At 64.3% G+C, this 57,671-nt stretch carries 49 protein-coding genes (2 of these 49 only partly in view); 25 read left to right on the forward strand and 24 right to left on the reverse strand.

Going from position 1 to position 57,671, the window contains the following annotated elements; all coding sequences use genetic code 11:
- The 8 genes in view from AC56LH_RS09270 to AC56LH_RS09305 are tightly spaced (at most 29 nt apart) and all read left to right on the forward strand, a layout consistent with a single transcriptional unit that may run on beyond the window.
- On the forward strand, positions 1-250 hold the 3' end of the coding sequence (locus tag AC56LH_RS09270; protein WP_499645678.1) for an MATE family efflux transporter. The gene continues 1,193 nt to the left of window position 1, outside the view; the window shows 250 of its 1,443 coding nt (coding positions 1,194-1,443); its start codon lies beyond the left edge, outside the window; it ends in the stop codon at positions 248-250.
- The gene (locus AC56LH_RS09275) at positions 247-1,380 is read left to right on the forward strand and encodes an alcohol dehydrogenase catalytic domain-containing protein (protein WP_499645679.1); all 1,134 of its coding nucleotides are present in this window, start codon (positions 247-249) and stop codon (positions 1,378-1,380) included. Before AC56LH_RS09270 ends, AC56LH_RS09275 begins: the two co-directional genes overlap by 4 nt.
- On the forward strand, positions 1,374-1,895 hold the full coding sequence (locus AC56LH_RS09280; protein ID WP_499645680.1) for a hypothetical protein: 522 nt from the start codon (positions 1,374-1,376) through the stop codon (positions 1,893-1,895). Before AC56LH_RS09275 ends, AC56LH_RS09280 begins: the two co-directional genes overlap by 7 nt.
- Positions 1,896-1,918: 23 nt before the next feature.
- Complete coding sequence (locus tag AC56LH_RS09285; RefSeq protein ID WP_499645681.1) at positions 1,919-2,452, forward strand: hypothetical protein; 534 nt, start codon at positions 1,919-1,921, stop codon at positions 2,450-2,452.
- A 5-nt stretch (positions 2,453-2,457) separates the two neighbouring features.
- On the forward strand, positions 2,458-3,336 hold the full coding sequence (locus AC56LH_RS09290; protein ID WP_499645682.1) for a thiopeptide-type bacteriocin biosynthesis protein: 879 nt from the start codon (positions 2,458-2,460) through the stop codon (positions 3,334-3,336).
- Positions 3,318-4,448 (forward strand): hypothetical protein, encoded by a 1,131-nt coding sequence (locus tag AC56LH_RS09295; RefSeq protein ID WP_499645683.1) that lies wholly within the window; start codon positions 3,318-3,320, stop codon positions 4,446-4,448. The genes AC56LH_RS09290 and AC56LH_RS09295 overlap by 19 nt, the downstream gene beginning before the upstream one ends.
- Positions 4,449-4,477: 29 nt before the next feature.
- Positions 4,478-5,185 carry a thiol:disulfide interchange protein DsbA/DsbL gene (locus AC56LH_RS09300; RefSeq protein ID WP_499645684.1) on the forward strand — a complete coding sequence of 236 codons (708 nt, stop codon included), beginning with the start codon at positions 4,478-4,480 and terminating at the stop codon, positions 5,183-5,185.
- On the forward strand, positions 5,163-7,340 hold the full coding sequence (locus AC56LH_RS09305; RefSeq protein WP_499645685.1) for a TonB-dependent receptor plug domain-containing protein: 2,178 nt from the start codon (positions 5,163-5,165) through the stop codon (positions 7,338-7,340). The genes AC56LH_RS09300 and AC56LH_RS09305 overlap by 23 nt, the downstream gene beginning before the upstream one ends.
- 13 nt (positions 7,341-7,353) lie before the next feature.
- Here the strand turns inward: AC56LH_RS09305 and AC56LH_RS09310 are convergent, their stop codons facing one another.
- The gene (locus AC56LH_RS09310) at positions 7,354-8,352 is read right to left on the reverse strand and encodes a GlxA family transcriptional regulator (protein ID WP_499645686.1); all 999 of its coding nucleotides are present in this window, start codon (positions 8,350-8,352) and stop codon (positions 7,354-7,356) included.
- Positions 8,353-8,487: 135 nt separating this feature from the next.
- Here AC56LH_RS09310 and AC56LH_RS09315 point away from each other — a divergent pair, with 135 nt between their 5' ends.
- From AC56LH_RS09315 to AC56LH_RS09335, 5 genes are all read left to right on the forward strand, one after another.
- A complete protein-coding gene (locus AC56LH_RS09315) occupies positions 8,488-9,036 on the forward strand; it encodes a cysteine hydrolase family protein (protein WP_499645687.1) in 549 nt (182 codons plus the stop codon).
- A gap of 592 nt (positions 9,037-9,628) precedes the next feature.
- On the forward strand, positions 9,629-12,472 hold the full coding sequence (locus AC56LH_RS09320) for a TonB-dependent receptor (RefSeq protein WP_499645688.1): 2,844 nt from the start codon (positions 9,629-9,631) through the stop codon (positions 12,470-12,472).
- 101 nt (positions 12,473-12,573) lie between these two features.
- Positions 12,574-13,671 (forward strand): amidohydrolase family protein, encoded by a 1,098-nt coding sequence (locus AC56LH_RS09325; protein WP_499645689.1) that lies wholly within the window; start codon positions 12,574-12,576, stop codon positions 13,669-13,671.
- Entirely contained in the window at positions 13,668-16,367 is a 2,700-nt protein-coding gene (locus AC56LH_RS09330; protein ID WP_499645690.1) for an alpha-galactosidase, read from the forward strand. The genes AC56LH_RS09325 and AC56LH_RS09330 overlap by 4 nt, the downstream gene beginning before the upstream one ends.
- The gene (locus AC56LH_RS09335; RefSeq protein WP_499645691.1) at positions 16,364-17,773 is read left to right on the forward strand and encodes a DUF4832 domain-containing protein; all 1,410 of its coding nucleotides are present in this window, start codon (positions 16,364-16,366) and stop codon (positions 17,771-17,773) included. Before AC56LH_RS09330 ends, AC56LH_RS09335 begins: the two co-directional genes overlap by 4 nt.
- A 31-nt stretch (positions 17,774-17,804) precedes the next feature.
- Here AC56LH_RS09335 and agaR read toward each other — a convergent pair whose 3' ends face one another.
- The 5 genes from agaR to AC56LH_RS09360 form a co-directional block, all read right to left on the reverse strand.
- Positions 17,805-18,572, reverse strand: coding sequence for a transcriptional repressor AgaR (gene agaR / locus AC56LH_RS09340; protein WP_499645692.1), 768 nt, complete (start codon positions 18,570-18,572; stop codon positions 17,805-17,807).
- 78 nt (positions 18,573-18,650) lie between these two features.
- The gene (locus tag AC56LH_RS09345) at positions 18,651-19,619 is read right to left on the reverse strand and encodes an N-acetylglucosamine kinase (protein ID WP_499645693.1); all 969 of its coding nucleotides are present in this window, start codon (positions 19,617-19,619) and stop codon (positions 18,651-18,653) included.
- Positions 19,603-20,787 carry an SIS domain-containing protein gene (locus AC56LH_RS09350; RefSeq protein WP_499645694.1) on the reverse strand — a complete coding sequence of 395 codons (1,185 nt, stop codon included), beginning with the start codon at positions 20,785-20,787 and terminating at the stop codon, positions 19,603-19,605. Before AC56LH_RS09350 ends, AC56LH_RS09345 begins: the two co-directional genes overlap by 17 nt.
- Positions 20,781-22,091 carry a D-tagatose-bisphosphate aldolase, class II, non-catalytic subunit gene (locus tag AC56LH_RS09355; RefSeq protein WP_499645695.1) on the reverse strand — a complete coding sequence of 437 codons (1,311 nt, stop codon included), beginning with the start codon at positions 22,089-22,091 and terminating at the stop codon, positions 20,781-20,783. The genes AC56LH_RS09350 and AC56LH_RS09355 overlap by 7 nt, the downstream gene beginning before the upstream one ends.
- Positions 22,092-22,094: 3 nt before the next feature.
- Positions 22,095-23,057: an EamA family transporter gene (locus AC56LH_RS09360; RefSeq protein ID WP_499645696.1), complete on the reverse strand. Its 963-nt coding sequence runs from the start codon at positions 23,055-23,057 to the stop codon at positions 22,095-22,097.
- Positions 23,058-23,358: 301 nt separating this feature from the next.
- Between AC56LH_RS09360 and AC56LH_RS09365 the strand changes: the two genes are divergently transcribed.
- The 6 genes from AC56LH_RS09365 to proX all read left to right on the forward strand — a co-directional run bounded on the left by AC56LH_RS09365 (position 23,359) and on the right by proX (position 31,637).
- Positions 23,359-25,359 carry an NPCBM/NEW2 domain-containing protein gene (locus tag AC56LH_RS09365; RefSeq protein ID WP_499645697.1) on the forward strand — a complete coding sequence of 667 codons (2,001 nt, stop codon included), beginning with the start codon at positions 23,359-23,361 and terminating at the stop codon, positions 25,357-25,359.
- Positions 25,360-25,380: 21 nt separating this feature from the next.
- Entirely contained in the window at positions 25,381-27,048 is a 1,668-nt protein-coding gene (locus AC56LH_RS09370) for a sodium:solute symporter family transporter (protein WP_499645698.1), read from the forward strand.
- Between the two features lie 306 nt (positions 27,049-27,354).
- The gene (locus AC56LH_RS09375; protein ID WP_499645699.1) at positions 27,355-27,771 is read left to right on the forward strand and encodes a hypothetical protein; all 417 of its coding nucleotides are present in this window, start codon (positions 27,355-27,357) and stop codon (positions 27,769-27,771) included.
- A 512-nt stretch (positions 27,772-28,283) separates the two neighbouring features.
- Positions 28,284-29,519 (forward strand): glycine betaine/L-proline ABC transporter ATP-binding protein ProV, encoded by a 1,236-nt coding sequence (proV, locus tag AC56LH_RS09380; protein ID WP_499645700.1) that lies wholly within the window; start codon positions 28,284-28,286, stop codon positions 29,517-29,519.
- Positions 29,516-30,574, forward strand: a complete 1,059-nt coding sequence (gene proW / locus AC56LH_RS09385; RefSeq protein ID WP_499645701.1) for a glycine betaine/L-proline ABC transporter permease ProW — start codon at positions 29,516-29,518, stop codon at positions 30,572-30,574. The genes proV and proW overlap by 4 nt, the downstream gene beginning before the upstream one ends.
- Before the next feature lie 58 nt (positions 30,575-30,632).
- On the forward strand, positions 30,633-31,637 hold the full coding sequence (proX, locus tag AC56LH_RS09390) for a glycine betaine/L-proline ABC transporter substrate-binding protein ProX (RefSeq protein ID WP_499648438.1): 1,005 nt from the start codon (positions 30,633-30,635) through the stop codon (positions 31,635-31,637).
- 492 nt (positions 31,638-32,129) lie between these two features.
- Here the strand turns inward: proX and guaA are convergent, their stop codons facing one another.
- Positions 32,130-33,740 (reverse strand): glutamine-hydrolyzing GMP synthase, encoded by a 1,611-nt coding sequence (gene guaA, locus AC56LH_RS09395; RefSeq protein WP_499454210.1) that lies wholly within the window; start codon positions 33,738-33,740, stop codon positions 32,130-32,132.
- A 100-nt stretch (positions 33,741-33,840) separates the two neighbouring features.
- On the reverse strand, positions 33,841-35,301 hold the full coding sequence (guaB, locus tag AC56LH_RS09400) for an IMP dehydrogenase (RefSeq protein ID WP_183552919.1): 1,461 nt from the start codon (positions 35,299-35,301) through the stop codon (positions 33,841-33,843).
- A gap of 149 nt (positions 35,302-35,450) precedes the next feature.
- Between guaB and AC56LH_RS09405 the strand changes: the two genes are divergently transcribed.
- A complete protein-coding gene (locus AC56LH_RS09405; RefSeq protein WP_499645702.1) occupies positions 35,451-35,975 on the forward strand; it encodes a DUF4124 domain-containing protein in 525 nt (174 codons plus the stop codon).
- Here AC56LH_RS09405 and AC56LH_RS09410 read toward each other — a convergent pair.
- Positions 35,947-36,273: an RnfH family protein gene (locus tag AC56LH_RS09410; protein WP_499645703.1), complete on the reverse strand. Its 327-nt coding sequence runs from the start codon at positions 36,271-36,273 to the stop codon at positions 35,947-35,949. The two genes, AC56LH_RS09405 and AC56LH_RS09410, sit on opposite strands and share 29 nt — an antisense overlap.
- Entirely contained in the window at positions 36,266-36,697 is a 432-nt protein-coding gene (locus tag AC56LH_RS09415) for a type II toxin-antitoxin system RatA family toxin (protein WP_258834442.1), read from the reverse strand. The genes AC56LH_RS09410 and AC56LH_RS09415 overlap by 8 nt, the downstream gene beginning before the upstream one ends.
- A gap of 96 nt (positions 36,698-36,793) precedes the next feature.
- Here AC56LH_RS09415 and smpB point away from each other — a divergent pair, with 96 nt between their 5' ends.
- Positions 36,794-37,243: an SsrA-binding protein SmpB gene (gene smpB / locus AC56LH_RS09420; RefSeq protein WP_482899030.1), complete on the forward strand. Its 450-nt coding sequence runs from the start codon at positions 36,794-36,796 to the stop codon at positions 37,241-37,243.
- A gap of 155 nt (positions 37,244-37,398) precedes the next feature.
- On the opposite strand, the gene AC56LH_RS09425 is transcribed toward smpB, so the two are convergent.
- Positions 37,399-38,592 (reverse strand): multidrug effflux MFS transporter, encoded by a 1,194-nt coding sequence (locus tag AC56LH_RS09425; RefSeq protein WP_499645704.1) that lies wholly within the window; start codon positions 38,590-38,592, stop codon positions 37,399-37,401.
- Positions 38,593-38,717: 125 nt separating this feature from the next.
- Complete coding sequence (gene lepB / locus AC56LH_RS09430) at positions 38,718-39,389, reverse strand: signal peptidase I (protein WP_499645705.1); 672 nt, start codon at positions 39,387-39,389, stop codon at positions 38,718-38,720.
- A gap of 156 nt (positions 39,390-39,545) precedes the next feature.
- On the opposite strand from lepB, the gene ppk1 reads away from it, so the two are divergent.
- Together ppk1 and AC56LH_RS09440 are read left to right on the forward strand one after the other, a co-directional pair.
- Positions 39,546-41,696: a polyphosphate kinase 1 gene (gene ppk1 / locus AC56LH_RS09435; protein ID WP_499645706.1), complete on the forward strand. Its 2,151-nt coding sequence runs from the start codon at positions 39,546-39,548 to the stop codon at positions 41,694-41,696.
- On the forward strand, positions 41,668-42,135 hold the full coding sequence (locus tag AC56LH_RS09440; RefSeq protein ID WP_499645707.1) for a SixA phosphatase family protein: 468 nt from the start codon (positions 41,668-41,670) through the stop codon (positions 42,133-42,135). The genes ppk1 and AC56LH_RS09440 overlap by 29 nt, the downstream gene beginning before the upstream one ends.
- On the opposite strand, the gene AC56LH_RS09445 is transcribed toward AC56LH_RS09440, so the two are convergent.
- The 3 genes from AC56LH_RS09445 to AC56LH_RS09455 form a co-directional block, all read right to left on the reverse strand.
- Positions 42,132-43,586: a Ppx/GppA phosphatase family protein gene (locus AC56LH_RS09445; RefSeq protein WP_499645708.1), complete on the reverse strand. Its 1,455-nt coding sequence runs from the start codon at positions 43,584-43,586 to the stop codon at positions 42,132-42,134. The genes AC56LH_RS09440 and AC56LH_RS09445 overlap by 4 nt on opposite strands.
- A gap of 94 nt (positions 43,587-43,680) precedes the next feature.
- Positions 43,681-43,872, reverse strand: a complete 192-nt coding sequence (locus AC56LH_RS09450) for a hypothetical protein (protein ID WP_499645709.1) — start codon at positions 43,870-43,872, stop codon at positions 43,681-43,683.
- Complete coding sequence (locus AC56LH_RS09455; RefSeq protein WP_499645710.1) at positions 43,869-45,053, reverse strand: PepSY-associated TM helix domain-containing protein; 1,185 nt, start codon at positions 45,051-45,053, stop codon at positions 43,869-43,871. Before AC56LH_RS09455 ends, AC56LH_RS09450 begins: the two co-directional genes overlap by 4 nt.
- 120 nt (positions 45,054-45,173) lie before the next feature.
- Between AC56LH_RS09455 and AC56LH_RS09460 the strand changes: the two genes are divergently transcribed.
- Positions 45,174-47,357: a TonB-dependent receptor gene (locus AC56LH_RS09460; protein WP_499645711.1), complete on the forward strand. Its 2,184-nt coding sequence runs from the start codon at positions 45,174-45,176 to the stop codon at positions 47,355-47,357.
- Positions 47,358-47,364: 7 nt separating this feature from the next.
- Here AC56LH_RS09460 and AC56LH_RS09465 read toward each other — a convergent pair whose 3' ends face one another.
- From AC56LH_RS09465 to ppsA, 3 genes are all read right to left on the reverse strand, one after another.
- Complete coding sequence (locus AC56LH_RS09465; protein ID WP_499645712.1) at positions 47,365-48,285, reverse strand: SPFH domain-containing protein; 921 nt, start codon at positions 48,283-48,285, stop codon at positions 47,365-47,367.
- A gap of 52 nt (positions 48,286-48,337) precedes the next feature.
- Positions 48,338-48,760 carry an NfeD family protein gene (locus AC56LH_RS09470; RefSeq protein ID WP_499645713.1) on the reverse strand — a complete coding sequence of 141 codons (423 nt, stop codon included), beginning with the start codon at positions 48,758-48,760 and terminating at the stop codon, positions 48,338-48,340.
- A 91-nt stretch (positions 48,761-48,851) separates the two neighbouring features.
- Positions 48,852-51,284, reverse strand: a complete 2,433-nt coding sequence (gene ppsA / locus AC56LH_RS09475) for a phosphoenolpyruvate synthase (RefSeq protein WP_499645714.1) — start codon at positions 51,282-51,284, stop codon at positions 48,852-48,854.
- Positions 51,285-51,481: 197 nt separating this feature from the next.
- On the opposite strand from ppsA, the gene ppsR reads away from it, so the two are divergent.
- Entirely contained in the window at positions 51,482-52,339 is an 858-nt protein-coding gene (gene ppsR, locus AC56LH_RS09480; RefSeq protein ID WP_183552950.1) for a posphoenolpyruvate synthetase regulatory kinase/phosphorylase PpsR, read from the forward strand.
- A 545-nt stretch (positions 52,340-52,884) separates the two neighbouring features.
- Here ppsR and AC56LH_RS09485 read toward each other — a convergent pair.
- The 6 genes in view from AC56LH_RS09485 to fabZ are tightly spaced (at most 50 nt apart) and all read right to left on the reverse strand, a layout consistent with a single transcriptional unit that may run on beyond the window.
- The gene (locus AC56LH_RS09485; RefSeq protein WP_499645715.1) at positions 52,885-54,081 is read right to left on the reverse strand and encodes an EAL domain-containing response regulator; all 1,197 of its coding nucleotides are present in this window, start codon (positions 54,079-54,081) and stop codon (positions 52,885-52,887) included.
- A 50-nt stretch (positions 54,082-54,131) separates the two neighbouring features.
- Positions 54,132-54,926: a TrmH family RNA methyltransferase gene (locus AC56LH_RS09490; RefSeq protein WP_499645716.1), complete on the reverse strand. Its 795-nt coding sequence runs from the start codon at positions 54,924-54,926 to the stop codon at positions 54,132-54,134.
- Positions 54,923-55,591 carry a ribonuclease HII gene (gene rnhB, locus AC56LH_RS09495; protein WP_499645717.1) on the reverse strand — a complete coding sequence of 223 codons (669 nt, stop codon included), beginning with the start codon at positions 55,589-55,591 and terminating at the stop codon, positions 54,923-54,925. The genes AC56LH_RS09490 and rnhB overlap by 4 nt, the downstream gene beginning before the upstream one ends.
- Positions 55,588-56,790 (reverse strand): lipid-A-disaccharide synthase, encoded by a 1,203-nt coding sequence (lpxB, locus tag AC56LH_RS09500; RefSeq protein ID WP_499645718.1) that lies wholly within the window; start codon positions 56,788-56,790, stop codon positions 55,588-55,590. The genes rnhB and lpxB overlap by 4 nt, the downstream gene beginning before the upstream one ends.
- Positions 56,774-57,562, reverse strand: coding sequence for an acyl-ACP--UDP-N-acetylglucosamine O-acyltransferase (gene lpxA, locus AC56LH_RS09505; RefSeq protein WP_499645719.1), 789 nt, complete (start codon positions 57,560-57,562; stop codon positions 56,774-56,776). Before lpxA ends, lpxB begins: the two co-directional genes overlap by 17 nt.
- A 9-nt stretch (positions 57,563-57,571) precedes the next feature.
- Positions 57,572-57,671: the final stretch of a 3-hydroxyacyl-ACP dehydratase FabZ gene (fabZ, locus tag AC56LH_RS09510; RefSeq protein ID WP_183552960.1), read on the reverse strand. The gene runs 413 nt beyond the window's last position; 100 of the gene's 513 nt are visible here — the last part of the coding sequence; the start codon falls outside the window, past its right edge — the gene reads right to left on this strand; its stop codon occupies positions 57,572-57,574.

Below are 57,671 nucleotides of genomic sequence, written 5' to 3' on the forward strand. Positions count from 1 at the left end.
CTGGTCGATGTACATCTGCAATCTGCTGCCGGTCGTGCTCGTGCGGGCGCTTCTTGGCGGCAGCATGATTGCGGCGGCCTGGGCCGAGGCAGTCGCGGCAGTGCTGACCTTCGCCGGCTGTTACGGCTATTACCTGCGCAAGGAGACCATCCTGCTCGGCGCCAGGGCGGCGCCTGCGCCCGATCTGCCCGATCTCCCCGATCTCCCCAATCTCCCATTGCTGGCTGGTGCAGCCCAGGAGTCCCCATGAAAGCATTTGCCGTGCTGGCGCCGCACAGCGCAGGCCGGGTGCCGGTGCACGACGCGTGCCGCGTACGCCTGCATGGTGTCGAGGTCGATTTCGCCATCGTCGAGCAGGCAGACATCACGATGGATGCTGCCGATCCGCGCCATGCGCATGATGTGCTGCTCCAGATCGGGGCGTTTTCCTGCAACTACCGGGAACAGGCGCGCTTCCTCGAGATCGCGCGGCGCACCGACAGCAAGGGTTACCTGGTACTCGGTTCCGAATTCGTGGCGACGGTGCTGGCAACCGGGGCCGCCGTGGACGACCTGCAGCCGGGCGATCGCGTGATCGGCAACGGTGCGATCGACGCCAGCGCGAGCCATCCTGGCCTGACGACGCAGCGCGGCTCTGCCGAGCTGCAGATTTGCCACCGTGCCAAACTGATCCGCATTCCCGCGATGATGCCGTCCGCCGACGCGGCCGCATTCAGCATTGCCGCGCAAACGGCGTACGCGATGGTGCGCCGTCTCGGCCTGCGACGCGATGAGCACGTGCTCGTCACTGCCGCCTCGTCGAACACGTCGCTGTTTGCCATCGAAGCCTTGCTGGGTGCGGGCCTGCACGTGCATGCGCTGACCACGTCGCCACATATCGGCGCGCATCTGGCGCAGCGCGGTCTGCGCCGCTATTGCGTTCTCGATCGACAGCAGAACCCGGCGCAGGCGCTGGCGACCTATCTCGACGCGCAAGGCCTGCGCGCCTTCGACGCCGTGATCGACCCGTTCATGGACATTTATCTGCGCAAGCTCGTGCCGTTTTTGCGCCGTGGCGGCAAATACATCACCTGCGGCGTGTTCGAGCAATTTTCCCGTCCGCACGAGCCGTTTCAGTACCACGGCCTGTCGCTCGACGAGATGTTCAGTCTCATCATCCGCAAAAGCATCCACATGATCGGCAATAACCTGGGCGGGCAGGCCGACCTGGAACGCGCGCTCGCCGACTACTGCGCGGGCCGGTTACCGGTCGCACTCGACAGTGTGCACGGCAACGGCCAGCTGGACAGCTTCGTCCACCGTTCTTACCTGGCACCGGACAGGACCGGCAAAGTCGTCTTTGATTACCACCTTCCTACCCTGGAGAAACGTGCATGTTGATGCGACTGTTCGCCCTGGCCCTGGGCGCGGGCGCTGCCGCGCATACCGCCGCAGCAAGCCCGACACAGGAAATCCGGATCGATGCCGGCGCCGTGGAGATCGAGCTGGTCGACGCCCCGCCCGACGCACTCCCGGAGCTTACCTACCGGCCCCAGGGCAACTGCCAGCCCGATGTCGACATCATCCGGCAAGGCGCATCGATCGAAGCGCGCCACGTCAAAAGCTGCCATGGCAGCGGCCCGCATGAAGGCACCGTGTTCACCCTCAGGATGTCGTCGCGCTCGAACTTCCTGCTGATGCTCGATGCCGGCGGCATCTCCATCAGGGGCGACCTCGATCACTACCGGCGGCTCGATCTTGCAGTGGGCGTCGGGGGTATCAAGAACTTCCGCCGCGGTCTGGCGCTTCCCCAGGAGCGGCGCTTTCTGGTGGGCGCCACCGCCCTGCTCGAACGCGATGACGGCGAATCGGAAATGCTCGTCAAACTGAAGGTCGGCGGCATCAAGCTGTATTGAAACGCACTGCGAGGAGCAAGAACATGCACAAGAAATTTCTGGCAGGCGTGCTGCCATTGATGATCGCCGGGCAGGCCGCCGGTGCGCCGGCGTTCACGACGGTACAACTGATCAGCGGGCATTACGTGGTCAGCATCGATCCGAACGTCGCCACCTTCGACGTCCAGGCGCAGGTGGCGCCAGGCGAATGCCGGCCCCAACTGACGCTGGAGTCCACCGGTGAGGAGGCCTGGCGCGTGGTCCAGGCCAACCCCGCATGTGGCGGCGACCCATATGCCGAATTGCGCCTGAATCCGGCGTGGCGCTCATCCTTGCGGCTCGTGTTGCGCGCCGGGCAGGTCGACCTGTCGGCGTCGATGATCGACAGTCTGTCGAGTCTGGACGCAGTCGTGACGGTCGGCGACATCGTTGGCGCCGAGCAGGTACGGCGTCACCGTCTGGTCGGCGCCAGCCTTGCTCTGAAACAGGACCGGGTCGGGATGCGGCTGCGGGTGGACGTCGGTGCGGGACAAGTCAGCCTCGATGCCCCGTTCGCGCACATCCTGGTACGCAAGTGACCCGGATGCCATCGAACGACGGGCCAGGCTGGGAATCAGTACACGTTTATCTGCACGACTTTGCACGGCTGACGCATTTCCTGCAGGTGTGCGTGGCGGCCATCTCGCCACCGCTGGGTGGCCAGTGTTTTTTTGTGCGCTACTGGCTGGGCGGTCCGCACCTGCGCTTGCGCCTGCGCGAAGCAGCACTTGCCCCGCTGCTCGAACAGGCGGCGGCGCGCTACTGGGATACGCACGCCTTTACCTCGACACTCGAACCGGACGCTTTCTACCGCGGCTATGCAAGCGAGCTGCACCCCGGGGCCGAACGCTGCTGGCACACCAACGGTAGCGTCCACCGAATCGCCTACCAAGCGGAACTCGCGCGCTATGGCGGCCCGGCCGGCATCGGCTTGTGCGAAGACGAATTCGTCAGCGACTCCAGCGCCATGCTGGCCATGCTGGGCCAGGAAGCGCCTGACCGCATCGCGCATATCCTGTTCGGCTACTGTCTCGTGCATGCGCGCGCACTTGCCGCTTCAGGCCTGTACGACGACTACGCGCGTTTCATCTGCGGCAGCGCCGATCCGGCGGTGGTGCGGCGCCAGATCGCCCTGCGCTCGGGTGACAGGATCACTGCACCCGCTCCAGCGCTGCTGGCCCGGCATGAGCAGCTGGTGGCAGGCGCCTGGTTGCCCGACCATCTCACGCCGTTGTCCCTGCGCCTGACGGCGCTGCTGGCCCGGCTTGCCGGCAACGGCTGCCACGACATCGCGTCGATCATGTCTTCGCTGCTGCACATGTCCTTCAACCGCGCGGGCATTTCTCCCGCGCGCGAAGCAACCATCCGCCTGTATTCCCTTTCCGTCACGAACGAGGTTTATTCATGCGCTTCCTGCAACTGAGAATCAACTACAGTGAAAACAATGCGAACTTCTATCGCCTGTTCGCCTGGCCCCTGCAGCAATGGCTGGCGCAGCGGTATTTCTTTCGCTGGACCATTGCACGGGGCTGGCAAAATGGCCCGCATTACCTGCTGACCTTCGATGCAGGGTCACCGTTCTATTGCAGCGAATGGAACCATGCAATCGTGGAACGGGCGGCAGACTTCCTGCGCGCGCATCCGTCCACGCCAGTTGACGAGGCATCCTACCGTGTGCGCCAGGCCAGGCTTGACCAGATCGAAGCGGCCGGCATCGATCCCGACGTGATCGAGCAGAACAACACAGCGCGCTCGTTCATGGTCGACGCCACTGCCCTGGCGGCCAGGTACGAATCCGTCACGCAGTGGCGCAGCGTGTTCGATCTGGACGTCATGCTGCGCAAACCGGTCATGACGCACTGGACCGGTGACGGCGCCGCCAACAGCGAGCACTTCACGTTCGGCTTGATGATCATGCTTGCATGCGTGTATCCGCCTGCGCCATCGCGCGATCCCGATATCATCGAATACAACGGCTTCCTGTCGTACCACTCGAATTACCTGTTCTGGCACCACGCGCTGGCGCCCGCACAGCAACTCGAAATCACGCGCCGCGTCGAGGCCGGCCATGCTGCCAAAGGTGTCACCTACGGCGTCTGGCTGACCGACCTCGAAGCCGCCCTGGCACAACCCGGCCATCCGGCCGCGCAGCTCGGCCAGCGCCTGGTGGACGGTTTCCTGACCGCTTGCGCCCTGGCGCAGGATGGACTGATCCACGCGCGCTCGCCGTTCCCGCCCAATCGTCTCGCTGCCAGGGACGGCGTGTCGTCCTTCCACCAGAAGTATTTCTACGACGACGCAGGTGAAGCGACGGCGTTCGGACTGGAGTTCTGCGGCTATCGCTGGTTGCTGAACGTGGTCTACCGCACCCTGCCCCTGCTGGGCATCTCGCCGATGACGCGCCAGATGCTGAACTATTCACTGAACCGCCTGCAGCAGCAACAGGAACAGGCCGACGCCATTCGCCGAATCCGCATGCTGATGCTAACCGAAGCAGCGCAGCCGGACACAGACGCGTGCAAGATCGCCGCGTGAAGCGCCCCCCCCCGAACAGGAAAATGCACATGCAGAAAATCATCCGCAACCTGTTGCTGGCCTGCCTGTTCATCGGCGGCTGTACCATTGCAGTGAGCGACTACGTCAGCTCGGTGCGCAGGGAGCAGCCCATCTATATCGCCCTGGAACAGCCTTCGCCTTCGGTGCAGGGCAAGATCGAAGTGATCGAGTTCTTCTGGTACGGCTGTCCGCACTGCTATCAATACGAGCCGGTTATCACCAAGTGGGCGCGCAAGCACGCAGATGTGGTGACCCTGCGCCGTATCCCCGCCGGGCTGCATGACAAACAAATCCTCCATCAAAAACTGTATTACACGCTTGCAGCGCTGAACCGGCTGGGTGACCTGCATCAGGCCAGCTATGCCCAAATCCATGACAAGAAACGGGCGCTGAACAGCGACGCCACGATGGCCAGTTTCGCGCGCGAACACGGTATCGACCCTGTGGCCTGGCGCACCGCATTCGATTCGGACACGGTACGCAACGAGGCAACCGGCGCCACGGCACTCCAGCGCGCCTACCAGGCCACGCATGTGCCATCGGTTGCGATCGGCGGGCGATTTCTCACCTCGCCGTCGATGGTGGGCATGTCGCTGCCCTATTTGGGGCAAACCGACGAACAGCGCTACGAAGCGGTTGAAAAGCTGATGGACGATCTGCTCCTGCAAGTACAACAAAGAAACGAGGTTGCTCATGATTCGACACTTGCGCACTGACCGCTGGTGCCTGCCGCTGGTGGCGCTTGGCGCCATGAATGCCGTTGCGGCCCAGGAGGCGGTAACAGTCGTCGCGGGCAACCGGCAGGAGGCAGCACGGCCGAGCGTCGTCGAGGTCCGCGGCGCAGCGTATGACCCACGCCGCGACGACACGGCAGCAAGAATCGTCGTCACACAGGAAGAAATCGTCAAGTATGGCGACACCACGATCAGCGACGTACTGCGGCGCCAGCCGGGAATCACGGTCAACGGCGCACCGGGCCGCGGCGGAGAAATCCGCATGCGCGGGCTGGGCAGCGGTTATACCCAGATCCTGCTGAATGGCGAACGCGCACCAGCCGGTTTTTCCATCGATTCACTGGCGCCGGGCGTCATCGAGCGGATCGAGATCCTGCGTGCGGCCAGCGCAGAATTGTCGAACGAAGCGATTGCCGGCACCATCAATATCATCCTCAAACGCAGCGCCAGCAAGGCGCATCGCGAGTTCAAACCGGCCATCGGCGGTGGCGACGGGTATTTGATGCCAGGCTTTAATCTGCTGCTGTCGGACCGCACCGACAGCCGCTCGTACTCGATCGCGATCAATGGTGTCTACAACAAGATCAGGCGCAGCGATCCCGCCGTTGAATACGGCGCCGATGCAAGCGGCGCGCCGCTGCTCGAGCGCCGCACCAGCAATCGCTACGACAGCATCTTTCGCGGCCTGTTCATCGTGCCGCGCGTGACCTGGACGCTCGCCGGAGGCGATTCCCTGTCGCTGCAGTCGTTGATCAATCTCACCCGCTTTGCCCAGGACAGCCGCCTGCGCACCACGACCTCGCTCGGTGCGGCGCTGCCGTATCCCGACAGCGACGACGCCATCCGCGACCAGGGTGACATGGCGCGCACAGAGCTGAACTGGATACACAAACTCGAGCGCGGTGCAAAGCTCGATACCAGGCTCAGCGCGACGGTATTCAATAACGGGAGCGAGCTCGACCAAGGTGGCATTGCGACCGATGCGGCGCCAGCCCTGCGCCGCCGCGTCGATCTGGATGCGCGCGAACGCGGCCTGGCCTGGACCGGCAAGTACACCTACCCCGCAACCACGGCGCACGCCATCTCTGCGGGCTGGGACGCAAATGGCAACCGCCGCACCGAGGACCGCGTCCAGCGCGACAGCAGCGTACTCGGGACCGATGTGATCGCCGAGACCAGCCAGGCCGAGGTCTCGCGTCTGGCGCTGTATGCGCAGGATGAATGGACCATCTCCCCTCACTACGCGCTGTACATGGGCGCGCGCTGGGAGGGAATCCGGATTCACAGCGAGGCGCATGCCAGCGAGGCGGTGACCAGCACCAGCCGGATCTGGAGCCCGGTACTCCAGATGCTGTACAAGATTCCTGACACGAAGTCGAACCAGCTGCGGCTGGCGCTCACCCGCACCTACAAGGCCCCGGCCGTCAATAACCTGACCCCGCGCCGGCTGGTCGCCCTCAACAACAGTCCGACGGAACCCGACCGCATCGGCAACCCGACACTGCAGCCCGAACTGGCCCTGGGGATCGACGCGTCGTACCAGCACTACTGGGACGAAAAATCGATGCTGTCGGTCAGTGTGTCGACCCGCGAGATCGAAAATTACACGCGCACTGCCTTGTCCTTTGCAAACGGGCGCTGGGTGGGCCAACCCATCAACGATGGCGATGCACGCACCCACAGCATCGAACTGGAAACCAGGTTTCCCCTGCGCACGTTCTGGAAGTCCGGCCCGGCGCTGGACCTGCGTGCCAGCGTCAGCCGCAACTGGTCGCGGGTCGCGACGGTGCCAGGCCCGGCCAACCGCATCGACCAGCAAACGCCGCTGTCGGCGGTGGCTGGCGTGGATTACCGGACGGGGGCGCTCGGCGCCGGCGCCACCTACACCTTCAAGAATGGCGGCACCGTGCGGATCGCGGACAACCTCGCGGCCTATCAGTCAGTGCGGCGCGACCTCGATGCCTACCTGACCTGGCGGCTGGGGCCCAGGGATCAGTTACGCTTCGGCTTGTCGAATATCCTGCAGCAAGACCAGATCACGGAGCGCACCTATCTGAGCGCGACGCAAACGCGCAGTCGTGCGGTGACCGCATCCGGCACCATGCTGGGCCGCGTAACCTGGGAACAGACCTTTTGACGGAGGTACCGAGTCAGGTTGGAGTGCGCTGCGTCGCACTGGCACGGAAGCGCTTGCGGTAGTCGGACGGCGAAGTGCGCAGGGCCACGTTGAAGTGCTGCCTGAGTGACAGCGCCGTGCCGAACCCGGAGGCGTGCGCGACGTGCTCGATCGACAAGTCACCCGTCTCGAGCAAACGCCGGGCATGAAGCAGTCTCTGGTTCTGCAACCACTGCTTGACGGACGTTCCGGTCGCAAGGCGGAAGTGGCGCGTGAAATTGCGCCGGCTCATGGCAGCACGTTCGGCCAGCAGGTCAATGCTGAGCTCCTCGTGCAGGTGTTCACCGACCCACTCGAGCAAGCGGGCAAAGCGACCGGCGGCAGCGTCGGCCGGCACCGGCCGTTCGATGAACTGCGCCTGGCCGCCATCACGGTGCGGCGCAACCAGGATGTGCTTTGCGACCCGGTTGGCGGCCTCGGCGCCGCAGAGCCGGCGCAGCAGATGCAGGCAGCAATCCAGGCCGGCGGCAACGCCCGCCGAGGTCAGTATGTCGCCGTCATCCACGTACAGCACGCGCTCGTCCACCTTGATGCCGGGATAGCGCTGCGCGAGCGTGGCAGCCGAGCCCCAGTGGGTGGCCACGGTCCGTCCATCGAGCAGGCCGGCCTGTGCCAGTGGAAAGGCGCCGAGGCACAAACCGACGATGATGGCGCCGCGTGCATGTCCGCGGCGCAAGCTGTCGAGCAGGTTGTCCGGCGCACTGCGGCCATCTGCGTGCCAGGACGGCATGACGATGATGTCAGCCGCGTCGACTGTGGACAGACTGGCGGTGGTCGAGATCGCGAATCCGGCAGAGGTCGACAAGAGGCCGGCCCGTGACGCACACACCGTGATATCGAACGCGATCGCCCCGGCGCCTTCCACGTGGCTGCCGAACACGAGGCAAGGCACCGACAGATGAAATGGCGTGATCCCCTCGAAGGCGATGACGGCAATGTGTTGACGGCGTGCGACAGGGCGAATGGAAGGCATGGCCCGATTGTATCGAAAGTTAGCCTTCGGGCCAATGGTCGAAGGTCAGCATTCCCAAGACAATGGATGTTCCGACTTGCCCGACACGTCACCGACATGTCGCTGGCGGTTCATTTCCATGAAAGGAACATCACCATGAACAAACGCGCTGTTGTCGTCGTCGACCTCCAGAACGAGTATCTCCCTACCGGCAAGCTGGCGCTGGCCGGCATCCACGAAGCGTTGGATAACGCGGCGCGTGTGATCGCGGATGCCCGGACCAACGGCGACCTGGTCATCCATATTCGCCACGAGTCCACCGCCCCGGACGCGCCCTTCTTCACACCGGGAACGGACGCGGTCCAGATTCACGCCACCGTGGCGCCGGCGCACGGCGAACCGGTCATCGTCAAGAACTTTCCGAATGCCTTCCTCAAGACGAATCTCAAGGCGCTGCTCGACGAGCAGGGCATTGCTGCTGTCACCGTCATTGGCGCCATGAGCCATATGTGCATCGATGCGACAACCCGTGCAGCGTCCGATTTCGGATATACGACCACGGTCGTGCACGATGCATGCGCCACGCGCGACCTCGAGTTCGGCGGCCAGACCGTGCCGGCCGCGCAGGTGCACACCGCATTCATGTCGGCACTCGCCTTTGCCTATGCGTCGGTGCTGTCGACCGACGACTACCTGGCGGGCTGACACACTGCCCGTCCCTGACCGGTGCGGGCAAGGCATGGGCTGCTGTTGCACCCATGCCTTGCCCGCTGGTCGGTTCTGCCACGATTGACTCCCATCCGCTTCACCCATGACCACGATCTCGTCCCGGCAACAGCGCCGGCGATGATCGCCAGGGCCCGGTCACCAGTTCACGCCCCTCCCCCCTCGATGGCCGCCACCATCACACGTCAGGACCCTTGACACTCGCAGCACCGCAGCACCTCCACCAAACAAAAACTCTCGATACCGCCCACTTTCGAATGAAAGAATTTCCGCGAAATACGTGAACACAACGGAAATTCGAAAAAACGAAAGATGCTTTGTATTCAACCGAATTTCGCTATAGACTTGGCATCACAGTGACAGTTCGAGCAATGTCAAAGGCTTTCGATATCGACGAACCGAAACCTGTACGGCAGTTAATTTAGCAATACGAAATAAAACGAAAGATAGCATCGAGTCACCCCGGCTGATCCATACCGCAGCTGGTGGAGACGGTGATCGCAACGAGACAGCCTTTCCGTTTGCCAGCATTCGCCACGCTGCTCCAACAACTTATAAAAGGAAGCGTTTAATGAATTCTCCTTCACAGTGCCGCTCACGCGCCGATCGTCATGGTCGCTTTGTGCTCAATCCACTGACGTCTGCCACGTTGCTGGCGCTTGCCACGCTTGCGACATCGGCCCGCGCTCAGGAGGTCATTGCGGCCGATGCCGGCAAGCTGGAGCAAGTTGTTGTGACGGGCACCCGTGCCAGTCTGCAGCAGTCGCTGGAACTCAAACGCAACGCCGCGGTCGTCCAGGACAGCATCAGCGCGACGGAACTCGGGCGCTTCCCCGACAACAATGTGGCCGACTCGCTCAGCCACATCACCGGCGTCTCGATTTCGCGCACGGCCGGCGGTGAAGGCCAGCGGGTCAGCATCCGCGGTCTGGGGCCGGACTACACGCTCACCACCTTCAACGGTCGCCTGCTGGGCACCGACAGCGCGGGCCGCTACTTTGCGTTCGACGTGCTGCCGGCCGATGTGATCAGCGGCGCCGACGTCGTCAAATCCACCCAGGCGCAGTTGGTCGAAGGCGCCATCGGTGGCCTGGTGAATTTGCGCTCGGCCAGCCCGTTCGACCAGAAAGGCCAGCGTGGTCTGGTGCGCGCCGAGGCTGACCGCAACGATATGAGCAGTCTGAACGGCAAGAAGCTGTCCGCCACCTACAGCAACACCTTCGACAACAAGGTCGGCGTGCTGCTCGGGCTCGTGTATGCCAAGCGCGACGTGCGCACCGACACGGCCGGCAATGACGGCGGCTGGTCGCGCAATCCGATCCCGAGCGACCCGAGCCAGTTCTGGGAATACGGCAATACCTGGGGCGGCGCCATCGATCCGAATGGCAACGGCGTACTCGACCCCAGCGAAGAAGGCCTGATCGGGCCGGGCCAGTTCCGCTTCGGCTCGATCATGGAGAAAAAGGAGCGCATTGCGCTCTCGGGCAAGGTGGAGTGGCGGCCAAGCAAGGACGTCAAGGTCATTGTCGACGGCTTCAAGACGCGGCTCGACTCACCGCAGGTCGGTTACCAGCTGTCGTACTATCCGTTGTACGCGCCGGGCCGCTGGTCCGATGTCAAGGTCACCAACAATGTCGTGACGGACCTGACCTTGAACAGCAGCGACCCCGAACTGCGCCTCAATCCCGAAGTGCTGAACAAGACCGAATACCGGGTCGTCGATACCGCGATGTACGGCGCCCGGGCCGAATGGCGGATTTCCCCGACGCTGAACGTGGCGGGCGACGTCTATCTGTCCACTTCGAAGCGCGACTCCGGCGGCAAGGACAGCTACGTCGTGCTGCGCATGAACCAGCCGAATACGACGCGCATCCGGCTCACCGGCGCGGCCGTGCCCGACGTGACGACCACGCTGGCCGATGGCCGCGACCTGCAGAGCGGCCTGGCCCAGGGCCTGTTCAGCGGCAACGACTTCAATACCCACTTCTACAGCCGCGCAGGCGACAATATCGACGACCGCATTGGCGGCGCGACGGTCAATGCCGACTGGAAGGTGGACCGCTACAGCATCGACAGCCTGAAGTTCGGCCTGAGCCAGACCAACCGCAAGAAGTCGCGCGACATGATCAACAATGCGTTCAATTCGGGCCAGGATCACTACGCCGGCGAAAACGCGATCAACGTCGGCACCCTGGGCGGCAACGTGATCAACCAGACCCTGAGCCCGAAAGGATTCCTGTCGGGCGTGAGCGGCAACTTCCCGCGCAGCTTCCTGGGCTTTGACGTCGACCGCTATGCGCAGGCGCTGGCGGGCCTGGACGGCAAACCACGACCAGGCGGCGGCGTGTACAGCTCGACCCTGTCGGCGCCAGCGTTCAATCCGCTGGAAAGCTACCGCGTCGAAGAAAAAACGTCGACCGCGTTCGTGCAGGCCGACCTGGCAGGTGATCGTTGGTTCGCTGACGTTGGCGTGCGCTTCGTGCGCACCAAGACGGGCGCGCAGGCGTGGGACGCCAAGATCGAAGACATCGTGCAGAACGGCGCCTTCAACTTCACGCCGATCTACGCCGATCCGTCGGTCGTGCGCCAGGATGCCACCTACAGCTTCGCCCTGCCGTCGGGTAACTTCACCTATTCGCTGACCGACAAGCTGCAGCTGCGCGTTGGCGCCGCCAAGACGATGGCGCGCCCGTCGGTCGACAAGCTGGCGCCGTCCAGCACCACCGCCAGCATCTCGTGGGGCGACTTCACGCAGATCTATGGCGGCAATGCCGATCTCAAGCCGTACACGGCGCACCAGGCCGACGTCTCGCTGGAGTGGTATTACGCCAAGAGTTCCGCGCTGACCTTCGCCGTCTACCAGAAAAACATCAAGAACCAGATTACCAACCTGTTCTTGTCCGGTCAGGACATCGGTGCACCCGGCGGGCGCCTGTTCAACGTGCAGCGCCCGATCAACGGCGACAGCGCCAAGGCGCGCGGCATGGAGATCGGCCTGCAGCACCTGTTCGACAACGGCTTCGGCGTGCGCGCACAATACACGCGCAATCTGTCGAGCAGCTGGGTGGGCGGCGTCGAACGCCCACTGGAAGGCATCGCGCCAGCCACCGCATCACTGGGCATCCTGTACGAACGTGGCCCGTGGAGCATGAGCACGACGGCCGACTTCACCGATTCGTTCGTCACCGCCACCAACGTGATCGGCTCCGGCTTCAACGAGGTGACCAACTCGGTAACCTGGCTCACGGCCCAGCTCGCCTATGATGTGAACAAGTCGCTGCGCATCAGCATCGAAGGCAACAACCTCACCGATGCCGAGCAGGCACCCCGGCTGACCAATGGCACCGTCAGCCTGCCCAACGGTTATTACCGGTACGGGCGCTCCGTGACCCTGGGCGCCAGCCTGAGGTTCTAATGCAGCACGCGGCGCCATGGTACGTGGCGCCGCACAGCCCATCGCCAGCGCGGGCCGGCCTGGCAGTTCACCGGCCCGCAACACCGAGAACTGGAATCCTGATGCACACTTCTGTCTTTTCCCTTGCCGTCCTGCTTGCCGGGGCCATCCCTTTTTCCGCGCACGCTGCGGACGCGTCCAGCTACACGATGGCCGACTATGCCAGCGTTACCAAGATCGACGCACACCTGCACCTGCACAATGCGGCGCCGGCGTTCATGGAAGCTGCCCGGCGCCAGAACTTCAAGATCCTGTCGATCAATGTTGACTACCCTGACTTTCCACCGCTCGATGACCAGCAGCGCGTCGCCATCGCACTGAAAAAGCAATTCCCGCAGGACGTTGCATGGGCCGCGAGCTTCTCCGTCGATGGGTCCGCCCAACCTGCGTGGCTCGCCGCCACGCGCCACCGCATCGCCGCGTCGATGGAAGCCGGCGCCGTGGGCGTGAAGGTGTGGAAGAACATCGGCATGAGCCTGCGCGGCGCCGATCAAGAACTGGTGATGATCGACGATGCGCGCTTTGCGCCGCTGTTCGACGACCTGGCCCGCCAGGGCATCCCGTTGCTGGGCCACCAGGGCGAGCCACACAACTGCTGGCTGCCGCTGGCGCGCATGACGGTCAACAACGACCGCACCTATTTCAAGAACCACCCGCAATACCATATGTACCTGCACCCCGAGATGCCGAGCTGGGAAGCGCAGATGGCCGCGCGCGACCGCATGGTGGCGGCGCATCCGACACTGCATTTCGTCGGCGTGCACCTCGCGTCGCTGGAGCGCAATGTGGACGAACTGGCGGCGTTCCTCGACCGGTTCCCCAACGCCGTCGTGGACGCGTCGGCGCGCATCGGCCAGCTGCAGTACCAGAGCCAGCGCGACCGCGAGAAGGTGCGCAACTTCTTCATCAAGTACCAGGACCGCATCCTCTACGGCAGCGACATGGCGCAAGAGCCTGGCCAGGACGGCGCCGCACTGGGCCGCGAAGCCGAAGGCGTGTGGCGCATGCACTGGCGCTACTTCAATACGGCAGAGTCGTTCAAGGTCGCCGACCTCGACCAGCCCGTCCAGGGTCTGGCACTGCCACGCGACGTCGTCGACAAAATTTACCGCACGAATGCCGAGCGCGCCTTCCCCGGCGCCTGGAAAGGCCAGCCATGACCGCGCGCCGTGCATTTCTCGGGTGGCTGGGCGCGGCGCCGCTGGCCACGCAGATCCCGCTGGCACAAGCGGCGCCCGCCGCCGCCTCCGTCACCGGCAAGGGCCATGTGCGCGTGCAGGACGCCGCCGTGTCGCTACAGTTCGACGAGCAGCTGCGTTGCCGTATCGTTAGCCTGCTGGGCAAGCAGCCCGTCGCGCTGACGGGTTTTGACACCAGCGAGCACCTGGTCGTCGGCGGCAAGCCGCTCGGCCGCTTCACGTTGCAGAAGGCCGAGCCGGCCCCGGCCACGACGCCGTTTGGCGCCGGACAGGCGCTGCACCTCGTCGGCCGCTCTGCGGAGGGCATCGAGAAGCGCGTCACCGTGACGCTGCTCGACGAGCATCCGGGCGTGGCGTTGCTGGACGTGCGCTACGTGAATACCGGCGCCAGGCCGCTGACGATCGATGCCTGGGTCAATGGCGCGCACCGCCTGGCCGCCGCGCCGCGCCATGCGGGCGGCTACTGGACCTATTCCGGCGCCAGCCACGCCGACCGGCGCGACTGGGTGCAGCCCGTCAAGCGCGGTTTCGAGCAGGGCAACTTTTTGGGCATGAACGCGTCGGACTACGGCGGCGGCACGCCGGTTGCCGATGTCTGGCGCCGCGACGTCGGCCTGGCCGTTGGCCACCTGGCGCTGCAGCCGCTGCTGGTGTCACTGTCCGTCAAGGCGGTCGGCAATGCGGTCGACATCGCGCTGCGCGGCGACGTCCCGCAGACGCTGGCGCCAGGCGCCAAGCTGGCCACGCCGCCCACGTTCATCGCTGTGCACCGTGGCGACTTCTATGTACCGCTCGACCGCTACCGCCGGCTGATGGCCGCGCAGGGCCTTGCCGCTCCCGAGCCGCCGCAAAGCGCCTACGATGCGCAGTGGTGTGCCTGGGGTTACGAACGCGACTTTTCGCTCGAGTACGTGCGCGCCACGCTGCCCAAGGTGCAGGAACTGGGCTTCAAGTGGGCCGTGCTGGACGACGGCTGGCAGGTCAAGACCGGCGACTGGACGCCCGACCTGGCCAAATTCCCGCGCGGCGGCGACGACATGAAGGCGCTGGTGGCCGACATCCACGCACGCGGCATGAAAGCGCGACTCTGGATCGCACCGCTTGCCGTGGCCCCCGGCAGCGACGAGCTTCACGAGCATACCGACCTGCTGCTGCTCGACGAGACCGGCGCGGCACAGGACGTGACCTGGTGGAACTGCTTCTACCTGTGCCCCGCCTACGACAAGACGCAGACGCGCCTGGCCGCGACGCTGCGCATGATCATCGCGGACTGGGGCTTCGACGGCCTGAAGGTCGATGGCCAGCACCTCAATGGCGTGGCGCCATGCTTCAATCCCAAGCACCAGCACAAGCGGCCCGAGGAATCGGTCGAGGCGGTCGCGGACTTTTACAAGGTCATGCACGACGTGGTGCATGCGGCCAATCCGGAAGCGGTGCTCGAGGTGTGCCCGTGCGGCACCAGCTACGCCTTCCACAATATGCCGTACATGGACCAGGCGCCATCGTCCGACCCGCTGTCGAGCTGGCAGGTGCGCCACAAGGGCAAAACGCTCAAGGCGCTGATGGGCCCATGGTCCGCCTACGCGGGCGACCACGTGGAACTGAGCACGGGCGGGCAGGATTTCGCTTCCAGCGTCGGGATCGGCGCGGTCGTCGCCACCAAGTTCACGTGGCCGGTGGACCCGAAACCCAAGGACTCGTTCCTGCTGACACCCGAGCGCGAGGCGCACTGGCGCCAGTGGGTGGACCTGTACAACAAGGGGCGCCTGGCCGAAGGCCGTTACCGGGGCGAGCTGTACGACCTGGGTTTCGACAAACCGGAAACCCACGTCGTGGAGCAGGCCGGCGCGTTGCATTACGCGTTCTACGCCGACCGCTGGGATGGCATGGTCGCCTTGCGTGGCCTCGGCCCTGGCGCCTGGACGGTGCGCGACTCGCTCAGCGGGAGCGTGTTGGGCAAGGTCAGCGCCGACAAGCCGACGCTGCCTCTGCGCTTTACGCACAGCCTGCTGATCGAAGCGCGGCCCGACCTTCCCGACGAGCTGCCTGTTGCGTTTGCCGGCACGGTCCCGGCCGTGGGCACGGACGGCTTCCCCCACGCCTCGCAATGGGCCGACGCTCCCACGACCTTCTTCCGTCACGACTGGCAAGGCAAGCCGCTTGCCGGGCCACAATCGACCCGTGTCCAGCTGTTGCGGGGCGCTGGCCACCTGTACCTGCGCTTCATCTGCAAGTACGAGTCGCTCACCACCTTTGATCAGGCCGGCCCGGCGAGCGCCATCTGGCCACTGTGGGAGCGCGACGTTGTCGAGGTATTCCTGCAGGCGCCCGATCGCGCCGGCCTGAAAAGCTATCGCGAGGTGCAGGTCGCGCCCAACGGACTGCTGCAGGAAATCGCGATCGAGGTGTCGGGCAAGCGGCGTATCGATGGCGGCAGCCGCGCCAGGGCGCATGTCGATGCGGGCAACAAGGTCTGGACAGCCGAGCTGGCCATACCGATGCAGGGTCGGGACGGCTGGCGCCTGAACCTGTTCCGCATAGAAGGCCCCGAAGCTGCCGGTGACAACCGCGTGCATTCGGCATGGAGTCCGACCCGCACGGCCGCGCCCGACTTCCACGTGCCAGGCGCGTTCGGCCGGCTGCTGATCGGCGCATGATGCTGCAGCGCCTGCGTCCACTCGCGCTGCTGGTCATGCTGTCGGCGCACGCCCATGCCGTGCAGTCGACAGAGAGCCAGTCAGGAAACCCCGTCGAGACGACATTCCAGGCGTCGGCCGACGAGATCGCCAATCCCGAGCGGGGCATGTACGTCTGGGCGTCCGACAACCTGGCGGCGTGGACGCAAGCGCAGGCCGGCGCCCAGTTTGCGGCCGGCTACCGGATCGTCTACGCGCCGGTGCGGCTGGACGCGCATGCCGGCCACGCGCTGCCTGCAACGCTGCTGGCCGACTTGAGCAAAGGGTTTGCGGTTGCGCGGCGCGCGGGCCTGAAAGTCATTCCGCGTTTCATGTACAACTTCCCGGCAGGTGAAACTGCTTACCGGGCGGCGCAGGATGCACCGCTCGAGCGCGTGCTGGAACATATCGGGCAACTCAAGCCAGTCCTGGCGGCGAACGCCGATGTCATCGCGTATCTGCAGGCTGGCTTTATCGGCGCCTGGGGCGAATGGCATACCTCGTCGAACAACCTCACCCTGCCGGCGCGGCGCATGCAGATCCGTGATGCGCTGCTGGCCGCGCTGCCGCCCGATCGCTTCCTGCAAGTGCGCTATCCACCTTATCTGATGGCGTGGGCGCCACAGGCACCGCGCTGGCGCGATGGTTCGGCCGCGGCAAGTATCGGCGTGCACAACGACTGCTTTCTCGCATCAAGCACGGATGTCGGCACCTACAGTGAAAATCCTACAATCCGGCAGCGTGAGCGCGACTACGTGGCCGCGCTGTCGACGACCGCGCCGTTCGGGGCCGAAACCTGCAACCCTGCCGATGCCGTCAACCCGACGCCACGCACGAACTGCGAGGACATCCTGCGCGAAGGCCGGCGCTTCGGCCTGACCTACTTGAACGACAGCTATTACCGCGACCTGTTTCACCAGCGCTGGCAGGCGCAGGGTTGCATGTCGCAGGTCAAGCGCAGTATGGGCTACCGGTTCGAACTGGTGACGCTGCGGCATAGTTCGCACATCGTGGCTGGCCAGTCGGGCGAGCTGACGCTGACTGTGCGCAACGCCGGCTGGGCACGTGCCTTCAACCCGCGGGGTGTGCAGATGATGCTCCGGCACCGTGCTACCGGCAAGGTTGTACGCCTGGCCCTGGCGTCGATCGACCCACGCGCCTGGCTGCCCGGGCAGACCAGCACCGCAACCGCACGGGTTGCGATCCCGGGCGGCACGCCCACTGGTGCCTGGGACATGCTGCTGGCATTGCCGGATGGCGCGGCGTCGCTGGCCGGCGATGCGCGCTACAGCGTGCGGCCCGCCAATGCCGACGTTGCGGCCAAAGCGCAGGGATGGGATGCCTCGCTGGGCGCGTTTCGTACCGGGACGACGCTGAATATTCTCTGAAGGTCTGCCACGCCATGCGCGCGTGGCCGGCTTACTCGGCGATCAGGAGTTCGATGCCCGCGTCGCGCAGGCCGTCCCGGTATTGCGGACTGATATCGCCGTCGGTGATGACGGTGTGAACGCGGTCGAGCTGCACGATACGGTGCAGGCTGATGAAACCGAACTTGGAGGAATCGGCGAGCACGATGACTTTCCTGGCGCGCTCGACCATCTTGTGGTTCAGGCTTGCTTCGGCCTCGTGGTGGGTCGTCACGCCGAACTGCAGGTCGAGGCCATCGACGCCTAAAAACAGCTTGTCGAAACTGTAGGCTTGCAGGCAGGCTTCGGCCTGCAATCCCTGAATGGACAGCGCCTGCTTGCGCAGCAGGCCGCCCGTCAGAATGAGGTCGACGCCGGCGGCGTTGACCAGCTCCCAGGCGATATTCAGGCCATTGGTCAGCACCGTCACATTCTGCACGTCGCGCAGGTGGCGTGCCAGCGACAGCGTCGTGGTGCCCGAATCGATGATGATGTTCTCGCCCGGCTTGACCAGACGCGCAGCCAAGGCACCGATGCGCTCTTTCTGCTCGTGGTTGAGTGCGTCTTTTTGCGACACCGTGTGTTCGGTCGGCGGCATGCGTGCCAGCGTGGCGCCGCCGTGGCTGCGGATGGCCAGGCCCTGCGCCTCGAGTGCACTCAGGTCGCTGCGGATCGTTACTGCCGAGACGTTGAGTTGCTTGACGAGTTCGCTGACCTGGACCGAGGCTTGTTCGGTAAGAGCTTTAAGAATGGTGTCGCGGCGCTGACCGGTTTGACCCATGATTGGATACGCAGATTTAATAAAAAAACAGCTTACCAGATTGGCGCACCGCCGGCACGCCATCTGCTCGACGGCGGGTCATTGCTTGCCTGCCAGGCGGTCGAGCGCTGCAGGGTTCAGCGGTATGCCCACCTGGTGCGCCGCATAGACGGCAGCGCCGAGCACTGGCGGCAGGCGCGGCGCCATCAAGCGGTATGCGCCGGCACTGCTGGCCGCGAGCACGCGCGCAAACGGCGCACGCAGCGGGCCTTCCACGCCAAACAGGCCGCCCGAATACGACACCGTGACTTCGGTGCCGGGATCGACCCCGAGCTGGCCCCGCACCGCATCGACCAGGGCGGCCACCTCGAGTGCAGCCGACTCAATGATCGCTGCTGCCTGCGCATCGCCCAGCGCCGCTGCTTCGGACACGAGGCGCGACAGCGCGGCCACTTTGCTGCGCTCCCCTTTGAGCTCGCCATAGACGACCTGGCACAGGTCGAGGTCATCCTGCAGTGCCAAACGGGTGCGCATCAACCCATGCAGCGGCCCGCGCGGCGCGCGGCCATCGCTCATGCGCGAGAACAGCGCAAGACCAGCCCGGGCGATCCAGTAGGCCGAGCCTTCGTCGCTGAACAATTCGCCCCAGCCGCCGGCGCGCGCCCCCTGCCCGCCGATGCGCCCATAGGCCATCGAGCCGGTGCCCGCGATGACGCTGATGCCGTCGGCGCAAGCCAGCGAGCCGGCCCAGCTGCACACCATGTCGTTGTCGCACAGGTAGCGCCCGTGGCCCAGCACGGCGCGTGGCAGCGCATCGAGTTGCGGCTGCACGGCGCGGTCTTCGCCGTACGCGGGCAAGCCGAAGAACGCGAATGCGATGTCGTTCGCGCTGACGCCGGCTGCCGCGAACAGCTGCCCGCAGCCGCGCGCCAGCATGTCAGCCGCGCCTTCCATGCCGACTTCGAGGTAATACGCGCTGCTCTGCTCATTGCGCGCCAGGACCTGGCCCTGCCGGTCGATCAGCGCGAACGCCGTCTTGGTGCCGCCGCCGTCAACCCCGAGAAACATCGCTGTCCTCCACCAGTGGATAGATCGTGACGCCCTGCACCACGCGATTGACGGTGCCCGACACGCTCGGCGTATCCGGACGCAAGCTCAGCGCCAGCGATTGCAGCAGTGCGAACGCCTGGCAGAACACGATGTACGGCAGTGCCAGCGCCAGATCCGGCGCCTGCCCGACCCCATCCAGCGTGATGCAGGCGTCACCCAGCGCAGGCTCGTCGCGGCCGCTCAGCGCCAGCACACGGCCGGCCCGGCCATCATTGCGCAGTTCGCGCAGCAGGTCGAGGTCATAGCGGCGGGCACGGGGATCGTTCGACAACAGCACGACGACCAGCGTGTCGGCATTGACAATCGTCTTCGGTCCATGGCGAAAGCCCAGCGGCGAGTCGAACAGCGCGACCACTTGGCCATCGGTCAGTTCGAGCAGCTTGAGTGAGGCTTCACGGGCCAGCCCGCGCAGCGCATTGCTGCCCAGGTAGACCACGCGGCTAAAGTTCTGGGCCACCAGCCCGTCCAGCAGCGGCAGCATCGACGCCAGTACCTGCGCGGCCGCAGCCGACGGCCCGGCGGTGGCACCCGGCGCCAGCACGCCGAACGCGCCCGCCGCAGCCAGCAGCATCGAGGTGAAACTGGTGGTCATGGCGAACCCGCGGTCGTGCGTGGCGTCGGGCAGCAGGATCGCATACGCATTGGCGCGGCCCTGCGCCATCCGGCACAAGGCGCCGTCGGCATTGCAGGTGATGACCAGGTGGTAGATCTCGTCCACCACCCCGTCGGCCAGATCGACGGCAGCCACGCTTTCCGGGCTGTTGCCCGAGCGGCCGAACGACACCAGCAGCGTCGGCACCTTCGGCTGCAGGAACTGGCGCGGGCCCGAGACCAGGTCGGTGGTGGGCACGGCCTCCGCGCGCCAGCCGCCGCCCAGCAAGGCCGGCGCCAGGCATTCGCCGATGAAGGCCGAGGTGCCGGCGCCCGTCAGCACGATGCGCAGGTCGGGCCGCGCGAGCAAGGGCCCGAGGAACGCGTCGAGCGCGTCGCGCTGGCGAACGACCAGCGCCTCGATCTCGGGCCAGACGGCCGGTTGCTGCGCGATTTCACGCGCGGTAGCGCCGGCACCGGCGGCATCGAGCCGCTCCGTACCAATGCCCAGAATATTCCTGTCAGCGACTAACATGCTTCCAACTCCTTCGTTGCGGCGCCTGCCATGCAGGCCGCCATGTATTGGCGCAGCACTCTGGCCACGCCCTCTTTGAGCAGATCGACCGGCTGGTTGTTCAACCGCCCTTCACGCACGGCGTCATACTGGAACGGCAGGTACTGGCTCAGCAGCGTGAGCGGCGGCGGCGTGCGCTCCAAACTGGCCAGCAGGCGTGCCTGCGCGGCCTGAATGGCCGGATGCGGCCAGTAGTAGCGAATCCTGTCACTCAGGCTGTATTGCTGGTCGAAGCGGGCGCGGCGCGGCTCGTTGTCGTAGTACTTCTGCCACTGCGCCGGCTCGGCACGCATCACCTCCAGCACCGTGTCCTTGAACCCGGAGCCCTTGCCATCGCCCGCCATCGCGGCCTCGATATCGGCCAGCGCCCACAGCGTTTCACGCAGCGCGAACGTTGCGCCAGGGCCCACCTTGAGAATGGCAAAATGGCCGGCAACGAGCGCCGCCAGGTTGGCCGCCGTCTGGTAGTCGGTCGAATGGGCTTCATAAACCAGCGTGGGCACGTCTTCGATCATGCGGCCGAGATCCATGGCGCGCTCGGGCAGGAAGTCAATGACCTTATGGTGGTCAAATTCAACACCCGGCTGCACCACCAGGCCAACCACACGTGGCCACGCCGCATCCAGTCCGGCGGCAGCGAATGCGGCGCGGTGCGCAGCGATCGTCTGCGTCGCCGCTGCGGGCGTCGTGACGCTCAGTTCGGCCAGGTCTTCATGCGCGCCGCCGGGCACCGGCACTTCGGTGCCCACCACATACACGGGCGCTTCGCCGCCAGCCGCCTGCCAGGCCCGCTCGGCCACCGCGCACAGCCGCGCGGCCCGCGCGGCCACCACGTCATCCTGCAACGGCACCGGGTCGCCAACGCACGACATCGAGCAATCCAGGTGAATCTTGCGAAAGCCCGCCGTGACGTACTGGTCGATCAGCACCTCGGCCTTGGCCATGGCGGCATCCGCGTGTTCGCCCTGCCAGGCATTGGGGCCCAGATGGTCGCCACCCAGCAGCACGCGCTCGCGCGCCAGGCCGACGCGGTCGGCGATGGCGTAGACGAAATCACGGAATGCGCTTGGGGTCATGCCGGTATAGCCGCCATCCTGGTTCACCTGATTCGACGTGGCTTCGATCAGCACCGGCTGCGCCGGCCCCGCCGCGAGCGTTACTTCCATCGCCGCCTCGAGCACGATCGGATGCGCCGAGCACACCGCGTGGATCCCGACCGCTTCGCCAGCCTTGTGCCGGCGCACCAGATTCAACATGTAGTCCATTTATCAGGCTCCTTCGGTTGATTCGGCAGGCGCGACGCTATCGTCCGCCTGCAGCGCAAGAAACAGCGCGGCCGCCAGCGCCAGGCCGATGCCGGCCAGCCGGTAGCCGCCCGGCACCGCGCCAGCCAGCGCCATCGCGATCACGGTGGTCAACAGCGGCGCGCCGGCATTGACCAGCGGCGACACCGTCAGCGCCTTGCCGTGCCGGAACGCATACACGAGCGTCAGCGCGCCGATGGCGTTGAGCACCTGGGTGGCCGCAGCCAGCAGCGGCCCGGATGGCCCGTAATTGATCGGCTGCGAGAAATCGGTCATCGCCAGCGCCACGGGAATGCACAGCAGCGCACTGGCGGTCATGTAAAAGAAGATGCTTTCGGCATCCATCCGTGTATTGGCCAGCTTGATGAAGTACGCCTGCAGGCCCCATGCGACCAGAACGCCGATCGCCAGCACGAACCACAGCCCATACTGCTGCGGCGCGCCGCCCGGGTTGAAGTCAAACAGCGGCAGCGCGCACACGGCCAGCACGATGCCGACGACGCCCATGCGGCCCGTACGCTCATGCAGGAACAGCAGCGAGAGCACAATCGTGATGACGGGAGAGAGCGAAATCAGCGGGAAAATCAGGTAAGCCGGGCCGGCCTTGACTGCATAGAACAGCACCATCTGGCCACCGGCGCCCAACAGGCCAATGGCCAGCCCGTAGCCCACGGCGGTGCGATCGCGGCGCACGCGCCAGCCGGAGCGCGCCAGCACGAACAGCGCCGGCGGCACCATCGTCAGCGCCCACACCACATACACGAGGGTTTCAGGAAAACCGTTCTGGGTGGGCAGGCCGGCGAAAGCGCCCCAGACGCCCCACAGCAAGGCCGTCGCCAGCGCGTAGCCGAGCCAGCGCGGCTTGGCAGCACCGGCGGCGACTTGTTGAGGCGAAGTCGTCTTTTCCAGGGTGTCTGCGGGATTCACAGGGCCACCCATCCTGCCAGCCCGTTCATGCGGTACGCAACGCTATCGCTCGATGTGATCTTCATCCGTATCTTCCTCCGCTAGGTGCGTTTGTTTCAAACGTTTTCGTTGCCATCGATGTGATAGTAAATAAGTGCCAAACGAAAAGCAAAGTCTTTCCAAATATTTTCGATATAGCGTGTTTTTGATGATGAAATCGCGCCTTTTATTTTCGAATACTTTCGATTACCATCTGGACAACGGACGTACGTGCCGTCCGACCTTTTCCGCCCGCAGAAAAATTCATCGTCAGGAGATTTGCATGAACCACCGCTGGACTAAGGCAAGTAAAACCAAACCCTGGACCGTCGTGTGCGGCAGCGCGGCTGCTGTTCTGGCCCTGACGATGACGCAGGTTCATGCAACATCTCCGGCTGATCCCCTGGCCCCGGCAGGCCGTTGGGAAGGCAACACGAGTGGCAGCGCCAGCACACCGCCGATGGGCTGGAACAGCTGGAATGCATTCCGCACGGAAGTCGACGAAGGCAAGGTGATGGGCGCGGCACAGGTGCTTGCCGAAAGCGGTCTTGCAAAGCTCGGCTACAACCATGTCATCCTCGACGATGGCTGGTGGATGAAGCGCCGCACCAGCGATGGCCGCCTGCAGATCCGCACGGGGATCTTTCCGTCTGCCGCCACCGGTGGGCCGGACGGCACCAGCTTCAAGCCATTTACCGACAAACTGCACGCGATGGGCTTCAAGGCGGGCATCTACACGGACGTCGGCCGCAATGCGTGCTCGCAAGCCTACGATCTGCATTCGCCCAACCTGCCACAAGGCACAACGGCCGAACGCGAAGTGGGCCTGGATGGCCACGTCACGCAGGACATCAATCTGTATTTCAAGGAGTGGGGCTTCGACTACCTGAAGATCGACGCGTGCGGACTGGCCGACTTCATACCGGGCTCGGACCTGGTCAAGAAGCAGAGCTACCGCGGCATGCCGCCCCTGATCGAACGCGGGTCTATCAACCGCACGGATATCGGCGCCGTGCGTGCCCGCTACGAGACCGTTGCCGCAGCCATCAAGGCGGCGCGCCCACTGGGTGATTATGTGATGTCGATCTGCGCCTGGGGCATGGCCAACGTGCGCAGCTGGGGCAAGGATGTCGGCAACCTGTGGCGCACCAGCGCCGACATCACGCCGAGCTGGACCAGCATGCTGCACAACTTCGACAGCGCCGCGAAACGCGCGCTGTACGCAGGCCCCGGGCACTGGAACGACCCCGATATCCTGCACATCGGCCACGGCGAATTCGATGCCAACAACCCGGTCGAAGTGCGCTCGCATTTCTCGCTGTGGGCGATGATCAACGCGCCGCTGCTGGTCAGCTATGACTTGCAACATGGCCCGGCATCGTTTCTCGCCGTTCTGGGCAATGCGGACGTGATTCGCCTGAACCAGGACAAGGCCGGACACCAGGGCATCGTCGCCTACGATTCGGACGATGCGCAGATCATCGTCAAGACGCTGGGTAACGGGCAGCGCAAGGCAGTGGCGCTATTCAACCGTGGCGCATCGCCCGCACCGGTGACGCTGCTGGCGATGCACCTGAAACTGGCGGATGGCGCACCGGTCACGCTGCGCAACCTGTGGACGAAGGAAACCTTGACCTTCACCGGCGAGAAGGCCTTTACGCTTGCACCGCACGAGACGCTCGTGTTCGAAGTACGCGGCAAGCGCCAGCTGGAAAACGGTGTGTATCTGTCGGAGATTCCGGGGTCGATCAACGTCGCCGTCGACGGGACGCGCCAGCCGCAACTCGATCCGACCGTCCATCGCATGATCGACCCATGGTCGAGCACCCGGTCAGGCGGCTCACGGCCACAATATGCGGGCTGGGGCGGCGCGCAGCCGGATGCAACGCCGTTTGGCCAGAGCCTGCAGGTGGCCGGCCAGGTGTTTACGTCGGGGCTTGGCGTGCTGTCCAATTCGCGCCTTCAGGTGAAGAATGATACTGGCTACGCGCGCTTGACCGCATCGGTTGGCGTGGATGATTCGACGGAAAACACCAAGGAACTGGTGCGCTTTTACGTGTATGGCGATGGCAAACTGCTCGCGGAAAGCGCCCCGGCACGGTTCGGATCGAAAGTTCAGGCATTGACCGCCGATGTGCGTGGCGTGAAGGTCATTGAACTGGTGGTGCGGGATGCCAGGACCGGCAACGCGGTGCCTGTCGTGGCGACCTGGGGGGATGTGCAGCTGACGCAGGCTGGTGCCGCTGTGCCGGGGCCGCGAATCTCTGGCAGCGACCGCATCTGAGTGCCGGGACACGACACGATCATGACCTCATTCACCAGCCTCGACACCATCGTCTTTCTCATCTACTTCGTGGTCATTTCGGCCTACGGCATCTGGATCTACTGGAGCAAGAAACGCTCGTCCGGCAAGGCCACCCACGACTTCTTTCTGGCCGAAGGGTCGCTCACGTGGTGGGCCATCGGCGCCTCGTTGATCGCATCGAACATCTCGGCCGAGCAGTTCATCGGCATGAGCGGCGCAGGCTTTCGCATCGGGATGGCGATCGCAGTGTATGAGCTGATGTCCGCGGCGACCCTGGTCATCGTTGCCGTGTTCTTCATGCCGATCTACCTGAAGAACCGCATCTATACGATGCCGCAATTCCTCGAGCAGCGCTACGGCCCGGCGGTGGCGGCAACGATGGCGGTGTTCTGGCTTGGCCTGTATGTAGTGGTCAACCTTACTGCCATCCTGTACCTGGGCGCGCTGGCGATCAGCAGCATCGCCGGCCTGAATGTGCTGGCCTGCATGCTGTTCCTGGCCGTGTTCGCAACCGTAATCACGCTGGGCGGCATGAAGGTGATCGGCTACACCGATGTGATCCAGGTGCTGTGCCTGGTGATCGGCGGGCTCGTTACGACCTGGATCGCGCTCGACCTGGTGGCGGCGCTGGCCGGTGGTCAGGGTGCGGTGCGCGGCCTGAGCGAGCTGTATCTGCGCGCCGGCGAGCATTTTAATATGGTGCTCACGCGCGATGATCCCAACTACATGGATCTGCCTGGCATGTCGACCATCATCGGTGGCATGCTGATCGTGAACCTCAACTATTGGGGCTGCAACCAGTACATCGTCCAGCGCGCGCTGGGCGCCAACCTGCACACGGCGCGCAAGGGCCTGCTGTTCGCGGCATTCCTCAAGCTGCTGATGCCGGTGATCGTGGTCTTGCCGGGCATTGCAGCCTATGCGCTCGACAAGTCCGGCACGCTTGGCGACGCGATGCGCCCCGGTGGCGAACTGAATCCGGACCGCGCCTATCCCACCCTGCTGGCCCTGCTGCCGGCCGGGCTCAAGGGCCTGGCATTCGCCGCCCTGGTTGCGGCAGTCGTCGCGTCGCTGGCCGGCAAGGCCAACAGCGTCGCGACGATCTTCACCCTCGACGTCTACAACAAGCACGTCAACCGCGGGGCCAGCGAGCAGCGCATGGTCTGGATCGGCCGGATCTCGGTGGTGGCGGCGATGGCCATTGCCGTGCTGCTCGCGCCCTTGCTGGGGATCGACAAGAAAGGCGGCTTCCAGTACATCCAGGAATACACCGGCTTCGTCTCGCCCGGCATCCTCGCGATGTTTTTGCTGGGCTTTTACTGGCGCAAGACCACCGCTGCGGCGGCCATGTTTGCCACGATTGGCGGGCTGGTGTTTTCGGTGTTTCTCAAGTTCTTGCCGCTGGTGATGGACCTGGGGTTTCTGGCGCCGATTGGGTTTGCGGTCAATAACGGCGCTGGCGTCTACGAGATCCCTTTTCTTGACCGGATGCTGATCGTGTTTGTGATGGTGGTCATCGGCATGGTTGTCTTGAGCACGACGGCGCAGCGCGACGGCAGCCACAAGCGCATGGTGATTGATGGGTCGATGTTCCGGGTTGATCGGGGTTTTGCGGTTGGTTCGGTGGTGATTTTTGCGGTGCTGGTGGCGATTTACGGGGGTTGGTAGTTTGAAGGGACGTTGTCGCGCCAGCTCGATCTGTCGCTGGAAGGAATGAGACTAACAGCGCGACCGCTGCTCACAGCCGGGTTCGTGTCCAAATGTCAGACCTGACCCCGGCTGTGGTTGTGCTTACAGCCGGGTTCGTGTCCGAATGTCAGACCTGACCCCGGCTGGTGGTGGGCGTGCGGTTGGTGCGTCAGACGATCGATAGGCTAGCAGCGCGGGTGCTTGATGTTTCGATTCGACCGACGTAGTCTGGCTTGTCGCGGCCGCTGTCGGTGGTCGCCTGCGCTCCCTCACCGAAAGGCCCTTATGCCTGCGCCATACAATCCATTTTCTTCCTGGTTCGGGGCGTTTCAATTGCCGCTGTCCGGCAACGTCGCGGAGCGGATTTCGGCGCCGATGTTCTCGCCCTCGCTGACCATCAACGATGGCGGCGACCAGGCCATCGAAGCCAGAGTGGTCAACGAGATCGCAAGCTACGGCAAGCAGATCGGATGGCTCAATGATGTCATCCTGGCCCTGGCCGAAAACGCCGACCTGCCAGACCACGTGACAAGGACGGTGCACCGGATCGCCGAGGCGACGCGCAAGATCGAGGAACTCAAGGCGGCGGCCGCGGATGAAGCTCTGGGAAAGGCGGTCGAATCACTCAATTTCCTGCAGCAGCATCAGCCGGGCACCTATGCCAGACTGCTGCAGGAGCGCAGCCAGACTTTGCCACTGTAATCAGCCGCGCGGGCCGGCCACCTGCCCGCCCGCCCGCCCCATCGCGCGCCGCGCCGGATCGGCTTTCATGCCGATGCGACCACCGTCAGGCCCGGCAAGGCGATGCACCAACCCTTGCAACCCATTTAGCAACCATGTTTCACCGCAAAAAGCAATTGGCCTTTGACATGATTGCTGATATAATTGCGGCCCTTTTACAACAAAACCCCTGATAGCACATCTGCTATCGATCGTTTTCCATGCCGTGCATGGGAGCCGAACCTCGGGCCAACCGCCCGCATCAAGCAACGTTCGCCGCATGGCGGTTGAACGGCACTCAGCGTCATTAACACGCACACAGCACCCGGCACGCATTGCGCACACCGCAAGCGCCGGCACGCCTTTGGCATTGTCGCCGCGTCGACAGGCCAGGCACGCGCTGTCTGCATCAACACCATGTCGCGATCTCCGCCGCGGGCCTCGATGCCTGCGGCGATTTCATTTCATTCGACAGATCGAGGGAGAACCACACCGTGGCAAAACAAATCATCATCGACCAGGTCTTCAAAGTCTTCGGCGATCAGCCGGAAGCCGCCCTGGACCTGGTTCGCCAGGGCGCCAGCAAGCAGGACATCCTGGCCCAGACCGCCTGCACCATCGGCGTGTTCGACGCCAGCTTCACGATTGAAGCCGGCGAAATTTTCGTCATCATGGGTTTGTCCGGCTCGGGCAAGTCGACCATGGTGCGCATGCTCAATCGCCTCATCGAGCCAACCGCCGGGCGCATCCTGATCGACGGCAATGACATCAACACCCTGCCCGACGCCCAGTTGCGCGCACTGCGCCGCAAGGACATCAGCATGGTGTTCCAGTCGTTCGCGCTGCTGCCGCAACTTACCGTGCTCGACAACACGGCATTCGGCATGGAACTGGCCGGCACGCCGAAGGCCGAGCGCCATGCGCTGGCCTTGCAGGCGCTGGACCAGGTGGGCCTGGCCGGGTACGGCGCCAGCTATCCGGACGAGTTATCGGGCGGCATGCAGCAACGCGTGGGTCTGGCCCGCGCGCTGGCGTGCGATCCCGCCATCCTGCTGATGGACGAGGCGTTTTCGGCACTCGATCCGATCATGCGCACCGAGATGCAATCGGAGCTGCTGCGCCTGCAGCAGATCAAGCGCCGCACCATCGTGTTCATCTCGCACGATCTCGACGAAGCGATGCGCATCGGCGACCGGGTCGCCATCATGAAGGACGGGCATGTCGTGCAAGTGGGCACGCCGGAAGACATCCTGCGCCAGCCTGCCAACGACTACGTGCGCAACTTCGTGCGCGGCGTCGATGCCGCCGCCGTGTTCAAGGCCGGCGATATCGCCCGTAAAAGCCAGATCGTCGTGGCGGAGTCGCCGGCGCGCGGTTCGCGCGCCGCGCTGTCGATGCTGGAAGAGCAGGATCGGGCCTACGCCTACGTCGTCGACCCGCAGCAGAAATTCCTGGGCGTGGTTTCGGCCGACTCGCTGCGCAGCGCCCTCGACGGCCACGTCGGCCCGCTGGGTCTGGCGCATGCCTACCTGCCCGATGTCACGACCATCGATGCCGATGAACCGGTGGCCGGCCTGTTCGGCCAGGTCGCGCAGATGCCGTATGGCGTGCCCGTCGTGACGAACGACGGCAAATACCGCGGCGCCATCAGCAAGACCACCCTGCTGAAGTTCCTCGACCGCGATACGCCGCCCCTCGCTGCACCAAACAACCCGAAAGGACAAGCATGAATTCCGGCACCGCTACCGCGACCGCGACCCAAGCCGTCGCCCCACAAGCTGCGCAAATCAATCCATGGCTGCCGACGCCGCCGCGCGATACCTCATGGCTCGATGCCGCGCCGGCCGCCTCGCCCGATCAGGCTGGCGCCGGGCTGTCCGACCTGCTGAACGGCTCGCTGTCGCTCCAGTCCGGGATCAATGACGCGCTGGGCTGGGTGGTCGAACACTTCCGCCCATTCTTCCAGATCGTGCGCGCCCCCATCGACGCCACGCTCGACGCCGTCAGCGCACTGTTGCTGGCTGCGCCAGCGCTCGCGGTGATCGCCGTCATCGGCGTGCTGGCCTGGCAATTCACCACCCGCACGCTCGCCATCGGCACCGTGGTGGCGCTGTTGATCGTGTCAATGCTGGGCATCTGGTCCGACGCCATGATCACGCTGTCGCTGGTGCTGACCTCGCTCGCGTTCTGCATGGTGATCGGCTTGCCGCTGGGGATTTTCCTGGCCAGCAGCGACCGAGCCCAGAATCTCCTGCGGCCGCTGCTTGATGCCATGCAGACGACGCCGGCCTTTGTCTATCTGGTGCCGGTCGTGATGCTGTTTGGTATCGGTAACGCGCCGGGCGTGATCGTGACCATCATCTTTGCCCTGCCGCCGCTGGTGCGCCTGACCAATCTCGGTATTCGCCAGGTGCGGCCCGACCTGATCGAGGCGGCGCGCGCCTACGGCGCTTCGCCGTGGCAGTTGCTGAGCCGCGTCCAGTTTCCGCTGGCAATGCCGTCGATCATGGCCGGCATCAACCAGTCGCTGATGCTGTCGCTGTCGATGGTCGTGATCGCTTCGATGATCGCCGTCGGCGGCCTGGGCCAGATGGTCTTGCGCGGCATCGGCCGCCTGGACATGGGTCTTGCAACCGTGGGCGGCCTGGGCATCGTGCTGCTGGCCATCACGCTGGACCGCTTGACGCAATCGATGGGACAGCCGCGTCGTGGCGTACGCCACTGGTACCAGACTGGCCCGGCCGGGCTCATCCTGCGCCTGACGCGCGGCAAGCAACCATCATAAAAAAGGACCACGAATGCATCGCATGAAAAAATTTACGATCAAACACCAGTCACGACGCATGTTTCGCTGGATCGCCACCATCGCACTGGGCGCCCTGGCGTTGACGACCCACCTCGCCATGGCGCAAACGCCGGCAGACGCCCTTCCCGGGAAGGGGATCAAGGTGCAAGCGCTGCAAAGCCCGGTTGCCGAAGAGACGTTCCAGACCATGCTGGTCGACCGCGCGCTGGCAGCGCTCGGCTACGTACCGCAACCCATCAAGGAGGTGGAATATCCCACGGCCCACGTCGCCATTGCCAATGGCGATGCCACGTTCCTGGCGGTGCACTGGGATCCCTTGCACAAGGATTTCTATGACAACGCGGGTGGCGACGCCAAACTGCTCCGCATGGGCGAGTACGCCGGACCGGCAGCCCAGGGCTACCTGATCGACAAGGCCACCGCCGACAAGTACGGCATTACCAATATCGGCCAACTGCGCGAGCCGCGCCTCGCCAAGCTGTTTGACAACGATGGCGACGGCAAAGCGGACATGGCCGGCTGCAATCCCGGCTGGGGCTGCGAAGCGATGATCGAGCAGCATATGGACGGCTTCAAGCTGCGCGGCACGGTCACGCATGTGCAGGGGAATTACTCCGCACTGATCGCCGATACCATCGGCCGCTACAAGCGCGGCTCGCCGATCCTGTACTACGCCTGGACGCCCTACTGGGTTAATGGCGTCCTGATCCCTGGCAAGGATGTCGTCTGGCTACAGGCGCCGAAGACGGCGTATCCGGGCAAGCCCGATACACGCATGGCCGATGGCAGCGACTACGGCTTTGCCATCAACACGACGCGCTTTGTCGTGAACCGTGCGTGGGCCGGGAAGAACCCGGCAGCCGTGAAGCTGTTCCAAGTGATGCGCTTGCCGATTGCCGATATCGATGCGCAGAATGCGCGGATGCGCAGCGGTGAGAATGCCCAGGCGGATATCGCGCGCCATGTGTCGGGGTGGATCAAGTTCCATCAGAAGGAATTCGATGGCTGGATTGCGCAGGCGCGGGCGGCGGCGACGCCGTAACATCGCCGTAGTCGCGGGGGCGCCATCAGGACGCAGTGATTGCGATTGGCCTGCCGGCGCCCTTTTGGTTGCCTGAACCGACGGTACGCTGAATGTGATCTGCATGGCCGTCACCCCCACCCTGTAAGCCTGGTTGATTGACTGGCGCGTTATCGGTATTGTTGGCGTAAAAGTCTTCTGCCTTTTTTGGGTTACACGTTGGTTAGTTACATTTTTAAATGTCTGCTGGTGTTTCGCCCGCTCCGATCGATCTCCAACCTTCTGCATATTTCATGCATTCGTGTCGGACATGGCATAGCCTTCCAGCGAAGAACGCAAGCAATCGGCAAAGCATCACGAAGCAAAAAACATCGCGGAGACGAGCACTACAGCTGCCTATCCTGTGTTGCCGAGCACCCTGCTCGATGCGCCGACATCAGCAGGCATTAACAAAAAAGCTCGCCGAAGCGAGCTTTTCTAAAATCTTCCTAGGAATGATTTAAGCAGGAAACCTCACTCCCACTCAATCGTCGCCGGCGGCTTCCCCGAAATATCATACACAACGCGGTTAATCCCCCGCACCTCATTGATGATGCGGTTCGACACCTTGCCCATCAACGCATGCGGCAGATGCGCCCATTGCGCCGTCATGAAGTCCAGCGTCTGCACCGCGCGCAGCGCAACGACATATTCATACGTGCGGCCATCGCCCATCACGCCCACCGATTTCACTGGCAGGAACACGGCAAACGCCTGGCTGGTCGCTTCATACCAATTCAGCGGCGCCTTGCCGGCATCGATGCCCGGCACGTGCGGTACTTCGAACGGCGTGTTGCGCAGCTCTTCGATGAAGATCGCATCGGCTTCACGCAGCAGGTCGGCGAACTCTTTCTTGACTTCGCCCAAGATGCGCACGCCCAGGCCCGGGCCCGGGAACGGGTGACGGTAGACCATGTCATGCGGCAGGCCCAGCGCGACGCCGAGTTTGCGCACTTCGTCCTTGAACAGTTCGCGCAGCGGCTCGAGCAGTTGCAGGTTCAGTGTCTCTGGCAGGCCGCCCACATTGTGGTGGCTCTTGATCGTCTGGCCTTTCTTACCTTTGCCGGCCGACTCGATGACGTCCGGGTAGATCGTGCCCTGCGCCAGCCACTTGGCATTGGTCAGCTTGCCCGCTTCGACCTGGAACACTTCAACGAACTCGCGGCCGATGATCTTGCGCTTCTGCTCGGGATCGTTCACGCCGGCCAGGTGGCCCATGAACTGGTCTTCAGCATCGATGCGGATCACTTTCACGCCCAGGTTCTTTTCGAACATGCTCATGACCATCTTGCCTTCGTCCTTGCGCAGCAGGCCGTGGTCGACAAAGACGCAAGTGAGCTGGTCACCGATCGCGCGGTGGATCAGTGCAGCGGCGACGCTCGAGTCGACGCCGCCCGACAGGCCCAGGATCACGTCGTCGGTGCCGACCTGTGCACGGATCTTTTCGACGGCTTCGCCGATGTAGTCCGGCATGTTCCAGTCCGACTTGCAACCGCAGATCTCGTGCACGAAGCGGCCGATGATGGCTTCGCCCTGCGTCGTGTGCGTGACTTCCGGGTGAAATTGCAGCGCGTAGAAACGGCGCTCTTCGTCGGCCATCGCGGCGATCGGGCAGCTGTCGGTCGAACCCATCAGCTTGAAGCCTTCGGGCATGTCCAGGACCTTGTCGCCGTGGCTCATCCAGACCTTGAGCATGCCGTGGCCTTCGTCGGTGACGAAGTCATTGATGCCGTTGAGCAGCGCCGTATGGCCACGGGCGCGCACTTCGGCGTAGCCGAATTCGCGCTTCAGGCCGTTTTCGACCTTGCCGCCCAGTTGGGCCGCCATGGTCTGCATGCCGTAGCAGATGCCCAGCACCGGCACGCCGGCTTCGAACACGGCCTGCGGCGCGCGTGGCGAATCGCCTTCGAGCGTCGAATTGTGGCTGCCCGACAGGATGATGCCCGAGGCGCCGTAGTTGCGGACGAATTCGTCGCTGACGTCGTAGGGGAAGACTTCGGAGAAGACGCCGGCATCGCGCACGCGGCGGGCGATCAGCTGGGTGACCTGGGAGCCGAAATCGAGGATGAGGATTTTCGAATGCATAGGGAAGCTTAATGTGGTCGGTGGTGAGCGAAACGTATGGTGGCTGGCCTCGCCAGCCACCATAGGAAACGCGGCCATCAATGGCCGCGTCGAAGGTCGATTACTCCGAACGGTAGTTCGGCGCTTCTTTCGTGATCTGCACATCGTGCACGTGCGATTCGCGCATGCCGGCCGACGTGATCTCGACGAATTCGGCTTTCGAGCGCAGCTCTTCGATGGTGCTGCAACCGCAGTAACCCATCGACTGGCGCACGCCGCCGATCAGCTGGAAGATGATCGCCAGCACGCTGCCCTTGTAGGCCACGCGGCCTTCGATACCTTCGGGCACGAACTTGTCGGCCTTGCTCGACGCTTCCTGGAAGTAGCGGTCGGCCGAACCGTCGGCCATCGCGCCCAGGCTACCCATGCCGCGGTACGATTTGTAGCTGCGGCCCTGGTACAGGATGACTTCGCCCGGCGCTTCTTCGGTACCGGCGAACATGCTGCCCATCATGACGGTGTGCGCGCCTGCCGCCAGTGCTTTCGAGATGTCGCCCGAGAAGCGGATGCCGCCGTCGGCGATGCATGGCACGCCCGTGCCTTCGAGTGCTTCGGAAACATTCGAGATCGCGGTGATCTGCGGCACGCCCACGCCGGCAACGATGCGGGTGGTGCAGATCGAGCCAGGGCCGATGCCAACCTTGACCGCATCAGCGCCCGCTTCAACCAGCGCCAGCGCAGCCGATGCGGTAGCGATATTGCCGCCGATGACGTCCACGTGCGGGTAACGGTCCTTGATCCAGCGTACGCGGTCAAGAATGCCCTGCGAGTGGCCGTGGGCGGTGTCGACCACCAGCACGTCCACGCCGGCGGCGACCAGCAGTTCGATGCGCTCTTCATCGCGCTCGCCGACGCCGACAGCGGCGCCCACGAGCAGCTTGCCCTGCGAATCTTTGGAGGCCAGCGGGTGTTCGTGCGACTTCTGGATATCCTTGACGGTGATCAGGCCGCGCAGCTCGAAGTTGTCGTTGATGACGACCACACGCTCGAGGCGGTGCTTGTTCATCAGGCGCTTGGCTTCGGCCGTGTCCGCGTCTTCCTTGACCGTGACGAGCTTGTCGCGCGGCGTCATCTTGGCGCGCGCTTCGGCTTCCAGGTCTTCCTCGAAACGCAGGTCGCGGTTGGTGATGATGCCGACGACCTGGTTGCCCTCGACCACCGGGAAGCCGCTGATGCCATGCTGTTGCGACAGCGCCAGCACTTCGCGGATCTTCATGGTCGGTGGAATCGTGATCGGATCGCGCAGCACGCCCGCTTCGAAGCGCTTGACCCGCGCGACTTCGCGCGCCTGGTCGGCTGGACGGAGATTCTTGTGGATGATACCGATACCGCCTTCTTGCGCCATGGCGATCGCCAGGTTCGCTTCGGTCACGGTGTCCATCGCGGCGGACAGCAGCGGAATGTTCAGGGTGATATTGCGGGTAAGCTTGGTGCGCAGGGAAGTTTGGGCCGGAAGAACGTTGGAGTAGGCCGGGACGAGCAGCACGTCATCGAAGGTGAGTGCTTTTTGGAGGAGACGCATAGTATTTCCTATAGGCGCAAAAGCGAATTATACAGAAACCCGTGATTTCCGTCGCCGGCCTGACCCAAATTTAGTTGGTGCGGTACGGTTTGCGATTGACAGCCAGGCCGAAGCATGGCGAAATCTGTTAATTCTCAGGAGCAATTTCTATGTCGCGTATGCCGTACCGCGCCCTCGGCGCCACCCTGCTCTTCCTTGCCGCCACGGCCGCGCAAGCACAGTATGTCTGGATCGGACCTGGCGGCACGCGCCAGTATTCGGATCGTCCGCCGCCGCCCGGCACGCCCGCCAGCAAGATCGTCAAGGCGCCGGGCCGCGCCGCGCCCGAACTGGCGCCGACGCCCCCTGCCGCAATGCCGGCGGAAGGGGCAGCCGCTGATCCAGCCGCCAAGCCGCTGCCACCGAAGGGCCCGCCCACACTGGCCGAGCAGGAAGCCGCCTACCGCGCGCGCGCCAAGGCGCGTGACGAGGCCAATCTGAAAGCGCAGGAAGAAGCGCAGCGTGCGCGCCAGTTAGCAGAGCGCTGCAACGCTGCGCGCGAGACGCAGGCGCAGCTCGCGTCCGGCACGCGCATCGCGCGCTACGGCCAGGATGGCCAGAAAAGTTATATGACGGATGCCGAGCGCGCCACGCGGGCCGCGCAGGTCAGTCAGGCGCTGCAGGACTGCCGCTAGCGCCTTCGCGCCTGGCCGCGCGCTTGCGGCGCGACTCTTTTGGGTCGGCCACGAGCGGCCGGTAGATCTCGATGCGGTCGCGCTCGCGCAGCACCGTGTCGAGCGTCTTCTTCTTGGCGTAGATGCCCACCGGCTGCGTTGTCAGATTGATATCCGGGAAGGCCTCCAGCACGCCGCTGCGCTCGATGGCGATGCCGATCGTCGTACCCGGCTCTACCTGCAGCTCGCGCAGCCACTCGACCTTGTCGCTGGCATAGCAGACCGAGATGCCGAGCAGTGCAGGCACGACATCAGCCATACACGACCTCGGCACGCTTGCAGAACGAATCGACCATGCTGTTGGCGATCATGCCGAACACGGGCCCGACGATCTGCGCCAGGATCATGCTGGAGAACTCGTACTGCATGTCGAACTCGATCTTGCAGGCATCGGCGCGCAGCGACTTGAAGCTCCAGGTTGCCTCGAGCAGCTTGAACGGGCCGTCGACCAGGTGCATCTTCATCTGGGTCGGGCGCTGGTTGTGGTTCGATGTCGTGAAGCTCTGCTTGACGCCGTGAAAATTAATTTGCAGGGCCGCGACGAGCTTGTCATCGGTGCGTTCGACGATGTTCACGCCACTGCACCAGGGAAGAAACTTGGGATAATCTTCGACTTTGGCAACGAGGTCGAACATCTGTTCTGCGCTATAGCCAAGGAAAACTGATTTGTGCACTACTGCCATTGGTCAACCGTTTGTTATGATGGGGGTCGTTTGCAAGTGGCGCCACCGTTGGCGCAATAGCAGTAGTTTAACCGACACGCGAATTTTCGCCTTTTCATGAGCATCGCTGACAATAAAAAAGCATTTTTTGACTACTTCATCGAAGACCGCTACGAGGCAGGTCTCGTGCTGGAGGGTTGGGAAGTCAAGGCCATCCGCGAAAGCCGGGTGCAGATCAAGGAAGCCTACGTGCTCGTCCGTGACAACGAGCTGTACCTGTTCGGTGCGCACGTCAGCGCACTGACGACCACGTCGAGCTTCAGCCACCCCGAGGCGCTGCGCTCGCGCAAGCTGCTGCTGCACCGCGCCGAGATCGATAAGCTGATCGGCAAGGTGGAGCGTTCCGGCTACACGCTGGTGCCGCTGAACCTGCACTTCAAGAAGGGCAACGTGAAGTGCGAGATCGGCCTGGCCAAGGGCAAGAAGCAGCATGACAAGCGCTCGACCGAGAAAGACCGCGACGCCAAGCGCGAGGTCGCTGCGGCGATGAAGACCAACCGGCGCTAAGCCGTTCTACGCGCCGCGTGCCGGTAACGCCTGCACGCGAGCGCCGGTCAGCGCGATCAATTCCAGATCACGGATCGGGAACAGTAGCGGGGGCGCGTACGTCTGCGCCCTGACCTCCTCGGCGCGGCCAACGGCGTGCGCCGTGCCGCCATCACTCAGGCAGCAACGACGGCAGGTTTGACCGCCATGCGCACCGACAGGCGCCAGGCACCGAAGCTCAACGCCAGCCCGCCCGCCACGCCCAGCGCCAGGTGCAGCGCGCTATGGAACAGCAGCGGCGCCACCAGCCCCGAGACCAGTGCGAATGACATCATCTGGATGAAGCCGATCATCGACGAGGCCAGGCCGCGGTTGTCCGGGAACAGGCCCAGCGCCGTGATCTGGATCGCCGGCATCGCGACCGACAGCCCGAACGTGTAGATAAACAGCGGCAGCACGGCCCACGGCACCGCAGCGGTGAACAGCGCGTTGTAGCCGACATTGAACGCCGCGCCCAGCGCCATCACGCCAAAGCCCAGCCACATCATCCGGGTCGGCGTGCTTTTGTGCGCGCGCTTGCCGCCCCAGGCCGAGCCGACCACCATGCCGCCGACCAACGGGATGAACATCCAGGCAAACGCCGTCTCGGGCAGGCCGAGGATCACCATCACGAAGTTCGAGGCCGAGCCGATGTACAGCGAGAGACCCGAAAACGCGAGGCCAAGCGCGAGCGAGAGCAGGACGAACTGCGGATGGCGCAGCACCTTGACGTAGTTGCGGCCGATGGTCCCGGGATGGAACCCCTGGCGCTTTTCACGGGGCAGGCTCTCGGGCAGGAACTTCAGGCAGACCAGGATCAGCAGCGCGCCGAACACCGCCAGGAACACGAACGACGAACGCCAGCCGAAGGTCACGTGCAGCCAGCCGCCCAGGACCGGTGCGATCGCCGGCGCGAGGCCGAACACCATCATGATGTGCGACATCATGCGCTGCGCCTGCGCGCCCGAAAAGCGGTCCTGCACGATGGCCTGGCCGATCACCGAGCCTGCGCCGGCCGACAGGCCCTGGAGCGCGCGAAACACGAGCAGCCAGCCGAAGCTCGGCGCCCAGGCCGCGCCGATGGAGGCCAGCGTGTAGACCGTCAGCGCGGTCAGGATCACCGGACGGCGGCCAAACGAATCGGACAGCGTCCCGTAGAACAGCATCATGAACGCAAACGTAAACAGGAACACGCTCAGCGTCTGCTGCACCGCGACCGGGCCCACCGCGAATTCGGCGCCGATGGCCGGCATCGACGGCAGGTAGGTGTCGATGGCCAGGGCCCCGACCATGCCGAGGCAGGCGAGAATGACGGTGAGGAGTTTTTGCATGGACGGCGCTTTCGGAAAACATGCCGGCGCTGCACGATGCATGGGGGCCGGGTGACGGGTGACGGGCATGGGAGGGCTGCGATTGTAATCGATTTCGGCCGCCACGATCTGCCGCCGCCCTGTTTTCAGCGGGTGCGCAGCGCCATGCCGAAGCGCTCGAAACGGGGCATCCAGTCGTGTTGATAGTCAGCCGAGACCAGGATGCGTTCAGCGCGGCCAAGCAGCTTCGCACGCGGCACCAGGCCGATCACGCGCGAATCGGCGCTGTTGTTGCGGTTATCGCCGAGCATCAGGTACTGGCCGGGCGGTATGCGGAGCAGCGCGATGTCACGCAGCGCGGGCACGCGCGGCAGCAGTTGTACGCGCTGGTGCGCGCCGCCCACGGATTCGCTGAGCCGCATGGCGTCGACCTCGCGTCCGCCAGCCAGCTCGCGTGCGCTCCCGACCAGCGCATAGGCGGCCCCCTCCCCGTTGATGCGCAAGCGGTCATCGCGCATCTCGACCACATCGCCCGGCAGCGCCAGCACACGCTTGATCAGGCGCGTACCGTCACGCGGCGAATAAAACACGACCACGTCGCCACGGACAGGATCGCCAAGGTGCGCCACTTGCCGTTCAGTCAGTGGTATCTTGAGGTCGTATGCCAGCCGGTTGATGAACACGACGTCGCCCTCGAGCAGATTGGGGCGCATCGACCCGGATGGAATCGGGCTCCAGTCGGCGACCGCGGTGCGAAAGACGCCAAACAGCAGCAGAAACAGCAGAAAGCCCTTGTTGGCGCGGACAAGATTGATCACGGACTGCTCCTGATTGAGTGATGAAGCCATCGATGGTAAATGTCGATCAACGGTCAATGCTTAGCCTTTCGTTAACCACGCAATCCTGACAGCAGTGTCACCACGCTGTCATATTCGACAACTAGACTGATTGCGGGACGACTACGACCGCAGACCATGGATATGAAAAAAAAGGCCACCGAGGCTGACCTGAAACAATTCTCCGACGGCAGCGCCTATTTGAATCGCGAGCTGTCGCTGCTCGAATTCAACCGCCGCGTGCTGGCACAGGCGGAAGACCCCACCGTGCCACTGCTCGAGCGCCTGCGCTTTCTGTGCATCGTCGCGAGCAACCTGGACGAATTCTTCGAAGTGCGCGTGGCCAGCCTGCTCGCCACCTACCAGATCGACCGCAACGACAGCGAACTGCCCGAGACCCTGGCCGCCGACCTCGAACGCGCCAGCGTCGAATGCCGTCACCTGATCGCGCGCCAGTACGCACTGTTCAATCACGAAATCCTGCCGCAACTGTCCGACCAGGGCATCCACCTCCTGCACCGCAGCGAGCGCAACCCGGCCCAGCGCGCGTGGGTCAAGCAGTACTTCGACCGTGAAGTGCGCCCGCTGCTGACGCCCATTGGCCTCGACCCGGCGCACCCGTTCCCGCGTGTGATCAACAAGAGCCTGAATTTCATCGTCGAGCTCAGTGGCAAGGATGCGTTCGGGCGCGGCTCGGGCATCGCCATCATGAAGGCGCCGCGCGTGCTGCCGCGCGTGATCCGCCTGCCGGACGACCTGTCGGACAAGCCGGGCAGCTCGTACTGCCTGCTGTCGTCGGTGATCCAGTCGCACATGGCCGACCTGTTCACGGGCCGCGAAGTAGTGTCGTATTCGCAGTTCCGGGTCACGCGCAACAGCGACCTGTGGGTGGACGAAGAAGAAGTGAAAAACCTGCGCCAGGCGCTGCAAAGCGAGCTGCATGGCCGCCAGTACGGATTTGCCGTGCGCCTCGAAGTGGGCCGCTCGTGCCCTGCTCACCTGGCCGACTTTTTGCTCAACCAGTTCGACATCGATCGCAGCCGCCTGTTCACGGTCGATGGCCCGGTGAACCTGGGGCGCCTGCTGGAAATCGTCAACCAGCACGATCAGCCCGACCTGAAATTCCCGTCGTATGTGTCGGGCTATCCGGGCAAGCTGTCGGGCGCCGACATGTTCGCCGCGCTACGCAAGCAAGACGTGCTGCTGCACCACCCGTTCGAATCGTTCCAGCCGGTGATCAACTTCATCCAGTGCGCGGCGGCCGATCCGAACGTGGTGGCGATCAAGCAGACCATCTATCGGGCGGGCAGCAATTCCGAACTGGTCGAGGCCTTGATCACGGCCGCCGAACGGGGCAAGGAAGTCACCGTCATCGTCGAACTGATGGCGCGATTCGATGAAGAAGCCAATATCAACTGGGCTGAAAAGCTCGAGAAGGCAGGCGCCCAGGTCGTGTATGGCGTCGTCGGATTGAAAACGCACGCCAAGATGGCGCTCGTGCTGCGGCGCGAACCGAGTGGCCTGCGCCGTTACGCGCACCTTGGCACCGGCAACTACAACCCCACCACGGCGAGGTTCTACACCGACTTCGGCATCCTCACGTCCGACGAGGACCTGACCTCGGACGTGAACGAAGTGTTCATCCACCTGACCAGCATGACGCGGCCCAAGCAGCTGGCCAGCATCTGGCTGGCGCCGTTCTCGCTGCACAAGGAAATCGTGCGCGCGATCCGCAACGAGACCGAACTGGCGAAACAGGGTAAACCCGGGCGCATCATCGCCAAGATGAACTCCCTGACCGACGAATCGGTGATCAAGGCGCTGTACGACGCGTCGTGCGTGGGCGTGAAGATCGACCTGATCATCCGCGGCGCCTGCGCGCTGCGCCCCGGTGTCGACGGCCTGTCCGAGAACATCAAGGTGCGCTCGATCGTCGGACGCTTCCTGGAGCACACGCGGATCTACTACTTCCGCAACGACCTGAAACACGACACGTACCTGAGCAGCGCCGACTGGATGAACCGCAACCTGTTCCGCCGGGTCGAGGTGGCATTCCCGATCCGCGCGCCGCTGCTCAAGCGCCGCATCATGCGCGAAGGCTTGCTGCCCTACCTGAAGGACAACGTGAATGCCTGGGACCTGGGCAGCGATGGCCGCTACCGCCGCCGCCGGCCGCGCGGCAAGCAGGTTGGCTACAGCGCGCAGCAGGTATTGATGGACACGCTCGGCGCGGAGAGCGCCCCCAACAAGGAAATCGACAATGGAACTGATCCTCTGGCGCCACGCTGAAGCCGAGCCAGGCTCGCTTGAACTGGCCGACGAACACCGCGCGCTGACGCCCAAAGGCCAGCGCCACGCCGCCCGCATGGGTGCGTGGCTGGAGCGCAAGCTGCCGGCCGAATGCCGCATCCTGGTCAGTCCCGCCACACGTTGCGTGCAGACGGCCGACGCGCTGGGGCGGCGCTACAAGGTGGCCGAAGCATTGAGTACGGCATCGAGCGCGGAAGCCATCATCGAGGCCTGCGGCTGGCCAACGCACCGGCAGCCGGTACTGGTGGTCGGTCACCAGCCGCTGCTGGGCGAAGTGGCCTCGCTGTTATTGTGCGGGCAGAAGCAGGACTGGCGCATCCGCAAGGGCGGCGTGTTCTGGATCGAGCACAAGGCCAGCGACGGCATGCCGTACATCCGGCTCGTCGCCGGACCGGATGTGATTGGCAAGCTGCGTTAAGCCTGGCGCACCTGGAACGGGACGCCGACCTCACCCCAGGCCTGCACTTCTTTCTCAAACCAGGGCGCGAGCGTCGGGTGCTTGCGCATCAGCTCCGCCGGCAGATCCAGGTCGATGCGGGAGCGCATGCGCAGGCGCAGGCCGGCGATATCGTCGTCCGCGCGTGCATGCATCAGCACGATCGCCAGGCGCAGCGCCAGCACGGCCTTGGCCAGATCGGCCTCCACCAGCGTTTCGCGGATCTTGCGCAGATTGCCCTTCTGACCCAGGACCAGCGTGGACAGCATACGCTGCTCGCGCGTTGTGAAGCCCCCCAAATCAGCGTGTTCGACGATGTAGGCGCCATGCTTGTGCGCGCCACTCATCGAGATCGCCAGGCCGATTTCATGCAGCATCGCAGCCCAGGCCAGGTACGGCCGGTGCGTCTCGCCCTGCGGCTGCAGGCGTTCGTACAGCTGCGTCGCGATGCCCACGGTGCGCAGCGCGCGGCCGCTGTCGACGCGGAAGCGCCCCATGCAGGCGCGGATCGCGGCGTCGCGCCGGTCGCGCCGGTTCGCGCGCAGTTCGAGATCGGACAGCACGCCCAGGCGCAGGCCCGCATTGATGGCGGTGAGCCGCTCGACCTTCAGCTCCTGCATCGCGCCGATCAGCACCGTCAGGCCGCCGACCATCACGGGCACGCGCTCGCGTTTGACACCCGACAGCACGAACGCATCCACGTGACCCAGATCGAGCAGGATCGCGCGCAGCGCCTGCAGGCTGTGCTGCGAGACCGTGCCGTCGCCGATGGCATTGCGCGAGATGACCTCGGAAATCGCCCGCATCGTGCCCGACGAGCCGTAAGCGGTATCCCAGCCCTTGGCGTGGTATAGCGAGGCAGCATCTTCGAAGCGGGCGCGCGCGGCCGTGACGGCGGCGTCGAAATTGTGCGCGGTGATGCGCCCGTCCGGGAAGTACGCCAGCGTTTGCGGCTGGGTGCCGATGCCGAAGGATTCGACCAATTGAATCTCGCCCCCGGTGCCGGCGATGACTTCGGTCGAGCCGCCGCCGATGTCGATCACCAGGCGGCGCTCGTCGTGGCGCTCGATCGCGCGCGCCACGCCCATGTAGATCAGGCGCCCTTCTTCTTCGCCCGAGATGATGTCGATCGGGTGCCCGATCGCGTTCTCGGCCAGCGGCAGCAGCAGGTCGGCGTTTTTCGCCACGCGCATCGTGTTGGTGGCGACCACGCGCATGGCGTCGAGCTGGTACTCGTCGAGGATCTTGCGGAACTCTTGCAGGCAGCGGATCGCGGTGCGCATCGCCGCTTCGCTGAGCATGTTGTCGGCATCGAGACCGGCCGCCAGGCGGATGGGATCGCGCGCGGTGCGCACGATGTGGATGCGGCCACCGGCCGGCTCGCCGATGTGAAGGCGGAAGCTGTTGGACCCGAGGTCGACTGCTGCAAACATGAGGCCCTTTCGATGATGACCGGACGCCTGGGCGGGCAAGGCGCCGCCCAGGTATCTTCATGGGACCGAGTATACAGCCTGGGCCGGTGTGCGCCTAGAGCGCGCTGCGCTGCGCCGGCGTACGGCGCATGCCGAACCAGAGGCCAAGCAGGCACGGGATACCGAGGGCGACGGCCGAGACGGCGTCCCAGATGCCGTCGCCCAGCAGCGCCGAAATCAGGCCAATGGTGGTGAGGATGCCGAGCACGATCGGCGCGCCCCAGATTTGTGATGGTGTGCGGATCATGGTCGCTTTCCGGTGAGTGTGTGCGTTGACGGCGTCGGGTGTGGGTGCGAGTGCGGGTGCGCATGCGCGGCCACCTTGGTGGTGGCGTTGCCCGTCTTGCCGCGCTTGAGCCACAGGTACAAGCCCGTGCCCAGCAGGATGATGGTCGCGATGTCCAGCAGCGCCCACAGCAGCTTCATCGCCTGCCCGCCGTAGTCGCCGAAATGCAGCGGCTGCGAGACCAGCAGCGCTTTCAGATACCACGGCAGTACCGGGGCGTCCGTCAGCTGGCCCGTGTTCGCATCGATCAGCACGGGGCGGTACATGCGCGAGCTGAAGGCCTCGTTGCCGTTCATGTAGATGCCGTAGTGATGCTCACTGCTGAAATCGGTGCCGGGAAATGCGACGAAGGCCACGCGCATGCCCGGCAGCGCCGCCTTCGCCGTCTCGATCGCATCGTGCACCGACGCGGTGTGCGGCAACGGCTTCTTGCCTTCGTACTGTTTGAGGATCTGCGCCAGTTCGTTCTTCTGGTAGTACTTGTACATCAGGTCGGCCCAGGTATTGATCATCCCGGTACCGCCGACGACGAACAGCCAGACCAGCGTGACGATGCCCAGCATATTGTGCATGTCGAGCCACTTCAGACGCGCGCTGCGCTCCTTGCGCACGGTGCCGAAATCGAGCTTGCGCATGAACGGCGCATACAGCACGACGCCACTGACGATGGCCACCAGCAGCAGCAAGGCCATAAAGCCCAGGAACAGCATCCCGGGCAGGCCCATGAACAGGTCGACGTGCAGCGCCAGCATCGTCGACATGAAGACGCCGCCCTCGAAGGCCGGCTCGGTGATCACTTTCGTGGTGCGTGCATCGACCGCAATCGGCTTGTAATCGTGGTCGTGCATGTGGTCGGCCAGCGTGACGTTCCAGATCTCGGGCACGTCGGCTTCCTGCGAGATGAACATCGGCTTCTTGGTCGGGTAGAGCTCTTTCGCCGAGGCGATCACAGCATCGACGTTCCCCTGAGGCATTGGGCTCGATAGCACGGGTGGCTCCACCTCGGTGCCCAGCAAGTGGCCGATTTCGTGGTGGTAGATCAGCGGCAGACCGGTCAGGCACAGCAGCAGCATGAAGATGGTGCAGATCAGGCTGCTCCACTTGTGGATCCAGCCCCAGCGGCGCAGGGAGACGGGTGACATGATGGTTGCGCGTGCCTATGGCAAGATTCAATGAGTCCAGAATAATAATCGTTCTCATTTACATTAGCAAGACGTGGAGATAGAATGCGCGCTACCCACCATTCATCCAGACTGCATCACATGACCACTCGCCGCTTCGCCCTGACCCCGGCCGCATTCGCCGCCGCCCTCCTCGTTGCAGGTACCGCATTCGCCCAGGACGGCGCGCCGGCCACGGACGACAGCGCCGTCCCGACCGTCGTCATCAGCGCGTCGGCCGACGCATCGGCCCAGGGCCTGCCGGCCGCCTACGCCGGAGGCCAGGTCGCGCGCGGCGGGCGTCTGGGCCTGTTGGGCAACGTCGACATCATGGACACGCCGTTCAACAGCACCAACTACACGCATGCGCTGATCCAGGACCAGCAGGCGCGCAGCGTGGCCGACGTCGTCCAGAACGATCCGTCGGTGCGCGTCGCGCGCGGCTTCGGCAACTACCAGGAGCTGTACATGATCCGCGGCTTCGCGGTCGGTTCGGACGACACGGCGTACAACGGCCTGTATGGCCTGCTGCCACGTCAGTTCGTCGCGACCGAACTGGTCGAACGCGTCGAAGTGCTGCGCGGCGCCCACAGCTTCATCAACGGCGCGGCCCCTGCCGGCGGCAGCATCGGCGGCTCGATCAACCTGTTGCCAAAGCGCGCCCCGAACCAGGACCTGAGCGAAGTCACGCTCGGCGCCGAGACGGGCGGCCAGGGTTACGGCGCCATCGACCTGGGCCGCCGCTTCGGACCGGAAGGCCGCGCCGGCGTGCGCGTAAACGTCGCGCACCGCAAGGGCGACACCGCGGTCGATCGCGAAGGCCGTGAACTGAGCGTGTATTCGCTGGGCGTCGATTACCGCGGCCGTGGTTTCCGCCTGTCGGCCGACATCGGCGCGCAGGACCACGAACTGACCAATGCACGTCCGAGCGTGACGCTGGGCGCCACCACCCCGATGATCGCGGCGCCAAGCGCCGACCGCAACTTCGCACAGCCATGGACCATCTCGGAAGAACGCCACACCTTCGGCACCGTGCGCGCCGAAGTCGACCTGGCCGGCGGCGCCGTCGCCTGGGCCGCGCTGGGCGCGCGCAGCGGTCAGGAATACAACATCCTGTCGTCGATCACGGTCAACAACGCCAATGGCGACGGCACCATGACCCGCTTCGACAATATCCGCAAGGACCAGGTCCGCACTGGCGAACTGGGCGTGCGCGGCGCGCTGCGCACTGGCTTCATCAAGCACATGCTCAGCGCCTCGGCCTCGGGCTTCCACAGCGAGTCGCGCAACGCCTATGCCCTCGGTGACTTCGCCGGCTTTGCGTCGAACGTCTACATGCCGCGTGACGTGGCAGCGCCATCGTCATCGTTCTTCACCGGCGGCGACATGGGCAACCCACTCGTGACGTCCAAGGCAATCCTGTCGAGCCTGGCCATTGCCGACACGCTGTCGCTGCTGGACGACACGGTGCTGATCAACCTGGGCCTGCGCCACCAGCGTATCAAGGACTTCGGCTACGACTATGGCACTGGCCTGGAAAACTCGGCCTACGAGGCCAGTGAAAACACGCCGTTCGCCGCCGTCGTCTACAAGCTGCGCAAGGACCTGTCGGTGTACGCCAACTACAGCGAAGGCTTGCAGCGCGGCGCGATCGCCTCCGGCGACCAGATCGTCAACCAGGGCCAGGTCTTCGCACCGTATGTGGCCCGCCAGCGTGAAGCGGGCGTCAAGTTCGACAGCGGCCGCTATGGTTTGAGCGCTGCCGTGTTCTCGACCAGCCAGCCAAGCGCCTATGTACAGAACCGCGTGTTCGGCGTGTTCGGCGAGCAGCGCAACCGCGGCCTGGAGCTGTCGGTGTTCGGCAATCCCATGCGCGGCCTGCGCGTGCTGGGCGGCCTGACGCTGATCGACGCCGAGCAGCGCGTCACAGCGGGCGGCATCAACCAGGGCAAGGATGCGATCGGCGTGCCAAAAACGCAGCTGAACATCGGCGCCGACTGGGACGTGCCGGGCGTGCAAGGCCTGGTACTGAACGCCCGCACCGTCTACACGGCGACCCAGTACGCCGATGGCGCCAATACCCAGAAGCTGCCGTCGTGGACCCGCGTTGACCTGGGCGCGACGTACCGCACGAGCTTCATGGACCGTGACCTGACGCTGCGCGCCCGTGTCGACAACGTCGCCGACAAGAACTACTGGGCCTCGGCCGGTGGCTACCCGGGTTCGGGCTACCTGGTGCTGGCGGCGCCGCGCACCGTGGCGGTGACGGCAACCGTCGGCTTCTAAAGCACGTTCATCGCTGCGCCTTGACGATCTGCAGGGCGCTGGCGATGGCGGTGCTGATGTCGCCCATATTCGCGGGCACGATCAGCGTGTTGTTGGTCTTGGCCAGATTGGCAAAGGCATCCACATAATGCTCGGCCACGCGCAGGCTGACGGCGTCCATCCCGCCTGGTGACCCGATCGCATCGCCCACCTGGCGCAGCGCGGACGCGCTGGCTTCGGCCAGCGCAACAATCGCCGTCGCCTCGCCCATCGCGCGGTTGATGGCGGCCTGCTTTTCCCCTTCCGAGCGCGCAATCGACGCCTCGCGTTCACCACTGGCGATATTGATCTGCTCCTGGCGCCGGCCTTCCGACGCCGCGATCAGCGCGCGCTTTTCGCGTTCGGCCGTGATCTGGGCCTGCATTGCATGCAGGATCTCGGCCGGCGGGGTCAGGTCCTTGATTTCGTAGCGCAGCACCTTCACACCCCAGTTGGCGGCCGATTCGTCAATGGCGTTGACGATGTGGGTGTTGATATGGTCACGCTCTTCGAACGTTTTATCGAGCTCCATCTTGCCGATCACCGAGCGCAGCGTGGTCTGCGCCAGTTGCGTGATCGCCTGCAGATAGTTCGATGAGCCGTACGACGCGCGCATCGCATCGGTCACCTGGAAGTACAGGATGCCGTCGACCTGCAACTGCGTGTTGTCGCGCGTGATGCAGACTTGCGGCGGCACGTCGAGCGGGATTTCCTTGAGGCTGTGCTTGTAGGCGACGCGGTCAACGAACGGCACCACGATGTTCAGGCCCGGCGCCAGCGTAGCGTGGTATTTGCCGAGGCGCTCGACGACCCAGGCGTTCTGCTGCGGCACGACGTTGATGGTCTTGAAGACGAAGACCAGCGCGATGACAAAGATGATCAATGCGACGATGCTGAGGGTCGATTCCATGGGGTTCCCTTTGGAGTTGGATTACATCCGGATTGGCTGAAAAGGGGCAGGCCTATTGGCGCACCACGATGAGGCGATTGCCCTGCACTTCGACGATTTCGTGCTCGCCCGGCTGCGCATCCTGGCCACTCTGCAGTTCGACGTCCCACAGCGCGCCGCGGTACATCACGCGGGCACGCCCGCCATGCCACTGGGGCACGCTGACACGCTGGCCGATGTCGAGGTTGATGCTCGGGTCATTTGCGGCCGGGCGCCGGCCACTGCGGGCAAAGCGCGTGCGGCGCAGGACCAGCGTGGCGGCGATGCCAATCGCCGCCGCAATCAGCGTCTGCGAGGCGCCGCTCGCGCCCAGCCAGGCGGCCAGCGCGCCGAACACGAGGCCGAGCGCGATCATCAACAGGTAGAACGTGCCGATGAACAGCTCCGCGACGATCAATATGCCGGCCCCGATCAGCCAGTAGGTCCAGTCGGCCATGGTGTGTCTCCTTTTTATTGTGATGAAAAAAAACCCCCGCTACCCGAAATGGATAGCGGGGGCTTTGCGAGCACTGTGTGCCCGCCCTTGCTTACATCTTCGCCAGCTTCTGCCAGGTATCGATCACCGAGTCAGGATTGAGCGACATCGACTCGATGCCCTCTTCCACCAGCCACTGCGCGAAGTCAGGATTGTCCGATGGACCCTGGCCGCAGATGCCGATGTACTTGCCCTTGGCGCGGCAGGCCTTGATTGCCAGCGACAGCAGCGCCTTGACGGCCGGATCGCGCTCGTCGAAGTCCTTGGCCAGCAGCTCCATGCCCGAATCGCGGTCCAGGCCCAGCGTGAGCTGGGTCAGGTCGTTCGAACCGATCGAGAAGCCGTCGAAGAACTCGAGGAACTGCTCGGCCAGAATGGCGTTGGATGGCACTTCGCACATCATGATCAGGCGCAGGCCGTTTTCGCCGCGCACCAGGCCATTCTTGGCCAGCAGGTTCACGACTGCCTCGGCCTGGCCGAGCGTGCGCACGAACGGGATCATCAGCTCGACGTTGGTCAAGCCCATCTCGTTACGCACGCGCTTCATGGCCGTGCATTCCATCGCAAACGATTCGGCGAAATCGTCGGCCAGGTAGCGCGCCGCGCCGCGGAAGCCCAGCATCGGGTTTTCTTCGTCCGGCTCGTAACGCGAACCGCCGATCAGCTTCTTGTACTCGTTCGACTTGAAGTCGGACAGGCGCACGATGACCGGCTTTGGCCAGAACGCGGCAGCAATCGTCGAGACGCCTTCGACCAGCTTGTCGACGTAGAACGCGCGTGGCGATGCGTGGCCACGGGCGACCGATTCGACGGCCTTTTTCAGGTCGGCGTCGATGTTCGGGTACTCGAGGATCGCCTTCGGGTGCACGCCGATATTGTTGTTGATGATGAACTCGACGCGCGCCAGGCCCACGCCGCTGTTTGGCACCGACTGGAAGTCGAAGGCCAGCTGCGGGTTGCCGACGTTGAGCATGATCTTGGTCTTGATCGGTGGCAGTTCGCCACGCGCGACTTCCGTCACTTCGGTTTCGAGCAGACCGTCGTAGATCATGCCTTCGTCGCCTTCAGCGCACGAGACGGTAACCAGGGTGCCGTCCTTGAGGACGTCGGTCGCGTCGCCACAGCCGACGACGGCCGGCACGCCCAGTTCACGCGCGATGATCGCCGCGTGGCAGGTGCGGCCGCCACGGTTGGTGACGATCGCTGCGGCGCGCTTCATGACCGGTTCCCAGTTCGGATCGGTCATGTCGGCCACCAGCACGTCGCCCGGCTGGACGCGGTCCATTTCGGACGGGTCGGTGATCACGCGCACGCGGCCGGCGCCGATCTTCTGGCCGATCGCGCGGCCGTGGGTCAGCACGGTGCCGGTGCCCTTCAGGTGGAAGCGCTGCTGCGCATCGGTCGACTTCTGCTGCGACTTGACGGTCTCTGGACGCGCCTGCAGGATATACAGCTTGCCGTCGCGGCCATCCTTGCCCCACTCGATGTCCATCGGACGGCCATAGTGGTTCTCGATGATGACGGCGTACTTGGCCAGCTCGATGATTTCTTCTTCGACCAGCGAGTAACGGTTGCGCATTTCGATCGGCACGTCGACGGTCTTGACCGAGCGGCCGGCCTTGGCTTCGGCGGTGAATTCCATCTTGATCAGCTTGGAGCCGATATTGCGGCGGATGACGGCCGACTTGCCCATTTCGAGCATCGGCTTGTGGACATAGAATTCGTCCGGGTTCACGGCGCCCTGCACGACGGTCTCGCCCAGGCCGTAGCTCGACGTGATGAAGACGACGTCCTTGAAGCCCGATTCGGTGTCGATGGTGAACATGACGCCGGCGGCGCCGGTGTCCGAGCGCACCATGCGCTGCACGCCGGCCGACAGCGCGACTTCGGCGTGGGTAAAGCCCTTGTGCACGCGGTACGAGATCGCGCGGTCGTTGTACAGCGACGCGAAGACGTGCTTCATCGCCTCGAGCACGTTGTCGATGCCGACGACGTTCAGGAACGACTCCTGCTGACCGGCGAACGATGCATCCGGCAAGTCTTCAGCGGTGGCCGACGAACGCACGGCGAACGAGACTTCGGTTTCCGAATCGGCAAACAGGCGCTCGTAGAAGTTGCGGATCTCTTGTTCGAGGCGCGGCTGGAACGGCGTGGCGACGATCCATTCGCGGATCTCGGCGCCGGCGACGGCCAGCGAGCGCACGTCGTCGATGTCGAGATTGTCGAGGCGACGCGCGATGCGCTCGCCCAGCGACGCGCCGCCGTCGATGCTATGGTCGAGGAAGTCGCGGAAGGCATCGGCCGTGGTGGCAAAGCCGGTTGGCACGCGCACGCCGGCGCCGGCCAGTTGGCTGATCATTTCGCCGAGGGACGCGTTCTTGCCGCCGACCGACTCGACGTCGGTCATGCGCAAGTCTTCGAACGACGCGACGTAGACGCTGTCGGCCTGCCCCGGTTGGATCGCTGCAGTAGCTGGATTGGTCATGATAAAAAACACCTTACTTTGATGATGGAAACCTGTTGGCGCATCGGTGCAGGGCGGGGCGCGATTCGCGTATTCTTGTTATTCTCGCCCGCGTGCAGCACAATGCAAAATCCGTTGCCGAGCATTCTACCCCGCAAGTCGGGGATGTGCAGCGCACTTTACATGCAACTCTGTCAGCAAAGCTTAACAAACCGACCATGATCGACGATCCCCAGTCCCTGCCCGCACTGGCGCCGGCCCCCTCCCGCACCGTATTCTTCGTGTCCGACGGCACCGGCATCACCGCGGAGACGTTCGGTCACGCGGTCCTGAGCCAGTTCGAGATGCGTTTCCGGCAGATTCGCCTGCCCTTCATCGACTCCATCGAAAAAGCGCACGACGCCGCGCGCCGCATCAACGACAGTTTCGCGCTGCATGGCCAGCGCCCGATCGTGTTCTCGACCCTGGTCAAGCACGATTTATCGAGCGTGATCCGCTCGGCCAAGGGCATGCACATGGACCTGTTCCAGACCTTCGTCGCCCCGCTCGAACAGGAACTGGACGTCAAGTCGACGCACACGATCGGCCGCATCCACAACGCGGTCGACAGTGAAGAGTACAAGAACCGCATCGAAGCCATCAACTTCTCGCTGGCCCACGACGACGGCCAGTCGCACAAGAACCTGGCCGATGCCGATGTGATCCTGGTCGGGGTGTCGCGGTCAGGGAAAACGCCGACGAGCCTGTACCTGGCGATGCAATACGGGCTGAAAGCAGCCAACTACCCGTTGATCCCGGACGACTTCGAACGCGGCCGCCTGCCGAGCAACCTGCCGCCGTACAAGGCCAAGCTGTTCGGCCTGACGATCACGCCGGAACGCCTTTCGCAAATCCGCAACGAACGCCGCGCCGGCAGTAAATATGCCTCGATCGAAAACTGCCGCTACGAAGTCAACGAAGCCGAACTGCTGATGCGCCGCGAAGGCATCCGCTGGCTCTCGTCAACGACAAAATCCATCGAAGAAATCGCCACCACGATCCTGCAAGAAATCGCCCCCGACCGCCGCGAATATTGAACAATTAGGGTCAGAGTCGAATTATTGAGCAATTTCTTTTCATCCCGGCTGATTCAAGCCGCGATAAGTGTAACTTGCCCAAAAACCCTTGAAAGCCAATTAGGGTCAGAGTCGAATTGTTTGACAACTTTCGAAAACAGAGCGACCTCAATCAGATGAGGTCGCTTTTTTAATGGGAAATTGCCCAATAATTCTACTCTGACCCTAATTGCGAATAAATTGATTAGAACCCAGGAATTAAGTTGGGAGGGCTTGCGCGATAAATCGGAGGTGCCGCCCGACGATGATTTCCAAGCAGCCGTCGAAGCATGGCAACTATAGTCCGGCCGACAATTAAAGCGAAGCGGGCCGGCAATGAACAATTAGGGTCAGAGTCGAATTATTTGACAACTTTCTCGAAAAAATACCCTCAATGAGATGAGGCTGCTTATTCGGAGATAAATTGCTCAATAATTCTACTCTGACCCTAATTATTAGAGCTCGGTAAAAAGGAAATTGCCCAACAATTCTACTCTGACCCTAATTGTTGGGCTATTGCGTGGGGGTTAGAAGTATTGGCGCCAGTCGCTCAGCCAGGCGGGGAAGGCGGCGGCGGGCATGGGGTTGGCGATGTGGTAGCCCTGGGCGTAGGTGCAGCCGAGGGCTTGCAGGAAGTCCCAGTCGCGGCGCGTTTCGACACCGACGGCGACCGATTTGCGGTCCAGGCTGTGCGCCAGGCTGAGGCACGAGCGCAGGAGCGTGCTCAGCGGCAGGCGGCGGGAGGCGCCGTCGACGAAGCTACGGTCGATCTTCAGCTCGGTGAACGGAATGCGCGCCAGCAACTGCAGGTTTGAGCGGCCGGTACCGTAGTCGTCGATGGCCAGGCCGAAGCCCATCATCCGCAGCCGGACCAGGCGCTCGATGAAGTCGGGATCCGTGTTCAGCACCGAGGATTCCGAAATTTCGAATGTCACGTCCGCTGCCTCAACGCCGTGGCGCTCCAAGCACGCCGACATCTGGCGCACGAACGCGGGATGGGCCAGCGTTTCGGAGGCGATGTTCAGCGAGATCGGGATGGCGATGTCCTGGTCCTGCAGCCAGCGCCGGCGTTCGACCGACAATTCGATCATGCTCCAGTCGAGAAAATCGATGCGGCCGCTCTCGCCCAGCGCATCGACGAACGACGCCGGCCCCAGCACGCCGTGCTCCGGATGGTTCCAGCGCGCGAACACCTCCAGGCCTTTCACCTGCCCCGTTGCCAGCTCGATCTTGGGCTGGAAGTATGGCTCGAACTGGCGCTTCTGCAGGCCGATGCCCACTTGCTGGAACGTGAACTGCGGCTCGGCTGGGGTGGGCATGAAGCGCGGCAGCGGTGTGTAGTTCTCCAGCACCGGCTTGAGCGTCACGACAGTGAGCGGGCGGGCGATGGCACCGAGCAGCTCGATGCCGAAGGCTTCGGCCAGCGTCTCGACGGAGAACAACAATCCCGCCGGCTGCGAGCCTGTGACGATCAGACGCGCGGCGCATTTGGCCTCGCCCAGGCGTCGCAGCAGGGTCAAGCCATCCATGCCAGGCAGGTCAAGGTCGATCAGCGCGACGTTGACGCGGGGTGTGGCCCCGGCGTCCAGCGCCTGCAGCGCCGCCGGGCCGTCGGCGACGTCGGTGACCTGGCCGGCGCCAAGTTGGCCCAGCAACGCGACCAGTGCCCGGCGCTCGGAAAGGTCGGCTTGTGCCACCAGAAAATGCAAATGCGCGATGTCCATCGTTACTCCACGTTACAAGCCGCTAGCCTACTGGATGGCGCGGACGCCGTCTATGCCTGCGATGCCTGCTGCTGGCGCAGGCCTTCAAAGAAGCACACGGCGGCGCAGGCGGCGACATTGAGCGACTCGACCTGCCCCAGATGCGGCACCGCGACGCGGTGCGTGGCCAGGTCCAGCACCTCGGTCGAGACGCCCTGCCCTTCGTGCCCCAGCACCCACGCTACCGGGTCGCGCAGGTCCAATGTGTACAGGCCCTCGGCCGCATAGCCACTGGTGGCCAGCACCGGCACCTGCGCCGTGCGCACCAGGTCCGGCAGTTCGACGTGTTCGAAAATCTCGAGCACGAAGTGCGCGCCCATCGCCGCGCGCAGCACCTTCGGCGACCAGCAGAAGGCAGTGCCGGGGCTGCAGTACACTTGCTTGATGCCGGCGGCGGCAGCGCTGCGCAGGATCGAGCCGACGTTGCCCGGATCCTGTACGCCGTCGAGCAGCACGCTGGCCATCACCAGCGCCGGCGCGGTTGCCGGCTGCGGCGTGTCGATCACGAACAGCAGATGCACGCCATGCTCGACCTGACTGACGGCGTTGAACAGCGCATCGGGCAGCGCCGTCACCGGCGCGTTGACGGCGCCGCAGCGTGCGACGATGGCCTGCACTTCCGGATTGCCCAGTGCGCCCTCGGATACCACGCAGTGGCGCGGCGCGCCGCGCAAATCGAGCCAGGTCTGGCACAGGTGCACGCCGTCTAACAGGCTGTGGCCGGCCTTGCGCCGTGCCTGCGAGCTGGTGGCAAGCGCCTTGATCTCTTTGTAGAACGCGTTGTCGCGCGAGGTGATGGTCTTCATGCGCTCACCCCATTGCCAATCATGGCGCCGAACAGATCGGTCTGCAGCATCCCGCGCACCGGTGCGAACGAGCGGCGGTGCGCAGGCGACGGCCCGTGCGCGCCCAGGCGCTCCAGGTGCAGCGCGGTGCCGTAGCCCTTGTGCTGGTCGAAGCCATATTGCGGATACTGTTCGTGCAGCCGCACCAGCGCCGCGTCGCGCGCGGTCTTGGCCAGGATCGACGCGGCCGAAATCGCATTGACCTTGTCGTCGCCCTTGACGATCGCATGCGCGCGCACTGTCAGCTCGGGGCAACGGTTGCCGTCGATGAGCGCGATCGTCGGCGCATGCTGCAGCGCCTCCACGGCGCGGCGCATCGCCAGCATCGTCGCCTGCAGGATGTTGATGCTGTCGATTTCTTCGCACGAGCATTCCGCTACCGCCCAGGCCAGCGCCTGGGCGCGGATCAGCGGCGCGAGTTCGTCGCGCCGCGCGGCGGTCAGCTTCTTTGAATCGCGCAGGCCGTCGATCGGACGGCGCGGATCGAGGATGACGGCGGCCGCAAACACAGGCCCTGCCAGCGGGCCGCGGCCCGCTTCATCGACGCCGCACACGATGTCCAGTGCGGTGAACGGCCGGCCCCTGGTGGGCAGGCCGGGATACAGATTGATTCTTGTCTTGGTCATCTAGGTGTTCCGGGCGCCGTGCGCCCGATAATCTGCAGCACCGCCTGCGCGCTCTCTGCGGCGCTGTTGCGCAGCAGGCTGTGATGCATGTCGAGGAAGCGCTGCGCCAGGCGCTCACGCCCCGCGCTGTCTTGCAGCTGGCGCCAGACGGCGTCGGCCAGCGCGTCGGGCGTGGCCGCATGCTGCAGCAGCTCGGGCACGACGAATTCGCGCGCCAGGATGTTGGGCAGGCCGATCCACGGCTGGTAACCCATGTGCCGCATGATTTCCCACGAGGCGCGCATGACCTTGTAGGCGATGACCATCGGCTTCTTGAACAGCGCCACTTCCAGCGTGGCCGTGCCGGAGGCGACCAGCACGGCGTCGGCGGCGGCAATCGCCGTGTGCGAACCTTCGGCGGTCACGATCAGTTCCACGCCCTGCAGGCCGGCTGCGGTGACGATCTGGTCAAAGTACGCCCGCTGGCGCTCACCGACCATCGGCACGACAAAGCGCAGGCCAGGATCGCGCGCTGCCAGCAGCTGCACGGCGCGCACGAACGGCTCGGCCAGGTATTTCAGTTCGCCCATGCGGCTGCCCGGCATGACGGTGACGACGCGCGCATCATCTGGTAACCCCAGTGCGCGACGCGCACCGGCCACGTCGGGCGCCAGCGGAATCGTCTCGGCCAGCGGGTGCCCGATATACGTCACCGGCACGCCGGCCGCGCGGTAGATCGCTTCTTCGAACGGGAAGATCACGAGCATGTGCGACACGGCGCGCTGGATCTTCTTGATGCGGCCACCGCGCCAGGCCCAGATCTGCGGCCCGATAAAGTGCACCGTCGGAATGCCGGCGGCGCGCAACTGCTCTTCCAGGCCCAGGTTGAAGCCTGGATAGTCGGCGCCGATGAACGCAGCCGGCCGGTCGGCGATCAGGCGATCGCGCAGGCGGCTCTGGATGCCCTTGAGTTCACGGTAGCGGGGAATGACTTCGAACAGACCGCGCACCGTCAGCAGGTCCATCGGGACGTCGCTGACCATGCCCTGCTCGATCATGCGCGGCCCGCCGATGCCGTGGAAGCGCGCTTGTGGCAGATGCGGCCGCAGCCCGGCCAGCAGGCGCGCCGCCAGCATGTCGCCGGACGCTTCGCCGGCCACCAGGGCCAGCGACACATCGCGGGCCGCAGCGGACGGCACGCCGTCAGCGAACGATGCCACGGCTTGCGGTGCCGAGGAAGTCGCGCAGCAGGCGGATGTCATCTGCCGCTGCCGGCAGGCGCTCTTCTTCAGCCTGCAGCGCGGCTTTGGCTTCTTCGAGCGTCAGGCCATTCCGGTACAGCAGCTTGTAGGCGCTGCGGATGCCGTCGAGCTGCTCGCGCGTGAAGCCGCGGCGCTTGAGGCCTTCGAGATTGACGCCGCGCGCACCGGCCGGATTGCCCGACACCAGCACGTATGGCGGCACGTCCTGCGTCAGGCTCGTATACATGCCGATGAACGCGTGGGCGCCGATCTTGCAGAACTGGTGCACGCCGACGAAGCCGGACAGGATCGCCCAGTCGCCCACGTGCACGTGGCCTGCCAGCTGCGCATTGTTCGAGAAGATCGTGTTACTGCCGACCTGGCAATCATGCGCCAGGTGCACGTAGGCGGAAATCCAGTTATCGTTGCCCAGGCGCGTGACGCCTTCATCCTGCACCGTGCCCAGGTTGAAGCTGACGAATTCGCGCACCGTGTTGCGGTCGCCCACTTCCAGCCGGGTGGGCTCGCCCTGCCACTTCTTGTCCTGAGGCGCAGCGCCAATGGAGCAGAACTGGAAGAACTTGTTGTCCTTGCCGATCGTCGTGTGGCCGTCGATGACGACGTGCGGGCCGATGACGGTACCGGCATCGATGCGCACGTTCGGGCCGACGATCGAGTACGCCCCGACCTCGACCGAGCTGTCGAGCTGCGCCTGCGGATCGACGATCGCGGTTGGATGAATCTTGCTCATCACGTCTCCTTACTCGGGCGTGGATGCAGCCGGTGCCGCCCCGGCGCCTTTCATCGGCGCTTCGGCAGCGCCCCGGATCGTGCACATCAAATCGCCTTCGACAGCGACC

The organism is Telluria sp. LT1R51-2 (assembly GCF_059685775.1).

Coding starts and splice junctions, on each gene's coding strand:
- AC56LH_RS09325 (WP_499645689.1), top strand. CDS start 12,574: ATGCACACTTCTGTCTTTTCCCTTGCCGTCCTGCTTGCCGGGGCCATC.
- AC56LH_RS09410 (WP_499645703.1), bottom strand. CDS start 36,273: ATGGCTGATGTCGTGCCTGCACTGCTCGGCATCTCGGTCTGCTATGCC.
- proW (WP_499645701.1), top strand. CDS start 29,516: ATGAATTCCGGCACCGCTACCGCGACCGCGACCCAAGCCGTCGCCCCA.
- AC56LH_RS09305 (WP_499645685.1), top strand. CDS start 5,163: ATGATTCGACACTTGCGCACTGACCGCTGGTGCCTGCCGCTGGTGGCG.
- AC56LH_RS09310 (WP_499645686.1), bottom strand. CDS start 8,352: ATGCCTTCCATTCGCCCTGTCGCACGCCGTCAACACATTGCCGTCATC.
- ppsA (WP_499645714.1), bottom strand. CDS start 51,284: ATGACCAATCCAGCTACTGCAGCGATCCAACCGGGGCAGGCCGACAGC.
- guaB (WP_183552919.1), bottom strand. CDS start 35,301: ATGCGTCTCCTCCAAAAAGCACTCACCTTCGATGACGTGCTGCTCGTC.
- AC56LH_RS09415 (WP_258834442.1), bottom strand. CDS start 36,697: ATGGCAGTAGTGCACAAATCAGTTTTCCTTGGCTATAGCGCAGAACAG.
- proX (WP_499648438.1), top strand. CDS start 30,633: ATGTTTCGCTGGATCGCCACCATCGCACTGGGCGCCCTGGCGTTGACG.
- AC56LH_RS09470 (WP_499645713.1), bottom strand. CDS start 48,760: ATGGCCGACTGGACCTACTGGCTGATCGGGGCCGGCATATTGATCGTC.
- AC56LH_RS09315 (WP_499645687.1), top strand. CDS start 8,488: ATGAACAAACGCGCTGTTGTCGTCGTCGACCTCCAGAACGAGTATCTC.
- AC56LH_RS09350 (WP_499645694.1), bottom strand. CDS start 20,787: ATGTTAGTCGCTGACAGGAATATTCTGGGCATTGGTACGGAGCGGCTC.
- AC56LH_RS09320 (WP_499645688.1), top strand. CDS start 9,629: ATGAATTCTCCTTCACAGTGCCGCTCACGCGCCGATCGTCATGGTCGC.
- lpxA (WP_499645719.1), bottom strand. CDS start 57,562: ATGAGCAAGATTCATCCAACCGCGATCGTCGATCCGCAGGCGCAGCTC.
- agaR (WP_499645692.1), bottom strand. CDS start 18,572: ATGGGTCAAACCGGTCAGCGCCGCGACACCATTCTTAAAGCTCTTACC.
- AC56LH_RS09425 (WP_499645704.1), bottom strand. CDS start 38,592: ATGCAAAAACTCCTCACCGTCATTCTCGCCTGCCTCGGCATGGTCGGG.
- AC56LH_RS09440 (WP_499645707.1), top strand. CDS start 41,668: ATGGAACTGATCCTCTGGCGCCACGCTGAAGCCGAGCCAGGCTCGCTT.
- AC56LH_RS09335 (WP_499645691.1), top strand. CDS start 16,364: ATGATGCTGCAGCGCCTGCGTCCACTCGCGCTGCTGGTCATGCTGTCG.
- AC56LH_RS09345 (WP_499645693.1), bottom strand. CDS start 19,619: ATGTTTCTCGGGGTTGACGGCGGCGGCACCAAGACGGCGTTCGCGCTG.
- guaA (WP_499454210.1), bottom strand. CDS start 33,740: ATGCATTCGAAAATCCTCATCCTCGATTTCGGCTCCCAGGTCACCCAG.
- AC56LH_RS09290 (WP_499645682.1), top strand. CDS start 2,458: ATGCCATCGAACGACGGGCCAGGCTGGGAATCAGTACACGTTTATCTG.
- AC56LH_RS09285 (WP_499645681.1), top strand. CDS start 1,919: ATGCACAAGAAATTTCTGGCAGGCGTGCTGCCATTGATGATCGCCGGG.
- AC56LH_RS09485 (WP_499645715.1), bottom strand. CDS start 54,081: ATGGACATCGCGCATTTGCATTTTCTGGTGGCACAAGCCGACCTTTCC.
- ppsR (WP_183552950.1), top strand. CDS start 51,482: ATGATCGACGATCCCCAGTCCCTGCCCGCACTGGCGCCGGCCCCCTCC.
- AC56LH_RS09450 (WP_499645709.1), bottom strand. CDS start 43,872: ATGATCCGCACACCATCACAAATCTGGGGCGCGCCGATCGTGCTCGGC.
- AC56LH_RS09300 (WP_499645684.1), top strand. CDS start 4,478: ATGCAGAAAATCATCCGCAACCTGTTGCTGGCCTGCCTGTTCATCGGC.
- rnhB (WP_499645717.1), bottom strand. CDS start 55,591: ATGACCAAGACAAGAATCAATCTGTATCCCGGCCTGCCCACCAGGGGC.
- AC56LH_RS09365 (WP_499645697.1), top strand. CDS start 23,359: ATGAACCACCGCTGGACTAAGGCAAGTAAAACCAAACCCTGGACCGTC.
- AC56LH_RS09445 (WP_499645708.1), bottom strand. CDS start 43,586: ATGTTTGCAGCAGTCGACCTCGGGTCCAACAGCTTCCGCCTTCACATC.
- AC56LH_RS09375 (WP_499645699.1), top strand. CDS start 27,355: ATGCCTGCGCCATACAATCCATTTTCTTCCTGGTTCGGGGCGTTTCAA.
- AC56LH_RS09405 (WP_499645702.1), top strand. CDS start 35,451: ATGTCGCGTATGCCGTACCGCGCCCTCGGCGCCACCCTGCTCTTCCTT.
- AC56LH_RS09465 (WP_499645712.1), bottom strand. CDS start 48,285: ATGGAATCGACCCTCAGCATCGTCGCATTGATCATCTTTGTCATCGCG.
- AC56LH_RS09455 (WP_499645710.1), bottom strand. CDS start 45,053: ATGTCACCCGTCTCCCTGCGCCGCTGGGGCTGGATCCACAAGTGGAGC.
- AC56LH_RS09330 (WP_499645690.1), top strand. CDS start 13,668: ATGACCGCGCGCCGTGCATTTCTCGGGTGGCTGGGCGCGGCGCCGCTG.
- AC56LH_RS09355 (WP_499645695.1), bottom strand. CDS start 22,091: ATGGACTACATGTTGAATCTGGTGCGCCGGCACAAGGCTGGCGAAGCG.
- AC56LH_RS09295 (WP_499645683.1), top strand. CDS start 3,318: ATGCGCTTCCTGCAACTGAGAATCAACTACAGTGAAAACAATGCGAAC.
- AC56LH_RS09370 (WP_499645698.1), top strand. CDS start 25,381: ATGACCTCATTCACCAGCCTCGACACCATCGTCTTTCTCATCTACTTC.
- ppk1 (WP_499645706.1), top strand. CDS start 39,546: ATGGATATGAAAAAAAAGGCCACCGAGGCTGACCTGAAACAATTCTCC.
- AC56LH_RS09280 (WP_499645680.1), top strand. CDS start 1,374: ATGTTGATGCGACTGTTCGCCCTGGCCCTGGGCGCGGGCGCTGCCGCG.
- smpB (WP_482899030.1), top strand. CDS start 36,794: ATGAGCATCGCTGACAATAAAAAAGCATTTTTTGACTACTTCATCGAA.
- AC56LH_RS09460 (WP_499645711.1), top strand. CDS start 45,174: ATGACCACTCGCCGCTTCGCCCTGACCCCGGCCGCATTCGCCGCCGCC.
- AC56LH_RS09275 (WP_499645679.1), top strand. CDS start 247: ATGAAAGCATTTGCCGTGCTGGCGCCGCACAGCGCAGGCCGGGTGCCG.
- AC56LH_RS09490 (WP_499645716.1), bottom strand. CDS start 54,926: ATGAAGACCATCACCTCGCGCGACAACGCGTTCTACAAAGAGATCAAG.